Annotated in this window: 51 protein-coding genes, 5 tRNA genes and 1 pseudogene; 38 read left to right on the forward strand and 19 right to left on the reverse strand. The window is 53.8% G+C overall.

The genetic code is table 11. The features are described 5' to 3' along the window. Positions 1-352 precede the first annotated feature (352 nt). A tRNA-Leu gene (locus tag EYC87_RS18920) sits at positions 353-439 on the reverse strand. Positions 440-651: 212 nt separating this feature from the next. Between EYC87_RS18920 and rnr the strand changes: the two genes are divergently transcribed. The 7 genes from rnr (at position 652) to dnaB (ending at position 7,642) form a co-directional block, all read left to right on the forward strand. Next, complete coding sequence (gene rnr, locus EYC87_RS18925) at positions 652-3,030, forward strand: ribonuclease R (protein WP_279254277.1); 2,379 nt, start codon at positions 652-654, stop codon at positions 3,028-3,030. A 25-nt stretch (positions 3,031-3,055) separates the two neighbouring features. Next, a complete protein-coding gene (rlmB, locus tag EYC87_RS18930) occupies positions 3,056-3,811 on the forward strand; it encodes a 23S rRNA (guanosine(2251)-2'-O)-methyltransferase RlmB (RefSeq protein WP_279254278.1) in 756 nt (251 codons plus the stop codon). Positions 3,812-3,977: 166 nt separating this feature from the next. After that, entirely contained in the window at positions 3,978-4,424 is a 447-nt protein-coding gene (gene rpsF, locus EYC87_RS18935) for a 30S ribosomal protein S6 (RefSeq protein WP_279254279.1), read from the forward strand. Positions 4,425-4,439: 15 nt separating this feature from the next. Next, positions 4,440-4,667 (forward strand): 30S ribosomal protein S18, encoded by a 228-nt coding sequence (rpsR, locus tag EYC87_RS18940; protein ID WP_007228418.1) that lies wholly within the window; start codon positions 4,440-4,442, stop codon positions 4,665-4,667. 35 nt (positions 4,668-4,702) lie between these two features. Then, a complete protein-coding gene (locus tag EYC87_RS18945; protein WP_279254280.1) occupies positions 4,703-5,590 on the forward strand; it encodes a hypothetical protein in 888 nt (295 codons plus the stop codon). 49 nt (positions 5,591-5,639) lie between these two features. Then, positions 5,640-6,089 (forward strand): 50S ribosomal protein L9, encoded by a 450-nt coding sequence (rplI, locus tag EYC87_RS18950; RefSeq protein WP_007228227.1) that lies wholly within the window; start codon positions 5,640-5,642, stop codon positions 6,087-6,089. 143 nt (positions 6,090-6,232) lie between these two features. Next, positions 6,233-7,642 carry a replicative DNA helicase gene (gene dnaB / locus EYC87_RS18955; protein WP_007228090.1) on the forward strand — a complete coding sequence of 470 codons (1,410 nt, stop codon included), beginning with the start codon at positions 6,233-6,235 and terminating at the stop codon, positions 7,640-7,642. A 14-nt stretch (positions 7,643-7,656) separates the two neighbouring features. On the opposite strand, the gene EYC87_RS18960 is transcribed toward dnaB, so the two are convergent. Continuing rightward, on the reverse strand, positions 7,657-8,325 hold the full coding sequence (locus EYC87_RS18960) for a replication protein P (protein ID WP_279254281.1): 669 nt from the start codon (positions 8,323-8,325) through the stop codon (positions 7,657-7,659). After that, complete coding sequence (locus tag EYC87_RS18965; RefSeq protein ID WP_279254282.1) at positions 8,237-9,364, reverse strand: DnaT-like ssDNA-binding domain-containing protein; 1,128 nt, start codon at positions 9,362-9,364, stop codon at positions 8,237-8,239. The genes EYC87_RS18960 and EYC87_RS18965 overlap by 89 nt, the downstream gene beginning before the upstream one ends. Before the next feature lie 125 nt (positions 9,365-9,489). On the opposite strand from EYC87_RS18965, the gene radA reads away from it, so the two are divergent. Then, a complete protein-coding gene (radA, locus tag EYC87_RS18970) occupies positions 9,490-10,872 on the forward strand; it encodes a DNA repair protein RadA (RefSeq protein ID WP_279254283.1) in 1,383 nt (460 codons plus the stop codon). A 9-nt stretch (positions 10,873-10,881) separates the two neighbouring features. On the opposite strand, the gene EYC87_RS18975 is transcribed toward radA, so the two are convergent. Together EYC87_RS18975 and ettA are read right to left on the reverse strand one after the other, a co-directional pair. Further along, on the reverse strand, positions 10,882-11,250 hold the full coding sequence (locus EYC87_RS18975; protein WP_040540527.1) for a PilZ domain-containing protein: 369 nt from the start codon (positions 11,248-11,250) through the stop codon (positions 10,882-10,884). 182 nt (positions 11,251-11,432) lie between these two features. Further along, on the reverse strand, positions 11,433-13,097 hold the full coding sequence (gene ettA, locus EYC87_RS18980; RefSeq protein WP_279254284.1) for an energy-dependent translational throttle protein EttA: 1,665 nt from the start codon (positions 13,095-13,097) through the stop codon (positions 11,433-11,435). A gap of 239 nt (positions 13,098-13,336) precedes the next feature. Between ettA and glyA the strand changes: the two genes are divergently transcribed. The 11 genes from glyA to ribA all read left to right on the forward strand — a co-directional run bounded on the left by glyA (position 13,337) and on the right by ribA (position 22,222). Then, positions 13,337-14,599: a serine hydroxymethyltransferase gene (gene glyA, locus EYC87_RS18985; RefSeq protein ID WP_007228198.1), complete on the forward strand. Its 1,263-nt coding sequence runs from the start codon at positions 13,337-13,339 to the stop codon at positions 14,597-14,599. A 334-nt stretch (positions 14,600-14,933) separates the two neighbouring features. After that, the gene (gene nrdR / locus EYC87_RS18990; RefSeq protein ID WP_007228204.1) at positions 14,934-15,398 is read left to right on the forward strand and encodes a transcriptional regulator NrdR; all 465 of its coding nucleotides are present in this window, start codon (positions 14,934-14,936) and stop codon (positions 15,396-15,398) included. Positions 15,399-15,410: 12 nt separating this feature from the next. Then, positions 15,411-16,526, forward strand: coding sequence for a bifunctional diaminohydroxyphosphoribosylaminopyrimidine deaminase/5-amino-6-(5-phosphoribosylamino)uracil reductase RibD (gene ribD, locus EYC87_RS18995; RefSeq protein ID WP_279254285.1), 1,116 nt, complete (start codon positions 15,411-15,413; stop codon positions 16,524-16,526). Positions 16,527-16,544: 18 nt separating this feature from the next. Further along, entirely contained in the window at positions 16,545-17,201 is a 657-nt protein-coding gene (locus EYC87_RS19000) for a riboflavin synthase (RefSeq protein WP_279254286.1), read from the forward strand. 45 nt (positions 17,202-17,246) lie between these two features. Then, a complete protein-coding gene (ribB, locus tag EYC87_RS19005; RefSeq protein WP_279254287.1) occupies positions 17,247-18,356 on the forward strand; it encodes a 3,4-dihydroxy-2-butanone-4-phosphate synthase in 1,110 nt (369 codons plus the stop codon). Positions 18,357-18,369: 13 nt separating this feature from the next. Next, a complete protein-coding gene (gene ribH, locus EYC87_RS19010; protein WP_279254288.1) occupies positions 18,370-18,843 on the forward strand; it encodes a 6,7-dimethyl-8-ribityllumazine synthase in 474 nt (157 codons plus the stop codon). Continuing rightward, positions 18,844-19,302, forward strand: a complete 459-nt coding sequence (gene nusB / locus EYC87_RS19015) for a transcription antitermination factor NusB (protein ID WP_279254289.1) — start codon at positions 18,844-18,846, stop codon at positions 19,300-19,302. A gap of 110 nt (positions 19,303-19,412) precedes the next feature. Further along, on the forward strand, positions 19,413-20,333 hold the full coding sequence (gene thiL / locus EYC87_RS19020; protein WP_279254290.1) for a thiamine-phosphate kinase: 921 nt from the start codon (positions 19,413-19,415) through the stop codon (positions 20,331-20,333). Positions 20,334-20,390: 57 nt separating this feature from the next. After that, positions 20,391-20,867 (forward strand): phosphatidylglycerophosphatase A family protein, encoded by a 477-nt coding sequence (locus EYC87_RS19025; protein WP_279254291.1) that lies wholly within the window; start codon positions 20,391-20,393, stop codon positions 20,865-20,867. Beyond that, entirely contained in the window at positions 20,864-21,562 is a 699-nt protein-coding gene (locus EYC87_RS19030; protein WP_279254292.1) for a retropepsin-like aspartic protease family protein, read from the forward strand. Before EYC87_RS19025 ends, EYC87_RS19030 begins: the two co-directional genes overlap by 4 nt. 54 nt (positions 21,563-21,616) lie before the next feature. Further along, positions 21,617-22,222 (forward strand): GTP cyclohydrolase II, encoded by a 606-nt coding sequence (gene ribA, locus EYC87_RS19035; RefSeq protein WP_423243989.1) that lies wholly within the window; start codon positions 21,617-21,619, stop codon positions 22,220-22,222. A gap of 80 nt (positions 22,223-22,302) precedes the next feature. On the opposite strand, the gene EYC87_RS19040 is transcribed toward ribA, so the two are convergent. Both EYC87_RS19040 and xseB read right to left on the reverse strand, forming a co-directional pair. Continuing rightward, positions 22,303-23,223 carry a polyprenyl synthetase family protein gene (locus tag EYC87_RS19040; RefSeq protein WP_279254294.1) on the reverse strand — a complete coding sequence of 307 codons (921 nt, stop codon included), beginning with the start codon at positions 23,221-23,223 and terminating at the stop codon, positions 22,303-22,305. Further along, the gene (xseB, locus tag EYC87_RS19045) at positions 23,220-23,477 is read right to left on the reverse strand and encodes an exodeoxyribonuclease VII small subunit (RefSeq protein WP_279254295.1); all 258 of its coding nucleotides are present in this window, start codon (positions 23,475-23,477) and stop codon (positions 23,220-23,222) included. Before xseB ends, EYC87_RS19040 begins: the two co-directional genes overlap by 4 nt. A 195-nt stretch (positions 23,478-23,672) precedes the next feature. Between xseB and EYC87_RS19050 the strand changes: the two genes are divergently transcribed. The 5 genes from EYC87_RS19050 (at position 23,673) to EYC87_RS19070 (ending at position 28,951) form a co-directional block, all read left to right on the forward strand. After that, positions 23,673-25,124, forward strand: coding sequence for an oligosaccharide flippase family protein (locus EYC87_RS19050; protein WP_279254296.1), 1,452 nt, complete (start codon positions 23,673-23,675; stop codon positions 25,122-25,124). A gap of 72 nt (positions 25,125-25,196) precedes the next feature. Further along, positions 25,197-26,036 carry a class I SAM-dependent methyltransferase gene (locus EYC87_RS19055; protein WP_279254297.1) on the forward strand — a complete coding sequence of 280 codons (840 nt, stop codon included), beginning with the start codon at positions 25,197-25,199 and terminating at the stop codon, positions 26,034-26,036. 4 nt (positions 26,037-26,040) lie between these two features. Beyond that, complete coding sequence (locus EYC87_RS19060; RefSeq protein ID WP_279254298.1) at positions 26,041-26,958, forward strand: class I SAM-dependent methyltransferase; 918 nt, start codon at positions 26,041-26,043, stop codon at positions 26,956-26,958. Between the two features lie 9 nt (positions 26,959-26,967). Further along, a complete protein-coding gene (locus tag EYC87_RS19065; RefSeq protein ID WP_279254299.1) occupies positions 26,968-27,744 on the forward strand; it encodes a class I SAM-dependent methyltransferase in 777 nt (258 codons plus the stop codon). Positions 27,745-27,793: 49 nt separating this feature from the next. Next, entirely contained in the window at positions 27,794-28,951 is a 1,158-nt protein-coding gene (locus tag EYC87_RS19070) for a glycosyltransferase (RefSeq protein WP_279254300.1), read from the forward strand. Between the two features lie 36 nt (positions 28,952-28,987). Here EYC87_RS19070 and EYC87_RS19075 read toward each other — a convergent pair whose 3' ends face one another. From EYC87_RS19075 to EYC87_RS19090, 4 genes are all read right to left on the reverse strand, one after another. Then, positions 28,988-29,890, reverse strand: a complete 903-nt coding sequence (locus EYC87_RS19075; RefSeq protein WP_279254301.1) for a glycosyltransferase family 2 protein — start codon at positions 29,888-29,890, stop codon at positions 28,988-28,990. Continuing rightward, a complete protein-coding gene (locus tag EYC87_RS19080; RefSeq protein WP_279254302.1) occupies positions 29,887-30,774 on the reverse strand; it encodes a rhamnan synthesis F family protein in 888 nt (295 codons plus the stop codon). Before EYC87_RS19080 ends, EYC87_RS19075 begins: the two co-directional genes overlap by 4 nt. Next, positions 30,762-32,714 (reverse strand): 1-deoxy-D-xylulose-5-phosphate synthase, encoded by a 1,953-nt coding sequence (gene dxs / locus EYC87_RS19085; protein ID WP_279254303.1) that lies wholly within the window; start codon positions 32,712-32,714, stop codon positions 30,762-30,764. The genes EYC87_RS19080 and dxs overlap by 13 nt, the downstream gene beginning before the upstream one ends. A gap of 65 nt (positions 32,715-32,779) precedes the next feature. Further along, a complete protein-coding gene (locus tag EYC87_RS19090) occupies positions 32,780-33,490 on the reverse strand; it encodes an SGNH/GDSL hydrolase family protein (RefSeq protein ID WP_279254304.1) in 711 nt (236 codons plus the stop codon). A gap of 145 nt (positions 33,491-33,635) precedes the next feature. On the opposite strand from EYC87_RS19090, the gene EYC87_RS19095 reads away from it, so the two are divergent. Then, positions 33,636-34,838 carry a GGDEF domain-containing protein gene (locus EYC87_RS19095; RefSeq protein WP_279254305.1) on the forward strand — a complete coding sequence of 401 codons (1,203 nt, stop codon included), beginning with the start codon at positions 33,636-33,638 and terminating at the stop codon, positions 34,836-34,838. An 18-nt stretch (positions 34,839-34,856) separates the two neighbouring features. On the opposite strand, the gene EYC87_RS19100 is transcribed toward EYC87_RS19095, so the two are convergent. Then, positions 34,857-35,255, reverse strand: coding sequence for an RNA-binding S4 domain-containing protein (locus EYC87_RS19100; protein WP_279254306.1), 399 nt, complete (start codon positions 35,253-35,255; stop codon positions 34,857-34,859). A gap of 16 nt (positions 35,256-35,271) precedes the next feature. After that, entirely contained in the window at positions 35,272-35,937 is a 666-nt protein-coding gene (yrfG, locus tag EYC87_RS19105; protein ID WP_279254307.1) for a GMP/IMP nucleotidase, read from the reverse strand. 105 nt (positions 35,938-36,042) lie between these two features. Between yrfG and cysQ the strand changes: the two genes are divergently transcribed. The 3 genes from cysQ to EYC87_RS19120 all read left to right on the forward strand — a co-directional run bounded on the left by cysQ (position 36,043) and on the right by EYC87_RS19120 (position 38,138). After that, positions 36,043-36,888, forward strand: a complete 846-nt coding sequence (gene cysQ / locus EYC87_RS19110; protein WP_279254308.1) for a 3'(2'),5'-bisphosphate nucleotidase CysQ — start codon at positions 36,043-36,045, stop codon at positions 36,886-36,888. A gap of 85 nt (positions 36,889-36,973) precedes the next feature. Further along, entirely contained in the window at positions 36,974-37,225 is a 252-nt protein-coding gene (locus EYC87_RS19115; protein WP_007228109.1) for a YdcH family protein, read from the forward strand. 16 nt (positions 37,226-37,241) lie between these two features. After that, complete coding sequence (locus tag EYC87_RS19120) at positions 37,242-38,138, forward strand: MBL fold metallo-hydrolase (RefSeq protein WP_279254309.1); 897 nt, start codon at positions 37,242-37,244, stop codon at positions 38,136-38,138. Between the two features lie 23 nt (positions 38,139-38,161). Here the strand turns inward: EYC87_RS19120 and EYC87_RS19125 are convergent, their stop codons facing one another. Beyond that, complete coding sequence (locus EYC87_RS19125) at positions 38,162-38,629, reverse strand: methylated-DNA--[protein]-cysteine S-methyltransferase (protein ID WP_279254310.1); 468 nt, start codon at positions 38,627-38,629, stop codon at positions 38,162-38,164. Next, positions 38,626-40,041 (reverse strand): DNA-3-methyladenine glycosylase 2 family protein, encoded by a 1,416-nt coding sequence (locus tag EYC87_RS19130; protein WP_279254311.1) that lies wholly within the window; start codon positions 40,039-40,041, stop codon positions 38,626-38,628. The genes EYC87_RS19125 and EYC87_RS19130 overlap by 4 nt, the downstream gene beginning before the upstream one ends. Before the next feature lie 237 nt (positions 40,042-40,278). Between EYC87_RS19130 and EYC87_RS19135 the strand changes: the two are divergent. Next, a pseudogene (locus tag EYC87_RS19135) lies at positions 40,279-40,827 on the forward strand (DUF2959 family protein); the annotation flags it as partial. 4 nt (positions 40,828-40,831) lie between these two features. After that, positions 40,832-42,064 (forward strand): sterol desaturase family protein, encoded by a 1,233-nt coding sequence (locus EYC87_RS19140; protein ID WP_279254313.1) that lies wholly within the window; start codon positions 40,832-40,834, stop codon positions 42,062-42,064. Here the strand turns inward: EYC87_RS19140 and EYC87_RS19145 are convergent. From EYC87_RS19145 to EYC87_RS19155, 3 genes are read right to left on the reverse strand one after another with little or no spacing between them, the layout of a single operon-like run. Further along, positions 42,033-42,569 (reverse strand): YaeQ family protein, encoded by a 537-nt coding sequence (locus EYC87_RS19145; RefSeq protein ID WP_279254314.1) that lies wholly within the window; start codon positions 42,567-42,569, stop codon positions 42,033-42,035. The genes EYC87_RS19140 and EYC87_RS19145 overlap by 32 nt on opposite strands. Then, complete coding sequence (locus EYC87_RS19150; protein WP_279254315.1) at positions 42,570-44,165, reverse strand: cation:proton antiporter family protein; 1,596 nt, start codon at positions 44,163-44,165, stop codon at positions 42,570-42,572. Then, the gene (locus EYC87_RS19155; RefSeq protein ID WP_279254316.1) at positions 44,135-44,479 is read right to left on the reverse strand and encodes a hypothetical protein; all 345 of its coding nucleotides are present in this window, start codon (positions 44,477-44,479) and stop codon (positions 44,135-44,137) included. Before EYC87_RS19155 ends, EYC87_RS19150 begins: the two co-directional genes overlap by 31 nt. 100 nt (positions 44,480-44,579) lie before the next feature. Here EYC87_RS19155 and birA point away from each other — a divergent pair, with 100 nt between their 5' ends. Together birA and EYC87_RS19165 are read left to right on the forward strand one after the other, a co-directional pair. Beyond that, complete coding sequence (gene birA / locus EYC87_RS19160; protein ID WP_279254317.1) at positions 44,580-45,560, forward strand: bifunctional biotin--[acetyl-CoA-carboxylase] ligase/biotin operon repressor BirA; 981 nt, start codon at positions 44,580-44,582, stop codon at positions 45,558-45,560. After that, positions 45,557-46,288: a type III pantothenate kinase gene (locus tag EYC87_RS19165; RefSeq protein ID WP_279254318.1), complete on the forward strand. Its 732-nt coding sequence runs from the start codon at positions 45,557-45,559 to the stop codon at positions 46,286-46,288. The genes birA and EYC87_RS19165 overlap by 4 nt, the downstream gene beginning before the upstream one ends. A gap of 12 nt (positions 46,289-46,300) precedes the next feature. Here the strand turns inward: EYC87_RS19165 and EYC87_RS19170 are convergent, their stop codons facing one another. Further along, positions 46,301-48,238 carry an acyltransferase family protein gene (locus EYC87_RS19170; protein ID WP_279254319.1) on the reverse strand — a complete coding sequence of 646 codons (1,938 nt, stop codon included), beginning with the start codon at positions 48,236-48,238 and terminating at the stop codon, positions 46,301-46,303. 239 nt (positions 48,239-48,477) lie between these two features. Here EYC87_RS19170 and EYC87_RS19175 point away from each other — a divergent pair, with 239 nt between their 5' ends. The 6 genes from EYC87_RS19175 to EYC87_RS19200 form a co-directional block, all read left to right on the forward strand. After that, positions 48,478-49,170, forward strand: a complete 693-nt coding sequence (locus tag EYC87_RS19175; protein ID WP_279254320.1) for a hypothetical protein — start codon at positions 48,478-48,480, stop codon at positions 49,168-49,170. A 265-nt stretch (positions 49,171-49,435) separates the two neighbouring features. Further along, positions 49,436-49,511, forward strand: a tRNA-Thr gene (locus EYC87_RS19180). A gap of 293 nt (positions 49,512-49,804) precedes the next feature. After that, positions 49,805-49,888 (forward strand) — tRNA-Tyr (locus tag EYC87_RS19185). Positions 49,889-49,963: 75 nt separating this feature from the next. Further along, positions 49,964-50,037: transfer RNA gene (locus EYC87_RS19190), tRNA-Gly, on the forward strand. Between the two features lie 17 nt (positions 50,038-50,054). Then, positions 50,055-50,130 (forward strand) — tRNA-Thr (locus EYC87_RS19195). A gap of 87 nt (positions 50,131-50,217) precedes the next feature. Further along, the coding region (locus tag EYC87_RS19200; protein WP_279254321.1) for a GTP-binding protein at positions 50,218-50,343 on the forward strand (126 nt) is incomplete at its 3' end.

A 50,343-nucleotide genomic window follows, 5' to 3' on the forward strand; every position in this document is an offset into this window, starting at 1 on the left:
ATATCCTTGACCGTCTTTTCGGTGTTTGACATGCTCATGATGATGCTCCTGTACTTCAGTTTAAAAGTAGCAGAAGTCTCTCTTAGCAAATCAAGTCATTTGGTACCATCGTGGCTGACGGGATACAGTTCCTCCCAGTTCGTCATACGCTGAACTGGAAAGTACCGGGACTGAGAAAGGCTGCAGGCGGATGGGAAATTGCCCGTGAAGCTGCCGCGAGAGAGCCCGTTTAAGACGCGATGGTCTCAAATGGTCTCAATTTGGTCTCAGAATGGCCTCAACATAGAACGCCCCACCAAGGGGTGTTGCGTTTATTTTAAGAAAAAAGTCAGGAAAATCAGACTCTAAGAAATGGTGCCCAGAAGAGGACTTGAACCTCCACGCCCTTGCGAGCACTAGCACCTGAAGCTAGCGTGTCTACCAATTTCACCACCTGGGCTTCAAGGTATAGCCGCGAGAAACAGCGGGAATACCTAAGGGCGCGCACTGTACTTTTACCGCGCGGCTTTGTCAATCCTCGCGTATAATACAGACATCCGGGCGGTTAGTGCTTAAAAGCCCAGCTTTATATTGGCTTTTTTGGATACCCGTCAACGGGTGGCTGACAAAGGCCGCTTACCTCCCAAGACTCTAATGCAGGCCCCCAATAATATGGCCAAAAAAGGCAAAATTGCCGACCCTCACGCAGAACGTGAGGCCGCCAAATACGAAAATCCGATCCCCAGCCGCGAGATTATTCTCGAGGTGCTGCAGGCGGCGAAAAAGCCGCTGAACCACAAGCAGCTCTGTAAGCAGCTCCACCTGACAGCACCAGAGCCTATAGACGCACTGCGCAAGCGCCTGCGGGCCATGGAGCGAGACGGACAGGTGATGTCGGACCGCAAGGGCGCCTATGGTCTGGTGGATAAAATGAACCTGGTGCACTGCAAGGTACAGGGCCATCGCGATGGCTATGGCTTTGCCATGCCCTTGGGAGAGGGCGACGACATCTACCTGAGCTCTCGGCAGATGAACTTTGTATTTGACGGTGATGAGGTCCTGATTCTCATTACCGGCGAGGATCGACGCGGTCGTCCAGAGGGCAAGATTATTGAAGTACTTAAACGCGGTGTGACCACCGTGGTAGGTCGCTACCAGGAAGAGAGCGGTATCGGCTTTGTCATCCCCGATAACGGCCGCCTTACCAACCAGTTCCTGATTCCACCGAAAGAGAAAAACGGCGCCAAAAATGGCCAGATCGTCAGCGCTGAAATCACCGACTATCCCACGCGAAAACTGGGTGCCAAGGCGCGAATTTCCGAGATACTCGGTGATCATATGGATCCCGGCCTGGAAATCGACGTGGCTATTCGATCCCATGATATTCCCTGGGAGTGGCCAGAAGACGTGTTAGCAGAGGCTGGGGCTCTTGCTGAAGAACCCGCAGAGCAAGACAAGTTGAATCGCAAGGACTTGCGTCATCTTGCCTTCGTGACTATTGATGGCGAAGATGCCCGCGATTTTGATGATGCGGTCTACTGCGAGACCGCCAGCGGCGGTGGCTGGCGACTTTGGGTGGCAATTGCTGATGTTTGTCACTACGTGCGGCCCGGTTCTGCGCTCGATGAGGAAGCCAATAAGCGCGCCACCTCAGTGTATTTTCCCGAGCGCGTGGTGCCGATGTTGCCTGAGGCCTTGTCGAATGGGCTCTGTTCACTCAAGCCCATGGTCGACCGTCTGGCGATGGTCTGCGAGATGGAAATCAGCAATGCCGGAGCGCTGGGAAAGTACCAGTTTTATGAGTCGGTCATTCATTCCCATGCCCGGCTCACCTACACTCAGGTAGGCGCCGTATTGGAAAATGGCAATCACCCTGATGTGGATGCAGGTCGTGAGTCTGATCTGCGGCGTTTGCATGACCTGTACAAAGCGCTGCGCGGTGCACGTGATGTGCGCGGTGCAATCGACTTTGAAACGGTAGAAACCAGGATCATCTTTGACGACCAAAAGAAAATCGACGCTATTGTGCCGGTGGTGCGCAACGACGCTCACAAGCTGATTGAAGAATGTATGTTGTGCGCTAACGTAGCGGCGGCGGGTTTCTTCGAAGCCAACGAAGTTCCCATGCTGTATCGCGTGCACGAGGGACCGAATGAAGAAAAGCTGGAGAACCTGCGTAAGTTTCTCGGTGAGTTAGGTCTGAATCTTGCCGGTGGGGTCAAGCCCACGCCCGTGCATTATCAGGAACTGCTGGCACAGGTAAAAGACAGAGATGACGCTCACGTGATCCAGACTATGTTGCTGCGTTCGCTCAGTCAGGCGGTGTACCAGCCCGAAAACAATGGTCACTTTGGTCTGCATTACGACGCTTATGCCCATTTCACTTCTCCTATCCGCCGCTATCCCGACTTGCTGGTGCACCGCGGTATCCGTCACCGAATCCGGTCAACCGACAAGGCGATATCGGTGCACAGGATCAAGGGTGCAGAGCCCATTCCCACAAAGCGCATTTTTCCCTATGACGTCGCTGCGATGGTAGTACTTGGTGAGCATAGTTCCATGGCGGAGCGTCGAGCCGATGATGCCACCCGGGAAGTTAACGCCTGGCTTAAGTGCGAGTACCTGCAAGACCATGTCGGTGACGAATTCGATGGGGTCATTGCCGCGGTCACCAGTTTTGGCCTGTTTGTAGAGCTGGTCGACATCTATATAGAAGGCCTGGTGCATATCACCGCGCTGCCAGGCGACTACTATAATTTTGACGCCGCCAGGCAACGTCTCACTGGTGAGCGCAGCGGTCGCAGTTTCCAGCTCGGCGGCAAGGTGCGGGTGCAGGTGGCTCGGGTTGACCTGGATGACCGCAAGATCGACCTGGAATTGCTGGATTCCAAGCCGCCGAAAAAGGCCAAGGGCGGCTCCGGTGGTGACAAGCCCCAAAAACATCACACCAAGAAAGGCGGGAAGAAGCCATCCGGTTCGCGCAAAAAGAAGACAGCCGCACCGGGTAAGAAGAAATCCAAGGGTAAGACTGGATTGAGAAAGCGTTACTAGCCCCTCAGATGATCATCATATAACTATGCAATACATATACGGAATCCATGCGGTTGATAGCCTGCTGCGCCAAAACCCCAAGTCCGTGCAGCGCCTATGGGTGCAGCAGGGGCGTGAGGACAAGCGCATTGCCTCGCTGTTGGAATTGGCCCAGAACCAGGGTGTACCCATGGCGAGGGAGTCGCGTAAAGACCTCGATGACATGGTGAGAGGCCGCCACCAGGGGGTGGTAGCTGAAACCCTGAGTGACCCCGTCCACGGAGATACACAGCAGGCCAACCTGTGGCAAGAGTCCGACCTGCTGCGCATGGTTGATGAAAAAGATAGCCCCGTGTTGATTCTGGTTTTAGACGGAGTCACCGACCCTCACAACCTCGGAGCGTGCCTTCGCAGTGCCGACGCGGCTGGTGTTGATGCCGTCGTCGTGCCCAAAGATAAATCGGCTGATCTTTCGCCCACGGTTCGCAAAGTGGCCTGCGGCGCCGGTGAAGTCGTGCCATTCGTGCGGGTGACCAATATTTCCCGCACCCTGGATGCCCTAAAGGAGCGCCAGGTGTGGATATACGGGGCTGCCGGAGAAGCTGAGAAATCGATATATGACAACGACTTAACAGGCTCTATGGCGCTGGTAATGGGCGCTGAAGGTGCAGGACTGCGCCGTTTAACCCGCGAGCATTGTGACTTTTTGATCAAACTACCCATGTCGGGGTCAGTCAGTAGTCTCAATGTGTCGGTGGCCACCGGCGTCTGTTTATTCGAGGTGGTCAGGCAACGGGGGTGACGAAACTGCCCCGCGGTGCGTGTCCAAACCACCCCTTGCGCGCCCTGCTCAAACTATATACAATCCGCGCCTCAAAATTTGCCCGGTGGCCCTGAGCTGCCGATCCTCCTTGCTGCATCGCCTTCTTTGAAGTGACGGTCAGCATTAACCCGTAAGGAGCTGCTATATGCGTCATTACGAAATCGTATTTATGGTCCATCCGGACCAGTCTGAGCAAGTGCCTGGCATGATCGAGCGCTACTCCGCCGCTATCCAGAAGGATGGCGGCAGTGTTCATCGCCTGGAAGATTGGGGCCGCCGTCAACTGGCATACCCCATCAACAAGATCCACAAAGCACATTACGTGCTGATGAATGTGGAAGCTTCCAATGAAGCGCTGGACGAACTGACCACTACCTTCCGTTTCAACGATGCTGTGATCCGTAATCTGGTGATCCGTCGCGACGAGTCTGTCACTGATGAGTCCTTCATCATGAAGGCAGAGAAAGAGTCCCGCGAGCGCAAGACCCGTTACGAAGAGCGTAAAGCTGCCGAGGCGCCCGTCGCCGAGGAAATGCCCGCTGAAGAAGAAACAGCAGCAGAGCCGGCTCCTGAAGCCGCCTCCGAAGAGTAATAGAGGAGTAATACCATGGCCCGTTTTTTCCGTCGCCGTAAGTTCTGCAAGTTCACCGCCGAAGGCGTTAAAGAGATCGATTACAAGGATCTTGAGACCCTGAAAGCTTACGTTTCCGAAACCGGCAAGATTGTACCTAGCCGTATTACAGGTACCAAAGCAAAGTATCAGCGTCAGCTGGCTACTGCAGTGAAGCGCGCGCGTTTCCTGGCTCTGCTGCCTTACACGGATTCGCACCAGTAAGAGTCCTGACCCGTGTCGCAAGCAGTGAGGCCTGAATGAAGGCGATTGCTGAATTTGCCATGCGCGGGCGCTTTCAGGCCCTACTACTTGCCGTAGGTGGGTCCGGAAGCATTTTGTTTTGTTGGATTAGTGCTGCGGTTATTGCACTGATCACCCTGCGTAAAGGCGTGGGGAATGGAGCCCAGTTATTGTTGTGGGCTCTGCTGCCCTCCGGGGTCTTGCTGTATGCCGTTGGCGACAGCGGTCCACTCGCTCTGATTGTGGGGACGACCGCGCTGGCAATGGTGTTGCGAACCACGGTGAGCTTGTCGTTGTCGGTGTTGACCGGCATCGCGGTCGGTGCCCTGAGTGGCCTGGCGCTGGTGGCCTTTGGTGGCCCCTATCTGGAGCAGATGGTAACTCTGTTTGGCGATTTTCTTGCCAACTTGGAGCAGCAACTATCCCAGGGAGGAGACGCCGTGCAACTGCCGCGTCCCACCGCCGTGCAAATAGCCGGAATGTTGGGAGCGGGTACCGGGACAATGTCGATACTGTGCTTGCTTTTGGCACGCTATTGGCAGGCAGCGTTATACAACCCGGGTGGTTTCGGCGGTGAGTTCAGGCTCCTTCGCTATACCCCGGCGGTCGCCACAGCGATGGCACTGGCAGCCGCTGCGCTGTCTGGGCTGGGCCCGGAATACCGCACCTGGGCAGTGATTGCTTTATTGCCGCTGAACTTTGCCGGATTGGCACTGGTTCATGCGAGGGTCCTTGCGAAGGGGAAGGGTACAGGATGGCTGATTGGCTTTTACCTGGCCTGGCTGCTTTTGGATCCGGTAAAACTAATGGTGGTGTTCGTTGCTATCGCAGACAGCTGGTTTGATTTTCGCCAGCGCTGGACCGGCAAGCCCGGTACCGATGTCAGCTCCGGCGAAGACGATTAACGAAATTTTGAAGTAGAGGGAGCGTGCTCCCCATAACGAGGAAAGTAAGATGGAAGTCATTTTGCTGGAGAACATCAGCAACCTGGGTGGCCTGGGCGACAAGGTTGACGTCAAGGCCGGTTTTGGCCGCAACTACCTGATCCCTCAGGGCAAGGCTGTACCTGCCACTGAAGATGCAGTTGCCAAGTTTGAAGCGCGTCGCGCTGAGTTGGAAGCTGCTGCTGCCGATTCACTAGCGGCCGCCGAAGCTCGCGCTGCTACCCTGAACGAAATGCAGCTGGTGACTATTCCGGCGAACGCAGGGGAAGAAGGCAAGCTGTTTGGCTCTATCGGTACTCGCGATATCGCCGATGCGGTCACTGCTGCCGGCGTTGCCATCGACAAGTCCGAAGTTCGCCTTCCTGAAGGTGCACTGCGCGAACTGGGTGAGTACGAGATCAACGTTCAGGTTCACGGTGACGTGACTGCGATCATCGCCCTGGCGGTTGTACCAGAGTAAGACTCTTGGTATCCGCCTCGGCGGGTACTCAGGGACTTGAAGATGCACCGATCACTCAGTGGTCGGTGCATTTTTTGTGCCTGAAGAATGACGGAGCCGATAATATTGGTTAATCTGTCTGGCCCTATAAGAAATAGCGATCCATGGAAGACCACGACTATCCACCCAATGTCTCTGAGATGCCCAGTGCCTCTGATGGCGAGCTCGCGCGTATTAAAATGCAGCCCCATTCGTTGGAGGCAGAGCAGTCCGTGTTGGGCGGGCTACTGCTGTCAGCAGACGCGTGGGACTCGGTAGCGGAGGAAGTCGCGCCAACAGACTTTTATCGGCCTTCGCATCGATCAATTTTCCGAGAAATTTCCCGTTTGGCTGAAGCGGCTGAACCGGTAGATGTCATCACTGTGGCTGACAAGCTCGAAGCTCTGGGAGAGCTTGAGGGCGCTGGCGGCCTGCCGTACCTTGCAGAGCTCGCCCAGAACACCCCGAGTGCATCAAATATTCGAGCTTACGCTCAAGTGGTGCGCGAGCGCGCCAGTTTGCGCAAGTTGATTGAAGCCGCGCAGGATATAGCTGATTCTGGCTTTAATCCGGAAGGGCGCACCTCCACCGATCTGATCGATGAGGCAGAGCGCCTGATCATGCAGATCGGCGAACAGGGACCCAAATCTGGCGGCCCGCAGGAGGTGAACCCACTGCTAAAGCGGGCGCTGGACCGTATCGACGAGCTGTTCAATTCAGGCGGCGACATCACTGGCATTACCACTGGTTTCAAGGACCTCGATGGTATGACCTCCGGTTTGCAGAAATCCGATCTGGTGATTGTGGCTGGAAGACCCTCGATGGGTAAAACCAGCTTCGCCATGAACCTGGTGGAAAATGCGGTAATGGCGCAGAAGAAGCCGATTCTGGTGTTTTCTATGGAGATGCCCGCGGATCAGCTGATTATCCGTATGCTGTCTTCCATTGGGCGTATCGATCAAACTCGTATTCGTAACGGTAAGCTGGAACAGGAAGACTGGCCCAAGCTGACAACGGCGGTAAACAAGCTGCGCGATGTGCCGCTTTATATCGACGATACCCCTGCGCTGACTCCCACTGAAGTGCGTAGCCGGGTTCGTAAGGTTGTGCGCGAGAATAATGGTGAGTTAGGCATGGTGATGATCGATTACCTGCAGCTGATGCAGGTGGCGGGCTCTTCCGAAGGTCGTACAGCTGAAATTTCTGAAATTTCCCGCTCGCTAAAAGCCATCGCCAAGGAGTTTGAGTGTCCTATGGTGGCCCTGTCACAGCTCAACCGCTCCCTGGAGCAGCGCCCCAACAAGCGTCCGGTCAACTCCGACCTGCGTGAGTCTGGCGCCATCGAGCAGGATGCCGATGTCATCATGTTCATCTATCGGGATGAGGTCTACAACGAGGATTCACCCGACAAGGGTGTGGCTGAAATTATTATCGGCAAGCAGCGTAATGGCCCCATCGGTTCCTGCCGTCTGGCCTTTATCGGTCAATACACCCGCTTTGAAAATCTAGCCAGAGGATTTTCTGACGATTACTAGCAAGTCTCGTTATCTTACAGCCCCGACTCTTCCCGAAGCTTTTTCAACTCCGTCATCTGCTCATCTTTAGACAGTGGCTCCGCAGCCTCTTTTTCAATGGCCTCCGGGGCAGGAATCAGCAGTTCCTCTCCCCTTAATACCGCCGCACAATAGCGCTGGTAGTGCTCGCGATACACGGGCCAGGTGATTCGCTCCTGATTATTGGCAAGGAAAAACCAGTCGCTGTCTCGTCCGGCTAAATACACTGCCGGATGGCTCCAGTGCTGTGCCGATTTCGGGGAGGGCGCCTGGCAGGCTTCAATGTAAGCATCGTGGGGTGCGGGCAGACCGAATTCGATCAGGCCTGCCTGGCAGCACTCGATCATACGATGCAGGGTGGGCAGGTACTCACTGTTCTCGATGGCATGCTTGGCGCCTTTGAGAATTTGCTCTACCGGAAAATCGGCCAATGACTCCAGCCACAGCTTTTTGATCTGGCTGATCTGGCTGGCGTCCGGATAGGCAGCGTAATACTGGTTGTGATAATTGAGACGAAACAGAGCAAAGACCTGGTTAATGGCCTCTACGTGGCCCTCGGTGGCCTGGTTTTTCGACTTAGCTTGCCCAGCTGGTGTCGTTGAGGTCGTCTTCGAGGCTTCTATCTCTTGTGCGACCTGTTGAATGAGATCCCTGCTGTCCGCCATGGCTGTTTTCCGTTTGTTGCAGTTGGTGGCGCTTGGCCCAATGATATTTCGCGTGTTGCAGAAACTTGCTGTTCCACGAGGTATGCGTTTGGTTAGAGTCTTTCCAGTAGACGATAAACTCCGGCAACAGGCTGCGTGCGAAGTCCAGATCGATATGCGACATGCGCAGAATATCGTAAACATCATCGCTGGGCTGCCAGTGGTCGACAATGCGCTTGGGCTCAGTGCTGTGTTCCAGGCTGGAGCTGTAGCGCGCCCATTGAATGCGAATGTGCTGAATGAATTTGGAATTCAGTTCTTTGGGCGCCGCACCGCGCTCACGCCAGTACAGGATGAATTCGGGAACGGCCTGTTCGATAAAGTCCCTGGAAATGCCGCCACGTTCCATGATCTCCATGGCATCCATGCTGGGTCGCCAGTGGTTATCCAGCGCCATGGGCTGCCTGACCTGGAACTCCGACGCACCGGTTTGCTGTTTCCTGCGCCAGTTGTTGGTGACGTGCTGGCGGAATTTGTTTTCCCAGGCGTGTGACGTCTCGCCACGCTCGCGCCAGTAAAAGATGAAATCTTCCAGTTGATCCAGCGAAAACTGACGAGGTATGTTGTGGTTGAGCGCCATGAGCTGCAGCAGGTCTTCACTGGGCGACCAGTGCACCGGGAGTAAAGCTGCACCGCGTCGGGTCGGCGCGGGCTCAGGTTCTGGTGGCGGCGCAGGTTGGTGGGCACGTACCGGCTCATTGAGCGCAAACACCAGCTTCTCGCTGCTATGCAGGGGTGGGGATTCCATCAACATGACGCCCTTGTCGACCAGACTGCGGGTGATGCGATGCAAATCCACGGCGTTCCAGAAGGGCAGTGTGGTCAGCAGATAATCCCGCTCCACGCTAAGCCAGGCATAGTTGTCCCGCTCCTGGGCCTGACGGTGCTCAAACAGTGCCTGCAGATGTTGCAGTAAGATCGATTCTTCCAGCCCGATAGTCGCCGCCAGGCCGGGTGAGAACACCAGCTGTCGTTCGGGGACCAGGGAGGAATTGGACATGCTTCTAACTGTTTTCGTGAGCGGTCTGCTAGGATACCGCTGTTGGGCGCTGACATACAGTGATAACAGGTCCATTACCCGGTTTCTACCAGTAGGTGATGGCAAAGTGGTTTGGAAACTTAAAATTGGCTAAACAAAAAACAGCGTTTGTCTGCAACGAATGCGGCTCTGACTACGCCAAGTGGCAGGGTCAATGCTCCGATTGTGGTGAATGGAATAGCATTACCGAAATCAGGCTGGGTCCCGCCAAGGGTTCAGGCCGCGCGGGCAGTGGTGTCACCGCCAGTCGGGCGGGATTCGCCGGTGCTTTGTCTTCGGCGCAGGTGTTAAAAGACATAGACCTCAACGACCTGCCGCGCTTTTCCGCTGGCGCCGAGGAGTTTGACCGGGTGCTGGGCGGTGGTCTGGTTCCGGGCTCGTCAGTGTTGGTAGGCGGTAACCCTGGGGCGGGTAAGAGCACCTTGCTGCTGCAGACTATGTGCCATCTCTCCCAGTCGATGGAGGGGCTCTACATTACCGGGGAAGAGTCTTTGCAGCAGGTGGCGATGCGCGCCCAACGCTTGCAGTTGCCCACCGAAAAACTGCGCTTGATGTCTGAGACCAATGTGGAAACCATTGTCGCCGCCGCTCAGGAGTTCAAGCCGAAAGTGCTGGTGGTGGATTCTATTCAGGTGGTGCATACCGATGAAATAAGTTCCGCACCGGGGAGCGTTTCCCAGGTGCGCGAGTGCGCCGCCTACCTGACGCGGTTCGCCAAACAAACCGGCACAGTACTTTTTTTAGTGGGTCACGTCACCAAAGATGGTTCGCTGGCAGGTCCCAAGGTGTTGGAACACATGATCGATTGCTCCATCTTGCTGGAGGGCACTCACGATTCTCGTTTTCGCACCCTACGTGGGCAAAAGAACCGTTTTGGTGCGGTAAACGAGCTGGGTGTGTTCGCCATGACTGAACAGGGCATGCGTGAGGTTAAAAATCCCTCGGCGATTTTTCTCGACCGCAGCAACGAACCCGCCGCCGGTTCCGCCGTGATGGCGGTATGGGAGGGTACCAGGCCATTGCTGGTGGAAATTCAGGCGCTGGTCGATGACAGCCAACTTGGCAACCCCCGCCGGGTGGCAGTCGGCTTGGAACAAAATCGATTAGCGATGCTACTGGCGGTACTGCATCGCCACGGTGGTTTGCAAGTGGGCGATCAAGACGTATTTGCCAATGTGGTAGGCGGGGTGAAAGTGCTGGAAACCAGTGCTGACCTGGCCTTGCTGCTGGCGATTGTTTCCAGCTTCCGCGATCGCCAGCTACCCCAGGACATGGTGATCTTCGGAGAGGTGGGCTTGTCGGGCGAAATACGGCCGGTACCTTCTGGTCAGGAGCGTCTGTCGGAGGCCGCAAAACACGGCTTCAAGCGTGCCATCGTGCCCAACGGTAATGCACCCAAGGGAGAAATCCCGGGGATGCAGGTCATTGGCGTTAGCAAATTGAGCGAGGCCCTGGGGGCGGTGGAGTAGCTGGCGGAGCTAGCTCTCAGAATCCAGACGGGAAAGTTCGTCTTCCAGGGTGGCGATATCCATGTGTTGGCCCAGCAGAGCCATTAGCGGTTCAATATTCTCTTTATCAACATGCTGTACCGCAAAACCCAGGCGACCTGACTCAACATGCTGCAGGTAGGCGTGAAGTTCGAGGTCGGTACCATCTTCCAGTTTTATAATCAGGCTGAAGGGCTCATTGTATTGAGCGTCCCATAAATCTGGCTGATCAGTTGCCACACCTGACAAAGAAATATCAATGAGCCGCTGAGGCCACATGCTACCGCCCTGGTGAACTTCTGCGGGCAGGTCTAGTGCGACGCGGGTGCAACGACGCCGTTCGTTACGAATCTCGGTCATTCTGAAACTCTTGTAATGCTTGAATTTGTCTATGATAGCGCCGACATTGAGGTTTGGCGATAGCACGTTGCGATATTGGTAACCGAGGCTTTATGGCGCCTAACGCCACCTTCGGCCCCGGGCGAGTGGGTGCTGGATAACGATAAACACACAGTGTCTCGCGGTAAAAGTGCCTTAGCTTGTCACTTCAGCTTGCGGTACTTGATTCGGTGCGGTTGATCCGCCGCTGCACCTAATCGCTTCTTCCTGTCTTCTTCATAATCACTGAAGTTACCTTCGTGGAAGACGACTCCGCCGTCATCTTCATAGGCAAGAATGTGAGTGGCAATGCGGTCCAGGAACCAGCGATCGTGCGAAATCACCATGGCAGCGCCGGGGAAGGCCAGTATGGCTTCTTCCAATGCGCGCAGGGTTTCCACATCCAGGTCGTTGGTGGGTTCGTCCAACAGCAATACGTTGGCGCCCTGCTTGAGAAGCTTGGCCAGGTGCAAGCGATTACGCTCACCACCGGAGAGGTCTTTAACAAACTTCTGCTGATCGGAGCCCTTGAAGTTGAAGCGGCCGCAGTAGGAACGGGACTGCACTTCGTAATTGCCGATGCGGATAATGTCGTTGCCGTCGGACAGTTCTTCCCACACAGTTTTTTCGCCCGCGAGGTCATCCCGGGATTGGTCTACGTAGCCCAGTTTCACCGTTTCACCGACTTTTACTTCACCACCATCGGGCTGCTCTTCACCAATCATGATCTTGAACAGCGTCGACTTACCCATACCGTTGGCGCCGATAATGCCGACGATGGAACCCGGAGGCACCACGAAGCTGACGTCATCAAACAGCAGGCGGTCGCCAAAGCCCTTCTTCAGGTTTTTGACTTCAATAACATTGTCGCCGAGGCGGGGGCCGGGGGGGATGTAAATCTCATTGGTCTCGTTGCGGCTCTGGAATTCCTGGGACTGCAATTCGTCAAAGCGTGACAGACGGGCTTTGCTTTTCGCCTGGCGACCCTTGGGGTTGGAGCGAACCCACTCCAGTTCGGCCTTGATCGCTTTCTGGTGCGAGGCTTCCTGGCGCTGCTCTTGTTCCAGCCGTTGTTCCTTGGCATCCAGCCAGTCGGAGTAATTGCCCTCGTAGGGAATGCCATAGCCCCGGTCCAGTTCCAGAATCCAGCCGGCGGCGTTATCGAGGAAGTAACGGTCGTGGGTGATCGCCACCACGGTGCCGGGGAAGCCTTCGAGGAAGCGCTCCAACCAGGCCACGGACTCTGCGTCCAGATGGTTGGTGGGCTCGTCCAGCAAAATCATATCGGGGTTTGATAGCAGCAAGCGGCACAGGGCGACCCGGCGGCGCTCACCACCAGAGAGGGTGGTGACATCAGCGTCCCATGGCGGCAGGCGCAGGGCATCGGCAGCGACCTCCAGTTTGTGGTCCAGGTTGTGGGCGTCGGTGGCCTGAATAATATCTTCCAGGCGTGCCTGTTCCTTGGCCAGCGCGTCGAAATCGGCATCAGGTTCAGCGTAGTCAGCGTAAACCTTTTCCAATCCAGCCAGTGCGTCGGTCGCTTCCTGAACGCCTTCTTCCACATTGCCACGCACGTCCTTGGCAGGATCCAGCTGTGGTTCCTGCGGCAGGTAGCCAATGTTGATACCGGGCTGGGGGCGGGCTTCACCGATAATGTCGGTGTCGACACCAGCCATGATGCGCAGCAGCGTCGACTTACCCGAGCCGTTGAGGCCCAGCACACCAATCTTGGCGCCGGGGAAAAAAGACAGCGAGATGTCCTTCAGAATTTGTTTTTTGGGAGGCACGATCTTGCCGACCCGGTTCATGGTATAGACGTATTGAGCCATGGATAAACCGCTGTGAAATGATGACGCTCGGATTCTACCAGCGACAGGATTAGCCGTCATTCCCGGCGTTGGGATTGCGCGATTGTTACAATGAGCGATTAATTTGGAAGTTTGTCGCGCCACACCCCAACATCTGCCCAATAAACCATCAAATCTTGCTTCTTCCTGCCCCTTTTATTCTGTAAAATGCCGCGCTTGTCTATTCGGGGCCAGCCCCCAAACTCAGCCGGGAGTACCGCATGTTCGACAAAAGCATGACTATCGAGGGATTTGACGACGAGATCTTTAGCGCCATTGGCGAAGAAGAGCGCCGCCAGGAGGAGCACATCGAACTGATTGCTTCTGAGAACTACACCAGCCCCCGAGTGATGCAGGCGCAGGGTACCGTGCTGACCAACAAATACGCCGAAGGCTATCCCGGCAAGCGCTACTACGGTGGTTGCGAGTACGTTGATAAAGCCGAAGACCTGGCGATTGATCGGGTGAAAGCCCTGTTCGGTGCAGATTACGCCAACGTTCAGCCCCACTCCGGTTCCCAGGCCAACTCTGCCGTGTTCCTGGCGTTGCTGAAGCCTAACGACACTATTTTGGGAATGAGTCTTGCTGATGGCGGTCACCTGACTCACGGCGCCAAGCCCAATTTTTCCGGCAAGAACTACAACGCAGTGCAGTATGGATTGAACGCAGAGACCGGCGAGGTCGATTACGATCAGGTAGAAGCCCTGGCATTGGAGCACAAGCCCAAGATGATTATTGCCGGTTTCTCTGCCTACTCCCAGATTATGGATTGGGCCCGATTCCGCGAGATTGCCGATAAAGTCGGCGCCTATCTTTTGGTCGATATGGCTCATGTGGCAGGTTTGGTCGCAGCAGGTATTTACCCCAACCCAGTGCCTCACGCTGATGTGGTGACCTCTACAACGCACAAAACCCTGCGCGGTCCTCGCGGCGGTATCATCCTCGCTCGTGCCAATGAAGAGCTCGAGAAAAAGTTCAACTCCGCAGTATTCCCCGGCGGCCAGGGCGGCCCCTTGATGCACGTCATCGCCGCTAAAGCAATTTCCTTCAAGGAAGCCGCGGGCCCCGATTTTGTGGAGTATCAGAAGCAGGTAGTGCGTAACGCCAAAGCCATGGCGGCAACATTTATCGAACGCGGCATCAATATTGTTTCCGGCGGCACCGAGAATCATCTGATGCTGGTCGATCTGATCGGTAAGTCCTACACCGGTAAAGATGCAGACGCAGCGCTTGGCGAAGCCAACATTACGGTCAACAAGAACGCTGTCCCCAACGATCCGCGCTCTCCTTTCATCACCTCCGGTTTGCGAGTGGGTACTCCCGCGATCACCACCCGTGGTTTTGGTGAGGAAGAGACCGTTCAGCTCACTCACTGGATGTGTGACGTACTTGAGTCGCTGGAGAACGACACCTCCGAGGCTGTGATTGCTGAGGTGAAGGGCAAAGTGTTGGAGATCTGCGGGCGCTTCCCGGTTTATAAGTAAACCCGCAACGGTAGGTGGTGTTTTCTCTTCCGACTTGAGGGTCGGCAGAGAAGTTAGTTTTCCAGAACAATCAGGCCACCGCCTTTTGCGGAGTCACGTTTTTGGGTGTAATCCGCGAGGACTGTTTGAGCCTTCAAAATTGCGCAGCAATTTTAGGCGAGTTCCGCAGCGGCCCAAAAACGGGGCGAAGCTTGTGGCCGTTCTGGAAAGCTAACTTCTCTGACGGCCCGATTTGCCAGAGCCAGAACCTAGCCCGACATCGGTTCAGATCGACTGGCGATCCGTTCCCATAAATATGTTAAAGTTCAGCCACTTAGCAATAAGGGACTACGCCATGCACTGCCCATTCTGCGCCGCTGAAGACACTAAAGTGATCGACTCGCGCCTCGTTGCCGAGGGTGATCAGGTACGCCGTCGCCGCGAATGCCTTAGTTGCAGCGAGCGCTACACCACCTATGAAGTGGCAGAATTGGTGATGCCGCGCATCATCAAGCAGAACGGCAACCGCGAACCCTTCGACGAAGCTAAAATGCGAGCCGGCTTTACCCGCGCCCTGGAGAAACGTCCCGTTTCCACTGAAGACATAGAAGCCGTCATCAACAAAATCAAAAATGCCCTGCGTGCCACTGGCGAGCGCGAGGTTAAATCCGTGATTCTGGGTGAACTGGTGATGGATAATCTCAAGCAGCTGGATAAGGTCGCCTACGTGCGCTTCGCCTCCGTTTACCGAAGCTTTGAAGATATTTCCGAGTTTCGCGATGCCATTGAATCACTGGAATCCGAACCCCGGTCTCACTGACCGCCCCAACCCATGGCCACCGAATTAAATACCCGTATGATGGCGCGCGCCCTGCAACTGGCACGTCGTGGGCAGTATTCCTGTATGCCTAATCCTCATGTGGGCTGTGTGCTGGAGCGAGATGGCGCGGTGATTGGAGAGGGTTTTACCCAACCTGCTGGTGGCAATCACGCTGAAGTCCAAGCCCTGGCAGAGGCGGGGGACGCCAGCGGTGCAACTGCCTACGTCACTCTGGAACCTTGTTCCCATACCGGTAAAACAGGCCCCTGTGCCGATGCCTTGATCGCTGCTGGCGTCAGCAGGGTCTTTGCCGCGATAGAAGACCCCAATCCATTGGTGGCCGGGAACGGGTTGGATAAATTACGAGCCGCGGGTATTGAGGTGGAAGTTGGCCTTCTGGAAGCCGATGCACGTAGAGTGATTCCCGGCTTTATTTCCCGAATGACTGGTGGCAGAGGCAGAGTGCGTGCCAAGCTTGCGATGTCGCTGGATGGTCGCACTGCCATGGCTTCTGGCGAGAGCCAGTGGATTACCGGGCCAGCAGCGCGGGCCGATGTGCAGCGTTTGCGCGCCATGAGTTGCGTGGTGGTCACCGGCATCGGCACTGTGCTTTCAGACGATTGTTCTCTCACGGTAAGAACCTCAGAGCTGGGCTTGCCGTTGGCAGAGGCCGAATTGGCCAGCCTGAACCAGCCACTGCGGGTGGTGCTGGACTCAAACCTGCAAACCCCAGCGAGTGCCGCCATTCTGGATGGTGCTGCGCCGACGCTTATCTGCCACGATGAGAAGCTCGATGCGTCTACCGCTATTTTCGCTAGCGGCGTCGATCGACTGGCCTTGGGAGGTGACGAAAATGGCCTCAATTTGGCCCAATTAATCGACTATCTGTCAGCGCGGCAAAGCAACGAAATTCTGGTAGAATGCGGCCCCCGCCTGGCGGGAGCCTTTGTTCGAGAAGGCCTTTTAGACGAATTGATCGTATACATGGCACCCGTGCTGATGGGTAGCGCGGCGAGGCCGCTGCTGGATCTGCCTTTAGAGGCCATGGCGCAGAAGATCCCGCTGCAGATTGAGGATATGCGCAAGGTCGGCGACGACTGGCGTGTCACTGCTATCCCGCAGTACTAGAAACACCAGAGACAGATTATGTTCACAGGCATTATTCAGGCCGTTGGCGAAATTGCCGACATGCAGCCCTCCGGGGGTGATATGCGCCTGCGCATTAACACCGGCAAGCTGGACCTTAGCGACGTGGATTTGGGCGACAGCATTGCCGCTAATGGTGCCTGCCTGACTGTGGTCGAGTTACCGGGCGATGGCTACTGGGCCGATGTCTCGGTGGAGACCCTGAACTTCACGACCCTGGGTGGGTTGAAGACAGGTTCCAAAGTGAATCTGGAAAAAGCCCTGACCCCAGCGAGTCGCTTGGGAGGCCATATCGTATCCGGTCACGTGGATGGTGTTGGCGAAGTGGTTAGTTTGCAAGAAGACGCTCGCTCATGGCGCTTTGTGATGCGTGCGCCGGATGACCTGGCTAAATATATCGCTCATAAAGGCAGCATCACCGTCGATGGCACTAGCCTCACAGTGAATGCAGTTAACGGCGCTGAATTCGATCTGAATATCATCCCCCAGACCATGGCGGAGACGGTGTTTGGCGACTATCAGCCCGGGAGCAAGTTGAATTTGGAAGTGGACGTAATTGCGCGCTACTTGGAGCGATTGATGCAGGGTGATGGGGCGGCCAAGCCCGGTGCGGGCTCGATATCAATGCAGACCCTGGCCGAGAACGGCTATACCTAATCCTGTGATTTCCACTTTTGTGGCGATGACGCCGACGGAACCAACATGCAAGTAAACACAGTAGACGAACTCATTTCAGATCTCCGCCAGGGCCGTATGGTCGTGCTGGTGGACGACGACGCCGACAGCCATAACGAAGGCGTGGTGATGGTTGCCGCTGAGCATTGCGACGATAAGCACGTAAACTTTATGGCCCGCCAGGCTCGTGGCCTGGTATGCCTGACGCTGACCGAGGAGCGCTGCCGTCAGTTGGACCTGCCGCCCATGGTCGATGACGCTATGGGCGAAAAATCTAACTTCACCCTTTCGATCGAAGCTTCTGTGGGCATCGATACCGGCATATCTGCCGCAGACCGCGCCCGAACAGTGCAGGCCGCCGTTGCGCCTCATGCAGAGCCTGCAGACATTGTTCAGCCCGGTCATATTTTTCCATTGGAAGCAGCACCCGCTGGAGTACTGACTCGCGCGGGCCACACCGAAGCCGCTTCCGATTACGCTCGTCTGGCGGGTTTGTTGCCTGCCGCGGTCATCACGGACATTTTGACGCCAGAGGGCACGTTGGCCGATGGCCCAGCCCTGGCTGAGTTCGCCGCCAAAAACGAGCTGAAAATTGGCACCATTGCTGACCTGATCCACTTCCGTATGGTTAACGAGCGCACCGTATGGCGGGTCCGTGAGGGCAAGATCAACACCGCTTTCGGCGAATTCCAACTCACCGCCTACCGCGACCAGACCGAGGGCAATGTACATTTGGCCCTGTCGCGCGGGGAGATAACCCCCGACCAGCCCACTCTGGTCCGCGTGCATGTGCAATCGGCCTTACGCGACCTGGTAAACAGTGAGGTTGAAGGTCGTGCCAGCTGGAGTATTGCTAAGTGCTTGGAGGCAGTTGCCGAGAATGAGCGGGGAGTCATTGTGATCCTGGCCAAGGATGAAAGCCCCGAGCGCCTATTGGGCAGTATCGATATGGCCCTGGGCGCAGAGCCGTCAGCTGCGATGGCCAACCCCGATAGTTACACCACGGTAGGACTGGGTTCCCAGATTCTCCGTGACATGGGCGTGGGAAAAATCCATTTGATGGGCGCCCCGATCAAGTACAATGCGATCTCCGGGTTTGACCTGGAAGTGCTGGATTTTGTGAATCCAGATAACTAGAAGGAAAGCGAGAATGAGCGATATCAAAACCATAGAAGGTGATTTCACTGGCGGCAAAGGCAACTACACCATCGTTGTGGGCCGCTGGAACAGCTTCGTTGTAGAACACCTGCTGGAAGGCGCTATCGATTGCCTGCGTCGCCACGGTGTCAGCAAAAGCCAGATCACGATCGTCCGCGCCCCCGGCGCTTTCGAAATCCCGCTCGTCTGCAAAAAGGTCGCGGCCAAAGGTGATGTTGATGCCATTATCGCCCTGGGCGCAGTTATCCGCGGCGGCACTCCCCACTTTGAATTTGTGGCCGGCGAGTGCACCAAGGGTCTGGCCATGGTCAGCATGGAATACGGCGTACCGACTGCCTTCGGTGTCCTCACTGTAGACACCATCGAGCAAGCCGTAGAACGCTCTGGCACCAAAGCCGGCAACAAGGGTGAAGAAGCCGCCATGTCTGCCCTGGAAATGGTCAGCCTGCTGGGTAAGCTTGACTAAATGAGCGCCAACTCGCCTAAGAAGCCTCATAACACCCTGGCTGCGGAGCGTCGCAAAGCCCGTCATTACGGCATGCAGGCACTTTATCAGTGGCTGATGGCCGATGCCTCGTTAAACACCATCGAGGCCGAGTTCAGGGCCGATTACGACTTTGCTCATGTGGATCTGGAGTATTTTCAGGCGCTGCTGCACGGCGTACCCGCCTGTGTCGATGAGCTTGAGGCAGTATTTCAGCCCTTGTTAGACCGTGATATTGGGGAACTGGACCCGATCGAGCGCACTCTTTTGCGTATGGGCACCTTCGAGCTTAAAGAGCGCATCGATGTGCCCTATAAAGTGGTGATCAACGAAGAGGTCGCCCTTGCTAAGCAGTTTGGTGCCAGCGAGAGCCATAAGTACGTTAATGGTGTGTTGGATAAAGCGGCCCGTGAGTTGCGTAAAGCTGAAACTGGAGCCTGATGGTCGCTGCTAAGCTCGCCCGTTAGTTCTGAAAACTGCAACATCACACCGTTATTTCCACGCCAGCGGTGCTCCGCTATTACTGAATCCAGCGAACTTTGGAATCGTTCATGCCCACCTCTGAATTCGACCTAATCTACCGCTACTTCTCCTCCCTGGGGGCCGGCCCCGCAGTAGACCTCTCCGTAGGCGACGACTGCGCCATCCTCCGTCTCGAGCCCAACGAGCGCCTGGCCACATCAGTAGATACAATGGTTGAGGGAGTTCACTTCCCCGAAGACATGTTCCCGGAAGACATAGGCTTCCGCGCCGTATCAGTTGCCGCCTCAGATCTCGCCGCCATGGGTGCCCGGCCCATCGGTATGACTGTCGCCCTGACCCTGCCCGAAGCCGACGAATTCTGGATCAATACCTTCAGCCAGGGCATCGCCCAGGCCGTATCTGAATACAGACTCCCTTTGGTGGGCGGTGACACCACTCGAGGCCCTCTCACTATCAGTGTTCAGGTTATGGGCGCTTTGCCTGCAGATAAAGCCCTGTTGCGAGAGGGTGCCCAGGTAGGTGACCTGGTTTATGTGTCTGGCACCTTGGGCGATGCCGCTGGGGCGCTCGCCTTTCTCAACGGCGAATGGCATCCAGAACCGGATGCGGCTGAGTTTCTTTTGCAGCGCTTCCACCGTCCCCGAGCGCGGGTAGAGCTTGGTCGCGAACTGCTGGGTAAAGCGACTTCCGCCATCGATATTTCCGATGGCTTATTGGCAGATGCAGGACATATTGCCGCTGCCAGTGGTGTTAGCATCGACATCGAGTGTGGCCGCGTGCCCCTGTCATCTGCCTTGAACTCACACCCGGATAGTGAAAGTAAATTAAAGTGGGCCTTGTCGGGGGGTGATGACTATGAGCTATGCTTGACCCTGCCTGAAGAGGTGCCAACGCCCGAGGGTTGCACCCGAATCGGCCGCGTAACCAAAGGGCAGGGCGTGAAAGTCGACCAAGACATTGACTTCACCGCCGGATACCAGCATTTTTAGCCTATAATCGTCGTTCCCGCGTAGGTGGGAATCCAGAGATCCCAGAGCCTGGAGCCCATGCCAGACCCCATAAAACCAAATCTTAAATCCCCAGCCCAATTCCTGGCCTTTGGGTTCGGCTCCGGCCTGGCCCCAAAAGCCCCGGGCACCTTCGGCACCCTGGCAGCCGTCCCCTTGTACTGGGCTTTATCTCACTTATCTCTGGGTTATTTCACCCTGGCCGTTGTCATCACCTTTATTCTCGGCATCTGGATCTGCGGCGAAGCTAGCAAACAACTGGGCGTTCACGACCATGGCGGCATCGTTTGGGACGAATTCGTGGGCTACTGGATCACCATGTGGGCGCTCCCCAACAGCTGGCCATGGATAATCGCCGGCTTCATCGTTTTCAGAATATTCGATATTGCCAAACCCTGGCCCATAGGTCCGTTAGACAAGAAGGTAGACGGTGGCTTCGGCATCATGATCGACGATGTTGTCGCCGGCATCATGGCCTGCGCCTGCCTGCATATTGCGTTATGGTTGATGCCATGAAAAAGCTTTCCCAGACACTTGAGTCGTCAGTCTCGCGAGCGCGGGGATCCTGTTTTTGGGTGATCAGGGCCTTGCTACTTTTGCTTGGCATGCACTATACAATTAGCACGAATGCCGCGCCTCAAATCGACCTGGAAGGCCTAATGCCCAATGCCGCCATCCTCCTAATCGACGGCGAACGCAAAATGCTAAAAGAGGGCCAAACCCACAAAGGCGTAACCCTAGTTTCAGCTTACACTAACACCGCTACTCTGGAAGTAGACGGCCAACAAATGGTCCTCGGCTTATCAAGGAAAGTGGGCACTAACTATCAGCCTCCGGCCCCACAGTTAGTGACGATCCAACGCGATCAGATGCTCCAATACCGCACAAACGCCCAAATCAATGGTCGCCAACTGGAAGTGCTGGTAGACACCGGCGCCAACATCGTCGCCATGAACGAAAGCCACGCCCGCCGCATCGGCCTGAACCTCGAGCAGGCCACCCCGGCCAGGGTCGAAACCGCCTCCGGCATGGCCAAGGCCTGGTCCTTGAATCTGCGTTCCGTGAACGTAGGGGGAATCAAGGTTAACAACGTCCCAGCGACAGTGATCGAAGGTGAATTCCCCAACTACGTCCTGCTGGGAATGACCTACTTGCGCCATGTCAAAATGGAAGAAAATCAGGGGGTTATGACCCTTAGTCGCACTCAGTAAGCCATCTCGCTAATTTCTCCGTAAAACTGTTAGACTACGCGCCCTTTTGAACGGATGAGCCCTTTGACCGCACGCTATATAGAATCGTCCCGCCTCCCCACCGCCTGGGGTGAGTTCGAGATGCATGGCTTTGAAGATGCTGAGAGCAATAAGGAGCATGTGGTGCTTACTCTGGGTGATCTGAGTAACGGCGAGCCCGTTTTGGCCAGAGTCCATTCTGAATGCCTGACTGGCGATGCGCTGTTCAGCATGCGTTGTGACTGCGGTAACCAACTGCAAGCCGCGATGAAGGCAATTTCCGAGGAGGGTAGAGGAGCCATTTTCTATCTCCGCCAGGAAGGTCGGGGTATCGGACTGCTTAACAAGATCAGGGCCTACAAACTTCAGGATGCCGGGGCTGATACTGTTGAAGCTAATGAGCAGTTGGGTTTTGGGGCCGATATGCGGGACTATACTGTGTTAATCCCAATGTTTGCGCACCTGAACATCAAGTCTGCGCGATTAATGACTAATAACCCGCGTAAAGTGGCGGCATTGGAAGAGCAGGGTGTTGAGGTTGTAGAGCGAATTGCGCTGGAAACGGGCAGTAACCCTCACAACGAAAAGTATCTCAGCACAAAGGCTGGAAAGTTGGGTCATATGTTCGAGGCTCAGGGCTAAGCCACCTGTCGTGTTCCCGGCTCCCCTGGGACCCAGCGAAGGCCTTAATGCAACCTAGCCTCAGTGAAGAAAGTCTTTACTTACCTATCCCTCTTGACAAGGTACCTCGCCAAATCCCGTAACCCATCTGCTGATTCTCCGAACGAGTCTAATTCTATTAGCGACATCGCCAACAGACGGCGCGCTTCGGACTTGGCACCGTTGAGCCCCAATAATGTCACGTATGTCGGCTTGTTGGCAGCAGCGTCTTTACCTTTAGTCTTGCCTAGCGTCGCTTCGTCGCTCTCTACGTCGAGAATGTCATCCACCACCTGAAAAGCCAGCCCTATATGTTGGCCATATTTATCCAGCGCTTCGAGCTGTTCATCTGAAGCGTTGGCAGCGATACCCCCCAAAGCCAGGGACGCCTGAATGAGCGCCCCCGTTTTCATCATGTGCATACGCTGAAGTGCTTCCAGACCAAGGTCTGAGTCTACCGCCTGAATGTCTGTGTATTGGCCGCCAACCATGCCCCGTATGCCCGCAGCCCGGGCCAGGATTTTCACCATGCGAACTTTTTGTTCGGCGGAGATGTCTGGCGCATCTGCGATCAACTCAAACGCGCGAGCTTGTAGTCCATCTCCAACCAGAATGGCTGTAGCCTCGTCAAAGGCCTTGTGCAGGCTGGGTTTACCGCGGCGCATGTCATCGTCATCCATGGCTGGCAGATCGTCGTGAATCAAGGAGTAAATATGGACGATTTCTATGGCGCGCGATACAGCGCTTAAAGCTGCTGATGACACCCCCTGTGATGTGACTGCCCGAGCCGAGCCCAACAATAACAGCGGACGCACCCGCTTTCCTTCGGCGGATAGGGCATAGTTGCAGGCAACTCTCAAGCCTGCAGTGCTGCCATCGGTATAGCTATCGAGCATTCCGGGGTCATTTGTGGTGGCTTCTTGCATGGAGGTTAAGTGAGCGCTGACCTCTTGGTAGAGTCTTTGGAGCGGAGACTTAGTCATTCTCTTCTCAAGGTCTCGTCGATGTCTATATTGGTGGCGTCACTCTTCCGTGATAAGACCGCAATCACCTGCTCTGCTTCCTTCAGCTGTGCTTGTGCTGAGTAAACCAACTCAATACCTTCCTGAAATCCCTGCATTGCATCTGACAAGCTGAGATTGTGGCTTTCCATCTGCTGGATCTTATACTCTAATGAGGAGAGCAGAGACTCCACCCCCTGCAGTTTCTTGTCTGGCCCCGCATTTTTTTTGGTCATAATGCATTTCCCACGCTAAAAGACTGATTATAACTTTCTCGCTTAAACTTGATAGCAAAAAACTTGGGCTTGGGTTCCCGATCTCGTAGCAAATTTGTTGACTCTAGCAGCCTTGGGTTACCGCTAAGTAATTAGGTGTGTCGAATGGGTAAATCGTCTAAAGTTGTGGGTCTTCCGAGGAAGTAGGCCGATTGTGTGCAACTGGTTCGCAACTCACTTTACAGTCTGATTGGGACCCTAGTTCCGATCATTATAACGCTGGTAAGCGTACCCCTGTTGTTGGGTGTCGCCGGTCAGGCGCGATATGGCGTATTGGCAATCGCTTGGATATTTCTCGCTTATTTTGCGCTGTTCGATCTAGGGCTGGGCAGGGCGACGGTCATTCGCATCGCGTCTGCGACGAAGCCTACTGTTACTGGGAAGGAAAGTGTTTTTGGCAGTGCGCTGATTCTAGGTCTTTTCTCGGGACTGATTGGCGGTCTCGTATTGTGGGCCAGCGCCTACTATTACTTTTCTCATGTAATGCAGCTGGAAAGCGCAATGCGCGACGAGATCGAATTGGCTCTGCCTTGGTTGATACTGGCTGTGCCCGTATCCACGACTTTGAGCGTATTTAATGGTGTGTTGCATGGTGAGGAGCGGTTTCTTGAACTCAGCACAGCGAGCACACTCTCAGCGGGGGCTTTTCAGTTAGCTCCATTGGCAGCTGCCGCTTACTTTGGGCCAAATCTTGGTGCAATGATTCCCATGACTGTCGTTTGCAATTTGCTGGTCACAGTAATCGTGGGGATTACTGCCTTTCGAGTCCTGAACTTGAATTTGAGGCGGCTTTCTTTTTCTGTGGCTGAGGCCATTGCGCTGTTGAGGTTCGGTGGTTGGTTTACTGTCTCGTCGGTTATTGGGCCGTTGATGATAATGACTGATAGATTTTTGATTGGAGCATCGCTCGGTGCAAAGGCGGTAACCCAATATACGATTCCGTTCCAGCTGGCTGAAAAGACCTCAATCCTGGCAACGGTAATCTCAAATGTCTTGTTGCCAAGATTGGCCGTTATCAATGAGTCGCAAAGGAAGGAGCTTGCGGTCAAAGGTTCCAGGGCTCTTGCTGGTCTGGTGACTCTGGCTTTTTCTGTTGCGCTATTCTTTCTTGAGCCCTTTCTTGCGATATGGATTTCTAAAGACTTCTCCGCAGATGCAGGTCTAGCTGGGCAGATTCTACTGGTAGGGTGGTGGATAAACTGCTTTGCTAGGATACCCATGGTCCTGTTGCACGCCAGTGGTCATGCCCAGCTGGTCGCTAAGTGTCATTTGCTAGAATTTTTTCCTTATCTTGTTTCGCTCTTTTTCGCAGTTAACAGTTGGGGGCTTGTTGGGGCAGCCCTGGTGTTTTTCCTGCGCAGCTTGGCTGATTTTATCTTGTTAGCGAAGCTCTCTGGTATGCTTTTGGTCCTGTTGAGGTTACTCTGTGCGCCCGTTGCTTTAATATTGGCAGCGCTGTATGCAGCGGTGGGACTGGACCCTGGATCAAAGGGCTGGCTCATCGCAATGCTGGGTTCCCTCGGCTTTGGGTCGGTTTGGGCTTGGCGTCAAGTTTCAGACAGTTTGTTAAGCAGTGCTAGGGGTCTCATGCGTTCAAAACGCGCTTGAAGCGCATTAGATTGATTGGGATTGACTAAAGTCGCGATAGCAGAACAAGGTGTCAGGTAGCGGGAAGTTTGTATGTCATCGCCTGAAAGTGAAAGTGGGATCAAATACGATACTGTGATAGATGTCAGAGTGATGGATAACAGTCACTCGCAGATGATCGATGCTATTAATTTTGGGAGTCGCGTACTGGACGTTGGATGCGCCTCGGGTGTGGTGGGTGCGCATTTACATCGTGAAATGCAGTGCACCGTGGTTGGAATAGACAATGATGAAAAACTGTTGCGGATCGCGAAAGCAAGCAAGGCTTATGAATCTCTACACCACCTGGATCTCGAGAAAGCGGGCGCTCTAGACGAAATTTCCGAAAACTTCGATTACGTTTTATTAGGAGACATTGTAGAGCACCTTCGTCATCCCACATTGCTTATTGAGCGTTTGATCCCGCTGGTGGCCGTTGGCGGAACTTTTCTTATATCTATTCCAAACGTGACGCATGGCTCGATAAAACTGGGTTTACTGTTGAATCAGTTTGAATATGCTGACGAAGGCATTTTGGATCGAACTCACCTGCGTTTCTTTACAGCAGCAAGTGCCTATGATTTTGTTCAAAACTGTGGCCTCGAGGTGACGAAATTCTCTAGAGTTTTTGCACCTATATATCAGCAGAACCGTGGTGAGAGTTTTTTGAAATTACCTAGAGCCATTAGGCGATATGTCGAGAGCGATACTGAATCTTGGGTTTTTCAATATGTTCTCAGCGCATTACCAAGAGTAGCCGATGATGCGTGCGGAGAAGACTTGTATAGCAAAATAACACCAGACGAATCTGAAATAGACCGGCTACGAAAGCTAAAGTTCCGATGGGCGAGGCAGGTCTTGATGAGTAAATTGTTAGCATTCCGAGAAAAGTAGAAGCATGGATAGAAAGGAGGCAGTTCTTTGTAGCATCGACCGTGACGGAATAGGGTTGGAAATTGGTCCAAGTCACGCTCCTATTGCTGCAAAAAAAGATGGCTTCAAGGTTGAAATCATCGATCATGCAAACGCTGAAGATCTTATCGATAAGTACACCGGACATGGGGTAGACATTAACTCCATCGAGAAGGTCGACCACATATGGCAAGGGGAATCGTACGCGGAGCTCACGGGGAAGAGGAGTTACTATGATTGGATCATTGCATCTCATGTCATCGAGCACACACCTGACATTGTCTCTTTTTTGCTCAACTGCAATGAGGTTTTGAATGATGAAGGTATGCTGTCGTTAGCCGTTCCTGACTACCGTTACATTTTCGATCAGTATCGAGCACCGACGGGCCTGTCAAAGGTGCTGGAAGCTTTTCACGAGAAAAGAACCCGTCATTCCATTGGCGCCGTAGCGGAACACTACCTCTATTCTTCAAATAAGGGAGGCGCCATTGCATGGAGTAAGTTTGCTCATGGAGAGAGTGCTCTGGCTTACGACTATCAACAGGCAGTCTCTTATATTGAGCAGGCTAGTAAAGACGAGAGATACATGGATGTCCATGCCTGGTGCTTTACACCCAGTTTGTTTCGACTTGTGATTAAAGATCTTAACTCCCTTGGGTTATGTCCTCTGAAAGAGGCTTCATTTTTTTCTACCAGCGGCTGTGAGTTCTTTATCACATTGTCACGGTCGGCGCAGGGGGCCAGGGAAAGCAGGTTGCAGTTAATGAAGTCAATGCAGAGAGAATTGGGAGGGGTCAGCGGCTTTTCTGGCAATGTCAGATCTATGGTTGGGTTGGCCAATAAACTCGGACGTTCGGCTGGAAGACTCTTTTCTTTTTCTGATAAAGCCTCACCACAAGAGTAAAAATAAAAGATGTTTTCGGCTATCAAATTGCTAATAGCACGACGTTTTCCGAGTCTTTTACAGGGTTCGAACCGAAAGTTCGACTCGTATGCTGCGAGCCGCCAGGAGATTAAAGCATTTTCGAATGCCGCGGAGCGTGAAATCGAAAAACTTTTCTACTTCCATTCTGGACGCTGCATACATAAGTGGGCTCATTATTTGGAAGTTTATGAGCGAGAATTTGCTTTGTTACGAGGCGCTACAATACGGTTTCTTGAAATCGGAGTATCCGAGGGAGGTTCACTTGAACTATGGAGACGGTACTTCGGCGAAAAGGCCATAATAACGGGTATCGATATTAATCCAGCCTGCCGGAGCCGCGTCGATCCACCGAATAAAGTCAGGATTGGCTCGCAGACGGACGCCGGATTTTTAGCAGACGTGGTCGAGGAAATGGGCGGGCCACTCGATGTTATTCTCGATGACGGATCGCATGTGGCCAGCCATATCTTAATAACGTTTAACCTGTTATTTCCGCGTTTAAGGACCGGAGGTTTGTATGTCATTGAGGATATGCACACCTCCTATTGGGCTGAGATATTTGGAGGGGGATATCGCAGGAAAGGAACGGCAGTGGAGCTTGGCAAAACACTCGTTGATGACATGCATGGTTGGTACCACGATAATGGACAGGAACAGCTAGATAAAACTGAAATAGCCAGTGTCCGTTTTTACGATTCTATTCTGGTTATAGAAAAAGGCAACGTCGCTGAGCCAAGGCACATTAAAGTCGGGTCCGACGAGTAGGATTGCCTGCATAGCCTTCGGAACGATTGCTTGGAGCGGAGAGAGGAAAATGAGTTTGGCTGCCGATGGAGTGCTGTGTATTTTTGGAAGTTTTAATGATTCCGAATTGTACTCGAGAAATAACGAATTAGTTACAGCGGTTTCTGAGTGTTACCAGCAGTCGTATCGAATTGGGTCTGCATCAACTGACCTAGATACTAAGGAAAAACCCCAAACCTTCCTGAACCGGGTAGTTCTGTTTGCGTTCAAATCTCTGAACGAATTTTTTGGGCTCGCCCGACAACGAGGGCAGCTTGGGAAAGCCAGCGCCTACTTTGTACCGTATCCGGCTTACATAAACCTCTTTTTTTTATTGCTTCTGATAGGTCGGAAGGATCGCCAGAAACCCATTCTGGTGGATGCTTTTTTTTGCCTTCATGACACTCTGGTATACGATCGCGGCTTATTGAAGCCTGGCGGGCTGCTGGCTAGGCTTGTTAGAAGTATTGAACGCAGGACGCTGTCTAGGTCGTCGCTGGTATTTATAGATACCGAGCAGCAAAAGAGAAGTCTTTGTATTCAGTACCAGCAACCTTTGGTCAAACTGGTCGTCACTCCCGTCGGAATCGATGAGTCTGTGTGGACTCCACTACCGCAAGCGAGCATGACGGGAACGTTCAGGGTTCTCTTTTGGGGAACCTGCATTCCGCTTCATGGGATAGATACGATTATTCGCTCGGCAAAGTTATTGGAGAAAACTCATCCCGAAATTTGCTTTCAGTTGATCGGTGATGGACAGGTGGCGGACACATTAGCCGAGCTGATTTCGCAGTTGAAGCCGACGAACCTGAGCTGGAAGAGAGTCTTAGTGAGTGCTGCCGAGCTAAGGGAAGAAGTCCGTCGTGCTCACTGTATTCTGGGTATCTTCGCAAGCACGGAAAAGGCAGCCAATGTTGTGCCCTATAAGGCCTATCAAGCGCTTGCTTCAAATCGCATCTTGGTGACCCGGAGAAGTCCAGCGTTCGACGACATTCTGCAGGACGTCGTTCCAACTGGGCTGTTTTTCGTCGAGGCGGACGATAGCCTAGCTCTTGCTGAATGCATAGCAAAGGCAAAAGATCAGTTTGTAGAGATCGACGCGGCAATAGCGACGCGCGAATTTTATGATTTATATCTAGGTCGGAGCATTTTAAGAAAGAGTATTCGGCGAGCTTTAGAAAGACTCTGATAATATTGAGGACTCCGCCGTATTCCCTGCGTCTGTTTATATAGCCACACCCTCCAGCTTCCCCGCCCAGCCGTGCCGGATGCCCTTGAAGAAAGCTCTAGCGCGTTCGATTTTTTTGTCAGCAAATATAAATATTGCAACAAGTTCCAGGGTAAGGCTTAGACTCCGTTTGAGGCACCATCGGGCCTCCCGAGGAAAGTGGTGTCTCATCGTATAAGTTGTATTGCGTGCAGAGGTGTAATTCCGCCATGAGGGGTGTTGGTGCGGGGAAACGAAATAGCTGCGGTATTTCGAATCAGAATTTTCGCCAATTTCGTGGTGCATTAGTACCCGTGGGTTGAGTCCCACTGCAAAACCGGCTTTGCGAAGTCGTAAGCAGAACTCGTGATCAATGGCGTCGATAAAGAAATCTGTATTGAAACCACCAATCGTTTTCCAGGCTCCCAGATTGGTCAGGCAACCTGAGGTGATTACTGTCGCTTTTTCTTTGAAACGCGGCTGGGGTGAAGGTTTGAAACGAGCCCCTGCCTTTGCGTCGTGCCGGTAGTTACAACCCACAGCAGCGAGGTTGGCCGGGTAGGGGTTTTTGCTCGAGAGCATTTCTTGCAAAAAATTTGGAAGTAAGAGAGTGTCTTGGTCTGTAGTAACTATCCAGGCGAAGCCCCTCTCTAGCGCCATGTTTGCCAATTCATTCAGCGCTGCCGCGAGCCCCAGGTTTTCGTTATTGGAAATAATTTCTATATGCGATGTCTCGCGTAAGTAAGAGAGCGCTTGTGCGTGTGGGTCTGAATTGTCGGCCACAAAGCATTTGCAGAACTGTCTGGAAGCATCGGCTATATTCTGGACACATTGCTCCGAAGGGTTGTAAGTTATAACGACCAGCGCAACGTCGGTGTATGCCGGCGGAGAATATTTTTCGCTGCTGGCTTCTGGTTTCAAATGTTGGTGACTCTCGACAGGTGAGCTTTGATAAGGGTGACAGGATAATCAGTCTCCTTCTCGAGAACAGAATAAATCTCATGCAGGTTTTTTACCCCAGTGGGATTGACCCTCAGCAATTCAGTTTTGATAAAGGGGACTCCGTGGTGCTCCAGTATTGATCTCCACTCTGTATGAGTGGGGTTTACGCTGATTTTCATTCCGGTGAAAAGAAATGAGTAAACCAGTTGCCAGAATCGCTTGTCGTTCCAGCGCCTACGCATTGCTCCGAAATAAAATTTCCATGATCTGAGGATTCGCTTCGTCTGGTTCTCATGTTCGAACGAAGCCACTGCCTGAAATGTAAGACCGTCCTTCACCAGCGACCGACTCAACCCGACCTCGTATGATTCGATAATTTCGCGTTTGTTATCGATAATGGCTAGGTTGTTCCAGAAAGATTGAAAGGTTTCACTAAGAAAAGCTTTCTGGTTGAAAACAAGAAAGTAGCTCTGTAGGTGCCGCGCGAGATCATAGCTTTCGGTCATTCCCCAAAAGTCACACGGACGATCGCGCATCTCCTCGATGATCGGTTGTAGCGCTGAACTCGGGCCATAGACACTGTCGTTGCAGAGGATTAACTCATCGAATTTATTCAGCTTTAGAGCCTCTAACCCCTTTTTATAGCTGTAAAAATCATAACCCTCATTGGTGCGCTCGATAAAAGCTATGTTTCTGGTGTGGAGTGCCTGTCGGCTTTTTTCATCGAGGCTGCTCGTTGTGACGAAAATAATTTCACTACACTGCTGTGTGAGCGCATCCAGGTAGTAGAGTACGTATTCGTCGATTATGTTTGAAATATCAAAGTGTGCAAAAACACAGGCGGTGTTAGTTACCTGGGCCATGTTGATATGTCTTTTTTCATTAAGGGACTGGAGAGTTCAGCGGATTTTTCTTCAAGCTCCAGCTTTTGTCGAATTTTGCGGGATGCGCTTTCAGCATCGATGCCGCAGCTCTTATAAAGTTCTTCGCAGGTGCCGTGATCGATAAACTCGTCAGGTAGGCCCAGTGAGAGCAGGCCATTGGTTTTTCCATGTTGATGAAGCACTTCACCCACCAGCGAACCGCCGCCTCCGGCGACCACGTTATCTTCGATAGTGACAAATAGCTTATGTGATGCGCTAAGTAGCAGTATCATCTCCTTATCTAAGGGCTTGATCCAACGCATGTTGATCAGTGTCGCGTCTACCAACTCAGCAACCTGCTTTGCGGTTTCGAGCATTGAGCCAAAGCTCAGTATCGCCACTTTCGATCCATCGAAAATTTTCTCCGCTTTACCGATCTCTAGTGCTGTCATTTGCTGAGAAATAGCTGCACCCGAACCAGTCCCTCTCGGGTAACGCACCGCCGCCGGCCCTGGATAATGGAAGGCAGTATGCAGCATCTGTCGGCACTCATTCTCGGTTGAGGGCGCCGCGATGACCAGATTGGGAATGCAGCGCAGGTAACTGAGATCAAAGGCGCCGTGGTGTGTGGGCCCATCCTGCCCTACAAGGCCGGCCCTATCTATGCCAAAAGTCACATCAAGATTTTGTAGAGCGACATCATGAATCAGTTGGTCGTAGCCACGTTGCAGGAACGTGGAATAAATTGCTACCACTGGTTTCATGCCATCGCATGCCATCCCCGCTGCTAGTGTGACCGCGTGTTGCTCCGCAATTGCCACGTCGTAGTAACGATCAGGAAATCGCTCTGCAAACTCAACCATGCCAGACCCTTCGCACATGGCTGGTGTGACGCCAACCAGGCGCGCGTCAGTTTCCGCAGTGTCACACAGCCATTGGCCAAATACATCCTGGTATTTTAAACGCTTCATTTTCAAAGGTTTTGATGATTGCGGCCCTTTGGGTTTGGCTTCTACTTTGTTAAGCGCATGGTAGCCCACCGGATCTTCCTCGGCCGGCTTAAAGCCTTTGCCTTTCACGGTACGGATATGCAGGAACTGTGGTCCCTCCAGGTCCTTCATATTTTCGAGTGTTTTCACCAGCTGTGGCAGGTCATGGCCGTCGAGAGGGCCTATATAGTGAAAGCCTAACTCCTCAAACATGGTGCTTGGCGCAACCATGCCTTTCATGTGTTCTTCGGTGCGCTTGGCCCATTCCCAAAGGAAGCTGAACCGTTGCAAGAAGCGTTTGGAACGCTCGCGCATGCCGAGATAGGTCTTGGTGGCCCAGATTTTGGCAAAGTAAGTCGCCAGGCCGCCGGTATTGTGGCCGATGGACATTTGATTGTCGTTGAGTATCACCAGCATGTTGGGGCGTTCGTGACCGGCGTGCGCCAGCGCTTCAAAGGCCATGCCGCCGGTGATGGCGCCGTCGCCTATCACTGCAATCGCCTTACGATCGCTGCCTTGTTGGCGCGCAGCCAGGGCCATGCCCATGGCGGCTGATATGCTTGTTGATGAGTGACCTACACCGAAGGTGTCGTACTCGCTTTCGCTGCGCTTGGGAAAGCCCGATAGGCCACCAGCATGGCGCATGGTGTGCATTTGCTGCATGCGGCCGGTGAGAATTTTATGCGGGTAGGTCTGGTGGCCCACGTCCCAGACGATGCGGTCTTCCGGGGTATTGAATACATAGTGCAGGGCAACGGTGAGTTCAACGACACCCAGGCCAGCACCAAAGTGCCCGCCCGATTGGCCTACGCTGTATAAGAGGTAGGCGCGCAGCTCCTCGGCCAGCTGTTCTAGCTGAACCTTATCGAACCCGTTTAGCACCGATCTGTCTGCGTCGACGGCGCTCAGTAGCGGAGTATCGGGAGGTGTGAGGGGGATTTCCGAAGACATGTTTCCAATTCTATCGCAAATCGATGTTGGTGTGGGCCTCAGTCTGTCGAATTAGCGTACACAGCCTAGTCAGCTTCGATGGCCGATTTTAGCAATATCGATAAGCGCAAATACCCATGTTCATTGAGGTTTACCCCGTCAGCGCGAAAATAAGAAGGATTGGGTTCTCCGGTGGTTTTTTTCAGCAGTGCGTTGATGTCCAAAATTTCGATGTGAGTGATATCACTGGCCCATTCCTGAAGCAGGCGCATGGATTTATCGACCGTGGTATTGTCGCTGGGATAAAGCGGGGTTTTGAGTGGGCTAATAATATAAAAATGACATTTCGACTGATGATCGATGTTCAGTTCCACGAGTTCAACAATACCGCTCACGAGTGCTTCGGCGTCTTTGTTGGCGCGGAGGTGAAATTCGCTGTTGCTGGGAAGCAACACAATGCTGCCTGGCCGATAGAAGCCAATCAGTCTTTCGTAGTTGTGGATGAGGTCATCTACTGTAGCGTCGCCCAGACCGCGCATGAGGACAGGGCGGGGTGCCAGTAATTCTTCCAAGTCCGGCCAGAGTTTCACTCGCCGTCCTCCAACCACCAAGATTGGTTTATCGGGAAGTTGAGAGGCTCGGTCCTGGCGCGCGTAGGCATCGATCTCTGCCGCCCAGGCATCCGGGGAGTTGTTCAGAGTGGCCACGGTATCTCGCGAAATCAGGTAAACCAGATGCACGACAGGTAGCAATAGCATTACCAGGCAGAGGGTGCGTAATGTCTTCCAGGAAATCACAGGATCTGTTTTGGTCCTTTATTTTGTCCCAAGTGTCGCTGAAATAGTCGAATTGGGCAATAAATGCCCCAATAAGGGTGTGACAGGGGTCGCAGCTTTGGCTGCTAGGTGTATGCTTTTCAAGGATGAGATGTAGGATAACGGGATGATATATCAACGCCACATACCCCGGGAGGAGCTTTTTGCCGCCCAGCTAGAGATGCTCATGCAGAATGGGCAGCTGGCAACCGTGACGGCTCACCTGATTGGTGTGGCCGCCACCATGGCCATTTTCTGGCCATTTCTGAATATCACCGCGATTTTACTATGGGGCGCTGCGTTCCTGATTTTACTGCTGCTGCGTTCACTACAAATGAGTAATGCGCTGGTGAATCGTAGTTACCTGACCAACGCGAAAAGAGTCTACTTCAAACTTATACTGGGTGCTGCAGCCACCGGCTCGGTGTGGGCGGCGGTCTACATATATGCCGCCCAACATGTACCCGTTACCATGCAGTACACCTTCCTGTTGTTGATTGTGATGATCACCGCTATCTCGGTGGGCTTCTCGGTGATTATCCGTGAGTACTTCTTGGTCTATGTGTTTACAGCGCTGTGGCCTATTGCGTGGTGGAGTCTGATTCATTATTGGGAGCAGCCCTATAACCTGGTGATCGGTCTGTCGCTGTTGGCGTTCTGCGCGGTGTTGGTGGTGGTGTGCAACCGGGTTTATATATCCTTTCGCAATATGATTTCCCTCAACTGGGAGCGGGAAACCATGTCGCAGGAGTTGGGTGATCTCACGGCTTCCCTTAGGGATCGTAATAAACAGTTGCGTGATGCCCGTCGCCAGCTGACAGACCTGGCCAATATTGATGAGCTTACCGGGTTGGGCAATCGGCGCCTGGTGAACACCGCGCTCAAAGAAGAAATTAATCGTGCTCGCCGCGGCGGCACTAATCTTTCGGTCGTGCTGCTGGACGTGGATTACTTCAAGAACTACAACGACACCTATGGCCATCCCGCTGGTGATACTGTCTTGCAGCAGCTTGCCGATATCATGACTAAAGCCACCAGCCGTGCGGGCGAGGTGGTGGCGCGTTATGGCGGTGAAGAATTTATTCTGCTGCTGCCGGGTGCTTCGCACGACTCGGCTATGCGCACCGCTAATCGTTTGAAAGAACTGGTAGAGCTCGAGGCAATTCCTCACGAGAATTCCTCGGTTGCTGATGTGTTAACGGTGAGCCAGGGCGTTGTGACGGTGCAGCCGGATGGTGACATGCTGCCCTCAGAGGTGATTTCACGCGCGGACAAGGCTTTGTATGAGGCCAAGAAGACAGGGCGGGATCGAATTTCTGTGTCCTGGTAGCGTGCCATAGCGGCGCGCTTACTGTTCTTGCTTAAACCTGTGTATCTGCCTGCGCTGCTTCTTGGTAGGCCTGTTGACCGGCTTATCAATCATTCCTCCCGCTGCCTTGCGGGCCACCGCTTCTGCTTCTCGCTTTTTGATGCTGGCTTCGGTCTCCTCGTAAAGTAGCTGTGCTTGCTCGGCACCACGCCGTTGGCCAGAGAGTGCTTTGACCTCAATCACTTTTTCATCCCAGCCCTGGCGGATATGCAGGGTGTCGCCCACTGATATTTCCTTAGAAACCTTCACTCTTTGGCCATCCAGATGCACCTTGCCACCTTCGATCGCGGCTTTGGCCAGGCTGCGGGTCTTGAAGAAGCGCGCGGCCCACAGCCACTTGTCCAGACGCAGCTTGTCGCTGTTGAAGTTTCCGCTCATGATGCTGTTTCCGCGCTCACGGCTGTGTCGCCTCCGGCATTATCTCGTCAAAATGATGGATTCCAGGAAAGCGGGTATCAATGCGCTTTTGTCGCTGGCTGTCTGGCTGCAGTAGCGTCAGCAGATGGGCAATGCCATATTGGTGGGCCGAGTCTAGCACTCGCTCGGTATCATCGATCAACAGCGTTCGCTTGGGGTCGTAGGGGTGTAACTCCTGCAGGCGGTGCCAGAAAGCCTGCTCTTCTTTGGGTGCGTCGAGTTCGTGAGACACCACCACCCGGTCGAACCAGCCAGTGATGTCTACGTGTTCCATTTTGATATCCAGGGTTTTACGGTGGGCGTTGGTCACCATTACCACATCCTGGTGCGACTCGTGCAGCCTGGCCAGAAAGTCCATGGTGTGTGGGCGCACGCTCACCATGTGCTTGACCTCACGCTTAATGGCAGGAATATCCAATTTTAGCCGGTCTGACCAGAAATCCAGTGAGTACCAGTCCAGGGTGCCCTGGTCGATGCTAAAAGCGGCATGCAATCTCTTGGTAGATTCGGCATTGCCAAGCTGGTGAGTCTCGGCATAGACCTTGGGTATGTGGTGCATCCAGAAGAAGTTATCGAAATGCAGGTCCAGTAGGGTGCCGTCCATATCGAGTAGTACCGTGTCTATGCCGTTCCAGTCGATCATGAAAATGCCAAACCTTGAAAGATGATTGGATTATGCCCTGTCGCCGAGCGGCGCGCATCCTGACTGCGCTGGGCGTATAATAAAATCTTTTCGATGGAGTCTTACGTGCGCGATCTTTCCGCCCTCATTTCACCTCTGCTGGAGCTCTCCCTGTCAGCGGGGCAGGCTATAGCCGATCATTACTATGCACCGGGTGCGGATCAATACCAGTCCAAGGGCGATGATTCTCCGCTCACTCAAGCAGATTTAGCCTCCCACGATATTCTCGCGGCCGGGCTGCAGCAGATTACTCCTGAGCTGCCAATACTGTCTGAAGAGTCCAGCGATGAAGACAAGGCAAAGCGCCATGACTGGACCACTTTCTGGATGGTGGACCCCCTGGATGGCACCAAGGAGTTTTTAGCTCGAACCGGCGAATTCACGATTAACATCGCGCTGATAGATGATCACCAGCCCGTGTTGGGTATCATTTACCTGCCGCTCACACAGCAGGCTTATGTGGGTATTCCGGGACATGAAGCGCGAGTTTACCGGGGGCCAATGTGGAGTTACTCCGACCTGCTATCCCGATCCCTGGTGCAGGGGAGCCCAATGACTGTATTGGCAAGCCGTCGTCACCGAGGCCCCCGCTTGCAGTCCTGTCTGCGCTGGCTGGAAGAACACTGGGGTGAAATCGAGCGCGACAACAGCGGCAGCGCTCTGAAGTTCTGTCAGGTGGCCGCCGGCAAGGGAGATTTCTATCCCCGTTATTCCCCCTGCTGTGAGTGGGATACCGCCGCTGGCCAAGCGCTATTGGAGGCCTCCGGAGGCGCGCTTTTGGGGCTGGATGGCGCCCCCTTGCGTTATAACTGCCGGGACACTCTGCTAAGCGCAGATTTCCTTGCCATGGGCGATCCAGCGAATCCACTTTGGGCACAATTGTTGGCCAGTGGGGTGGGCTTGTCCGAATAGTGACTAACAATGCTTGTGCCGGTAATCCATGTGAGTATAGTGTTTCACTCGGATCGAATATCGCACGATGTAGACTGATGAACGCATGACTGACACTACGGACATAAGCTTCAATGGTTCCGCAAACCAGGAAGCTGCCAATGAGGTGATGACCCCGGCCATGCGCCTGTTCGAGTTACAGACCAAGCACAGGGCATTAGACGCCCGAATTCACGAAATGTACGAATTCCCCTACCAGAACCACATTTTGCTGCAGCGCCTAAAAAAAGAGAAACTTCGCCTGAAAGATGCCATCGAGCATTTAAAAGACGACATGATCCCAGATCTCAACGCCTGACCCCTTCGGAAACACAATGAACAAGACTTTTTCTATATTGACCGGCCTCGTGATGACGCTGGCAGCAAGCCTGTGCGCTGCACAAGCTGAAGACGCTCCTAAAGTGACAGTAACGCCCATCAAGGGGCCTCTTTATATGCTCGATGGCAGTGGGGGCAACCTGGTCGCCTCTATTGGCGATGACGGGGTGCTGCTAATCGATGCCGACTATGCGCCCTGGGCAGAAGCGCATGCTGCAGCAATAGCTGGTATAGATCCAGATGCCGCATCGCCGCGCTTCCTGTTGAATACACATTGGCATGGCGATCATGTGGGCGGCAATGAGCACTGGGGCACGCAGGGCACGGTGATTATGGCGCATGAAAACATTTATCAGCGGATGAGCACCCGCCAGGAAATGAAAGCCCTGGGCCGAGTGGTAGAACCCAGTCCAGCGGCGGCCTTGCCGGTGGTGACCTATGAGGATTCGATTGCCGTGCGCTTCAATGGCGATGTCATTCAGGTCCAGCATTTTCCCACCGGACACACCGACGGCGACTCAGTGGTGTTCTTTACCGAGCAGAACGTGGTGCACATTGGCGACCATGTGTTTGAGAATGCCTTTCCGTTTGTTGATATCGGCTCCGGTGGCAACGTGCTGGGCTACCTGAGCAATTTAGAGAAGGTTCTCGCGATGATTGATGACCAGACCATTATCGTCCCCGGGCATGGCACCTCGCTGTTGAGTAAACAGGATCTGCAAGAATGGGTGACGATGTTAAAGTCCTCTGTGAGCCGGGTTGCTGCGCTATTGCAGTCAGGTAGGACGGTGGACGAAATTGCTGAAAATGGGCTTGGTGTCGAATACGACTCCTTTGGTCAGGGCTTTATCAAAGAGCCGATGTGGATTGGTTTTATTGCGGCTAGTTTGTAGAAGCCGCAGAGCAAGGCGGAGTTTCACTCAATCGCCCCTTCCAGTCTCAGCAGCACCCGCTTAGCGTCTAACCCGCCGGCGAACCCGGTCAAAGATCCGTCACTACCAATCACGCGATGGCAGGGCACCACAATCGGTAGGGAATTGCGTCCATTGGCTGCGCCCACCGCTCTTACGGCTTTTGGCTTTTCCAGACTCTCGGCAATATCACGATAGCTGCGTAACTCTCCAAAGGGTATGGCTGTCAGTGCCTGCCACACGTTTTTTTGAAACTCGGTGCCGGTGGGCGCAAGCGGTAAATCGAAGTGCTGTCGTTTGCCCGCAAAGTACTCCTTAAGCTGATCGCCGCAGGCTTTTAATACGGGGTCGATGCGTTCCTCGCCTTCAATAGTAGCTGTTTGCAGATTTTCAAACTCGATGGCGACGAGGGACTCACCGTTGGAAACCAGTCTCAGCTTTCCGACCGGGCTACTCAGGTATTGGTAGTTCATGGGGTATAGCTCCTCCAGAGCAGATTGGCCGCATAGGAGCGCCACGGGCGCCATCGTGCTGCGGCATCATTTAATTTGCCTTCGCTACCCGGCAAGTTTGCCCAGGTGCGCTCAAGACCCAGGTCACCAGTGGGAAATACATCCGGGTCGCCGGCGCCGCGCACGGCAACCATGCCCACGGTCCATGGGCCCACGCCCTTGAAGTCTGCCAGCGCCTCCAACGTGAGCTCGTCTTCGCGGTCACTATAGGTTTGGCAAAGCGAGCGCAGGGTTTCCCTGCGGCGAGAGGGCATGGGGAAGTGTTCGTCTGTCAGGGCGGCTATGTCAGCGGCGCCCGGAAATGTGACTATGCCCTCTTTAGTGCAAGCCTTGGCAAGCCTCGCCAAAACGGTGCGGGCAGCAACGGTGCTCACCTGTTGTCCCACAATTGCGCGCACGGCAGATTCGAACAGGCTCCAATGCCCGGGGGAACGGGCCCCCGGCGACCGCTTTGAAAGCTGGCCTAGAGCGGGATCTTGTTGCAGCAATGCGCTGATCTGTTCAGGGTTAGCGTCCAGGTCGAACATTCGCCTCACCTGCCCCACGGTCGACATCAAGCGACTGTTGTCCGGCAGTTGTAGGCGCAATTCCAACGCATTTTTATTTTTGTGCGGCTTTATTTCCAGTTGGGCGACGCCAGCCGTCGTTCGAAAGTTACGCAGGTAGCGCGAGTCAATAATTTCTTCGACACCTGCTATGGCATGGTGAGACAGGAAGTCCACGACACCGTTCCAGTCGTAAGGAGGTCGATACTGCAATTGTAAATGGATGTCGGCACTACCCTGGGCTTTGCGCCGACCCCTCAGGTTGGAGGGGGTCAACCTAAAATGATCCTTCACCGCGCTGTTGAAACGTCGAACGCTGCCAAAACCTGCGGCGTAGGCTACTTCAGTGAGAGGAAGTCCTGTTTCGGCCAATAACTTTTTGGCGAACAGCAGGCGCTGGTTGAGTGCGACTGCCTGTGGCGAGACTCCCAGCTCTTGCTGGAACAGTTTGCGTAGATAGCGTTCGCCAATGCCCAGACGATCAGCGAGGTCCCCCAGGCTTCCTTCGCTAAGCGCGTTCTGCCGAATGAGTTGCAGGGCTCTTTGAACGGTGGTCGTGGTGCCTTCCCAAGCGGGGCTACCCGGGGCAGACTCCGGGCGGCAGCGCAAGCAGGGGCGATAACCTGCTGCGGCTGCCTGAGTTGCCAATCGAAAGTAGCTCACGTTTTTTTCTGCGGGTGCTCGCGCTGGACATATTGGGCGGCAATAAATACCTGTGGTTTTAACCGCGAGAAAGAATTCGCCATCAAAACGGGGATCTCGCGACATGCGTGCCCGGCTGCAGAGGTCGGCGTCTAATACCTGTGCTTGAGGTTGTTCAGAGTCCATGGTCCCAATATAGACCTCTAACCAGTCGTGTACTAGCCAAAATCGGCCCTCAATAGACCGGCTGTAATTGGGCGTCCTGCGTATTAGAATTAGCGCTCGCGCATTGCTGATGTATGTTCGACAATGCCGACCAATCTTTATGTCCCGCTATACTTCGAGGTGTCCATGCGCGCTATTTTAGTTATTCCCCTGGTTTTACTGATTGCTGCATGCCAGTCTGCCTAATACGAGGCCGCAGAGCAGGTGGGTTATCACAAGCGCGATATTCTGGTTGACAGGGTGGAGAGCCCACGGGATGCCGAGGAGCAGTTTCAGGATGCGCTGGAGCAGTTGTCTGAGTTGACTGACTTTGATGGTGGCGATCTGGAATATATCTATGAAGAGGTCGCCGATGAGTACGAGTCATCCTTAGAAGCTGCCGAGAAAGTGACGGAGCAGATCAACGCAGTGGAGCACGTGGCCAAGTCGCTGTTTGCAGAGTGGGAGGAAGAAATTAACCAGTATTCCAACGCCCGGCTCAAGTCTGAGAGTCAGGCCAAATTGCGAGAAACACGCAGTCGCTATAACGGGATGATGACAGCCATGCGTAAATCGGAAGCGAAGATGGACCCAGTGCTACGAGCGATGAACGATAATGTGCTGTATCTCAAACATAACCTGAATGCCAAAGCGGTGGCATCTCTTCAGGTTGAATTCAGCCGGATCGAGCAGGATATAGAGGTTTTAATCGTGGAGATGCGTAAGTCTATTGCCTCTTCCGACGCCTTTATCGCCAGTATGAAGTAGTACTATGGATTTAATTGTTTTCGCAGTTCCTTTTTTCATCCTTCTAATCGTGGTGGAGTTGGCCTATGGCGTCTCCACAGGACGCAACACCTATCGCCTCAACGACGCGGTCAGCAGTTTGTTTATGGGAGTTTTGAGCCAGGCCAGACGGTTTGTCACGCTGGGGATTGGCGGCTACATCTATTATCTCGTCACCGAGTACTTTGCCCTTTCCCTTATGGACAGCTCTCATTGGTGGACCTGGATGCTGGCCTTTGTACTGTACGATTTTTGCTATTACTGGCTCCATCGTTTGGGCCATGAGCGAACGATTCTCTGGGCCTCGCACGTGGCGCATCACCAGAGTGAAGAATACAACTTGAGCACGGCGCTGCGCCAAACCAGCACCGGGTTCTTATTTAGCTGGTTGTTTTACGTTCCCATGTTTGCGCTTGGCATTCCCGCCGAGGTCGTGGTGACAGTTGGCTCGCTTAACCTGATTTACCAGTTCTGGGTGCACACCGAGCACATACCCAAGCTTGGCAAGTATGAGTGGTTTTTTATTACACCCTCCAATCATCGAGTGCACCACGCCCAGAACGATATCTACATGGATCGCAACTACGGTGGCGTTTTCATTCTTTGGGACCGACTGTTTGGTACCTTCCAGGAAGAATTGAAAGAGCAGCCGGTGATTTTCGGTATTCGCGGACCGCTGCGCAGTTTTAACCCCGTTCAAGCGATTACTCACGTTTACGTCGATATGGCGAAAGACAGCTGGCGCGCGCAGCGATGGCAGGACAAACTGAAAGTATGGGTCGCCCGCACTGGCTGGCAACCCGCAGATGTGGCAGAAAAGTATCCGCGCAATAAGAATGACCTCTCCACTTTCGAGAAGTATGACCCTACGGTACCCGGGCGGGTGTCCTGGTATGGCTTTTTCCAACTGGTTGCTGTGGTGCTGTTATTAGGCTGGATGGAAAGTGCGCAGCCTGACTATTGGGGCGGCGTAGCCGCTTGGGCTTCGTTGTTGGCAACCACCATGACTACGGCCTTCTGGCTGGAGGCAAAGGGTGCTGATGCGGTGATGTTTTGGGAGAAATTGCGTCTGGTGTTTCTCGGGCTGCTGGTTCTTGTGACTGCGTTAAACGGTGCTGCGATTGCGTGGGTGGGAGTCTTTTATGTGGGTTTGAACGTGATCTTTTTAAGGTCTCTTGCTACGCCGTTTAACCGAGCAGCTGCGTCGGTTCCAGGCTGATCGAGTCTTTGCCATTGTCGATGTAAACCACACCGCCAACCACGCTGACATTGAGTTGCATGGTTCTGCTGATCAGTCCGGCGAGTGCCTCCACCTCTCCCCAATCAAATTTCCACACCTCTATTCTCGGCAACCCGCCGATCGCCTCGCTATTGAGCTTCCACCAGGTATCTGCGCTTTTGCCAAATGCATACAGTTTTACTTCACCGGATTTGCCGCAAGCTTTGCGCAGTCGAGGCTCTTCGGGCTGGCCGATTTCAATCCACTGCTGTATTTCACCGCTATCGGAATGACGCCAGATGTCTGGCTCATCAGCGGTAGACAGTCCCTTGGTGAACTCCAGGTTTCTTGCGCTGTTCAGGCAGTACGCTAAAAGTCGCGCTGCCATTCTCTGTAGTGTTTCGGAGGGGTGCTGGGCGATAGTGACAGACAGTGAATCGAAGCAATTTCGATCAGAGTCGGCCAGTTCTATTTGGGCTTTGTAGATAGTTGGTTTGAGGGCCATTCAGTTGTCCTGGTTCTTTAGTTGCTCAACCGCATGATCGGCAAAGCCTGCGCCTGCCTGTGCATAGAGATTAAATGCAGAGAAGCCGTGTTGCTCCAGTTCGCGGCCTTCTTCTGCGAAGCGCACCACGGCGGCCATGCGGCCGGCGTACCCCAGATCCTTCAGCAAGCTACCTACCAACATATTTTCCTCGTGATGAGTGAGCGCTAGAAGCACCAACTCCACTTGATCTAACTGCACTCCATGCCAAAAATCTGGGTCGGATGCATCGGCTGTCACCACACGTCGATGCATGCGTGAATGCTGGCTCAGCTTGCGCTCGTTGAGATCAACACCGAGTACCCCGTAGCCATGTTCTTCTGCTATAGCGTCGTATGCGCCCGTGCCAATATTGCCCATTCCCAGCACGATGATTTTAGCTCCGTCTGTGTCTGGCTTTTGCTCAATCACCCGAGCGGATTCAAACCGCAGCCAAAATTTGTGATAGCGCCGGTAAAGCTGATGCGCTCGATTGCTGAGGGGGGAAGACAATACAAAACTGGTAGCGATGGCGAGTGACACCGCGCTGGCCCATTCGCTGCCTATCCAGCCGGTTGTTGCTGCTACGGCGACCACAACGAGGCCGAACTCGCTGTAGTTGCCCATCATACTGGCACTTAGCAGGGCCGTGCGGGGCGTGGTGTGTAGCCATGTCATCAGCGGGAAGTAGAGCGTGACCTTGAACACTGCCAATACACCCAGCACCAGGGCGAGAAGGAGGGCCTCTTCTTCTGGCCAGCCGTCCAGTCCTATGGTGAGAAAGAAACCCACGAGGAACAGGTCTTTGAAGTTCATTAAGTTGCGATAGAGTTCTTTGGATTTCTGGGTGCCGGCCAGTAACGCGCCAATGGCGAGCGCGCCCAGATCGCCCTTAAGGCCGGCATAGTCAAACAATGCCGCTCCGCCCAGAGCCAGGCCCAGGCCAAAGAGGGTGAAGAGTTCGCCGTGCCCGGCCCGCTCCATGAGTCGGGTGACTACACCACGCAGCGGCCATAACAGGATCAGGCCCAATGCTTCCACATGAGGAATGGTGCCCTTGGTAGCAGAGAGGAACAAGACAGCTGCCAGGTCCTGAATCACCAGGATGCCTATGGCCAGATTGGCGTGCCGAGACGACATTTCGCCGCGCTCCTGCATCACCTGAATGACGAAAACGGTACTGGAGAAGGTTAATGCGAATGCAATGATCAGGGTCTCGTTCATGGCAAGGCCGAGGCCTGGCATGAGTTGCCCTGCCAGCCAAAGCACGCCCATAAAGAACAATTGCATTGAGGCCATGTGAATGATGGTGGTGCCCCATACTTTCGGTTTGAGTAGCTCTGCCGGAGAAAGCTTGAGGCCAATAGTAAATAAAAGCAGGGTAACGCCCAGGTTCGCCAGGCCCTGCAGCAGTTCACCTCCCTCGATATTAGTTTCATGCAGCACGAAGCCGGCAGCCAGGTAACCGATTAACGCGGGCAGTCCCAGCGCTCGGCTAGCGAGGCCACCTGCCAGTGCGATCAGAATGATGATGGGGTCGAGCATGACTAGACGCTGGGCCTGTTGCGTACGTGCCAAAGTACCGTGGTGCTCAGGACAATAGTGATTAAATCTGCTACCAGTCCTGCCTGTTGCAGGGGTTCCAACACCGCGATTGATTTGAGTGTGTAAAGGGAGACCAGAGAACAAACGCTTATCGCTACAAACAGAGTGAAGCGTGACTGGCCGAACAAGCCGAGGCCAATGATCAAGTAAACGGTGCCCAGCAACAATGCGGCTACGGCTTGTTGGTCAAGCTCCCTAAACCACAGGGAAGCGACCTTTCCTGCGCCGGAAAAGGTGACCAATATGGCGGCGAGCAGTCGCAGGGTGTTTATCAAGTGATCGGGCATAGCCCCGAATGTACCATTTTTTTGTGGATAATTCGGTGGCACTGCGGCTTGTTGGCCGCTTCTGTTATTATTTCGCCATTCTGGAAACACCAAGAGCCCTATGCCAAATACTTCACTTCTTCCCCTGCTGTCGTCAGGAATGTTCGTTTCCGGTCAGGACCTTGCCGACCTGCTGGGGGTGAGTCGTACTGCCGTTTGGAAACAGCTCAACAAACTGGAAGAGCTGGGTCTGGAGATCGAATCTGTCAAAGGTAAGGGCTATCGTATTCCAGGCGGTATTACGTTGCTCGATGAGCAGGCGGTGCGAGACACCATGGCCGTGGACTCATTACCCTTGCTGGCGATGCTGGACCTGCGTGATGCTATCGGTTCGACCAATGCCGAGGCCATGTCCCAGATTGCCGCCGGTCGCGGTTCCGGCTACGTTTGCACTGCAGAACAGCAAACCGCTGGTCGGGGTCGTCGCGGGCGCGAGTGGGTAAGCCCCTATGCTCGTAATCTTTACCTGTCTGCGGTGTGGGAGTACGAGCAGGGTGCCGCCGTGCTGGAAGGTATGAGCCTGGCGGTGGGGGTGGTGGTTGCGCGAGCGTTGGCAGCCTGCGGTGTGCCACCGGTGCAACTGAAATGGCCTAATGACCTGTTATACGAGGGCGCGAAACTGGGCGGTATCCTGCTGGAAATGACGGGTGATCCCGCTGGCGCCTGTCAGGTGGTGGTTGGAATTGGTGTCAACGTGAGCATGCCAGGCAAAGCGGCAGAGGCGATTGATCAATCATGGACCGATGCCAGTCGCATCAACTCAGGCAGTCCGCTGGATCGCAATCTGCTGCTGGCCGCTATTCTCGATGAACTGCTACCGATGTTGGCCAGCTTTGAGGCCACTGGCTTTGAGGCCTGGCGTGACGAGTGGCTTTTACTGGACGCTTACGCTGGCGCAGACGTTGTTTTGCACAGCGGTAATAAAAAGATGGCGGGAAAGGCCATGGGAGTAGATAAACGTGGTGCCTTGTTATTGCAAACCGTCAGCGCCGGTGTGCAGGCGATATACGGCGGAGAAATTTCCTTGAGGCCAGCATCATGAGTCTATGTCTGCAACTGGACGTGGGAAACAGCAGCGCCAAATGGCGTTTGCTGGAGCAGGGCGACGTGCTGAGCCGCGGGCGCTATAGCGCTGCCGATGCCAACACGCAACGTGAATTGCTGGAATCTACTGCCAGCGTTGATCAGATTTGGGTGTCCAGCGTGGCCGGGGGTGACACCGAAGCAGAACTGAGGGAGATGCTGGAGCAACGGTGGGGCGTGACACCATGGTTTGCTCGAACGCCCGCTGCCACAGGTGACTTACGTAATAGCTATGCAGATCCAGCACGCATGGGTGTTGACCGATGGCTGGCAATGTTGGGTGCCAGAGCGCGTTGCGGCAAACGAGTGTGTGTGGTGGACGCAGGCTCGGCATTGACTATCGATCTGATCAGCGCAACAGGGCAGCATGAGGGCGGCTATATCATTCCGGGGCCTGCACTGATGGAGCGGGCCCTGCTATTGGATACTGACAGGGTGCGGTTTACCGATGAGGTGAGCTACGACCTTGCTCCGGGGTCTTCTACGGCCGAAGCCGTTCGCCATGGCATAGCTGTTGCGCAGGTGGGCTCTGTATCGATCGTGCTTGATGGTTGCGCGAGCGAACCTCCGGCGCTGATATTCTGCGGCGGCGCGGGACAAGTGCTGCAGCAACTTCTAGACCGGGGCGGAGAGTTTATACCTGAACTGGTATTCGAGGGCCTGGAAATTATGGCGGCTGCACCCTAGATCATATTTGGGCTAGCGGGTTAGTTTGGCCGGCGCGGCCTCCAGTTCGAGTGCTTCTGCGAGGTGACGTGAGCCTTCCATTGAGAGGTGTGCTGGATCGCGGTAAAGCATTTTTCCATCCAGCATGCCGTAACACTTTTTGGCGTCGCAAAAGGCTTTTGGCGTATCCCACAGCAAAGTTTGTGGGTTCTTTTGCCACGCGTTCAGAATGATCTGCCGATATTCACTTTCACGCTTGTTGTGCCGTTGACGGGGTATTTCGCAGTCCCTGGGTTTAAAGCCTGACAAGCGCACCGGGCGTATGTCTAGACAGGTTTTTGGATCAAAGCCCAGCCCGGGCCAGTCGATAACCAAGACGACTTTCTTATTGGCAGCTAACAGCATAGCTATTGTTTTATCCAGCGCATTAGCAAAAATAAGGCGGTTGTTAGTCGCCGTCGGGGTCGAATTATCTCGAAGCACATAGCGCGGTTGCTTCTGGTTTAGGTACATCGGTCCCATTGAAGAAAGGTAGACAGTAGTCAGCGCAGGGTCTTGGATAGCCCAATCCAGGTGACTTCGGGTAACGTCTTTGCAAAAATCCAGGTTGCCGGAATCTTGAACTGCCACCCCGTACAGTGGCGGGCAGCCGCCCCGACCGAGGCGCACCACTCCAATATTGGAGCTGCGGTAGTGATGTGCCAGAGCGAAGAAGGTATTGGTACTGTGGCTGTCACCGATGACGGCAATTTGCGGTGGTTTGCCATCGCTGAGGCAGCGCCCGGCAAGGCCTAATGCCTCGCTGCAGTCATCTCTTTCATGAAGGCCCAGTTCCTGCCAATAAAAGGCACCGGCACTAGCATTGAGCTCCGCGGTGCGTTCGGGAAATCCATCTTTTTTGAAAATGGCATAACCGGCTGCTCCCAATGTGAATAGGCAGGCCAGCAAAATCATTGGTGTGTATCTCCCGGGGTGATAGCGCAACCGCGATTCCACCTGGCGATAACTCAGCCAGGCCAGGAGCACGCTTATAGTCACAGCCACCAGCCGAATCTCAACGCTTGGCTCTCCTTGCTCCATGATCCGGGCAAATGTTAGCAAGGGCCAATGCCATAGGTAGAGTGGGAAGCTGATCTTGCCGATGAGCACCAGTACGGAGCTGCCCATTAACTGCGCCAGTCTATGACTGGGCCCTGACCAGATGAGTAGCACTGCTCCAAAGGTAGGTAGCAGGGCCCACCATCCGGGAAAGTCCCGCTCACGGTTGATAAATACTACGGCACACATTAGCAGGCCTAGTCCCACCATTGCTGTCAGGTTGTTGGCGGTGACCGACACCCTGCTTAGGGGCAGGGCGGCGATTAGTGCACCCAGGAGCAACTCCCACACGCGGAACTGAGGCAGGAAAAAACTTGCCGCATTGTCATTAGTTATCGTTATTCCCATGCTGAAAGACAACAGGGCTAGTCCCGCTATTATGAAGACAATGCGGCTGGGCCAGCGAGCAGCTAATAGCAAGGCCAGTGGCCAAAGCAGATAAAACTGTTCTTCCACACCCAGTGACCACAGGTGCAGCAGTGGCTTTAGCTTACTGTTCGTATCGAAGTAACCCGCCTCAGTCCAGAACAGGATATTGGGCGCAAACACAGAGGAAGCGGCAGTTTGCTGGCCCAGCATGGCGTACTCATAGGGAAGCAGAACCCACCAGCCAGCGATTAGACAAAACAGCAGGACTAACAGTAAAGCGGGAATAATTCTTTGGATGCGACGGCGATAAAATTCGATGATCGAAAACTTTGCCTTGGCCTGACCCTGCAGAATTATTCCCGTAATCAGGTAGCCGGAAATGACGAAAAACACGTCCACTCCTACAAAGCCTCCAGGCAGGAGTGTGGGGAAGGCGTGATATACAACCACCGCGATGATTGAAAAAGCCCTGAGACCGTCGATATCGGGACGGTAGTTGTTCATCGCCGAGTGTTCAGTGTAAAAAACCCTGTCGCCATAGCATGGTTAGTTCCTTGTGGACAGTTGGACAAAGCAAGCAGCGATGCATAAGGTTACCAGAGAGATTTAGCCCAGTCCGTTCAAGGGCAGTCATAACCTCCTGGAATGTCTTATAATAACGAATTGCTATTGGACAATCTGCAGAATCGGGCCAACAATTAAATGAAGGCCATCCGATTGTCGTGTGTATGAAAGGAAATGTTATGAAAGCAATATTGCGCATTTTTTTGATGTCTGCGGGCTTGCTAGCTCTTGCGGCACAGGGAGCGCCGACTGTTCAAATAAAAGGTGGTCATACATCAATCGGGGTATCAGAGGATTTTTTGCTCCAACTAGACGGTTGTGACGTTACCCGCGTCAAGCCTGGTGTTGTTAAGCCTGGCGTGGAGCGCATGCGTTTTCCGGTGAGCGGTGGTGCTCTTGACCTTGAATATCTTGAGGGAGAGGTCGATCACCGAGGCGGTATAAACATTGATTGCGCTGCAATTGTGGGTCAGGTCACGATTGAAAACCTTCGTATCGATGCGATTCAGGATGAAGAAGACGAAATAAGACCCATGATCACAGCGCTAGTATCCATCGATGATAGCGTTATAGGGCGCATCGATTTCGCCGCCCCAGGTGGGGCTGAATTTGAGGTGCTTACTCAGGGAAACGTCGTTCAGCTTCGTAAGGCCAGCTTGAGCTTGGCGGAAGAAGCCAGGGAATTTCTAAAAATTGTACTGGATCTGGACTTGCCCGAAAATCTGCTGGTGGGTGAGGCGAATAGTCGCATCAATATAAAAACTGCAAAGGACGATGATCATCCCGGAAATGGCTTTGCCAAAGGTAAAAATAAGGGCGAGGACAGCGATCAGGAAGATGATGAAGATGACGAGGAAGAAGATGAATCTTGAAATGGTCTAGTTTTCTAGGTCGTTTCAACAACTACATCGTTTTGAACTGCGATTATATACCTCACTCTCACTCTCCTGGACCTCTTTTGCCCCCAGGCTGACGAGCTCCAAAGAGGCGGCCCTCCCTGATGATTAGCTCATAGCGCTCAAAGGGCAGTATACGGGGAGCGAATTAGTGACTTCGCTATTGCATCCCACCCCCACTTTCCCTAAAATCCCCGACCTCAAAACGGGTCAGGCGTTTGTCTGCCCCATCTTGCGCTTAGCTGGCGTAGCTCAGTAGGTAGAGCAGCTGATTTGTAATCAGCCGGTCGGGGGTTCGATTCCTCTCGCCAGCTCCATATTTTCTTACTTTATGGTCTGTTCCTTCCATATTGATGCAAGAAGGCCTTTCGCCTCACTATCCCTAACTTTCTGGGTGTTTTCGTCGATAAAGTTTGTGCCTTCTATATATAGGCATCGATAACCTGGAAATCGGTTAAAAAACGATCGCTCTAAATCCCTCTTCAAGAGGGTTAACAGGCCCTGATATCGCTACCTGAAAAATAAGTGCAATAGTGTGCGTAAGTCGATAATTTTATTGGGAGAAGTGGTTGACAAGAGGGGGGTCGATACGGACAATGTGCCGCCTTCTGGAGGGGTTCCCGAGTGGCCAAAGGGATCAGACTGTAAATCTGACGCGAAAGCTTCGGTGGTTCGAATCCACCCCCCTCCACCAAATACCGGGAGTGTCTGGAAGCGCGTCCATCGGGTTAACTCGTTGATCTGGAAGGGAAATTTGGTTTAGAGCGCAGCGGGTGTAGTTCAATGGTAGAACCTCAGCCTTCCAAGCTGATGATGCGGGTTCGATCCCCGCCACCCGCTCCAGAGTTAGAAGGCTCAGGGCTCATATAGCTCAGTCGGTAGAGCACTTCCTTGGTAAGGAAGAGGTCACCGGTTCAAATCCGGTTATGAGCTCCACTTCTACAGTGAGAAATTGTAGTTAGTTTGTTAAACGTAAGCGGTTCAATGCAAAGGCTACGGCCGGTGTCATAGGAGATTGTCGTAATGGCAAAAGAAACATTCGAACGTACTAAGCCCCACGTAAATGTGGGTACCATCGGTCACGTTGACCACGGTAAAACTACCCTGACAGCAGCCCTGACACGCGTATGCGCGGAAGTCTGGGGTGGC

Origin of the sequence: Candidatus Seongchinamella marina, assembly GCF_026262685.1 — a bacterium.
Taxonomy (GTDB): Bacteria; Pseudomonadota; Gammaproteobacteria; order Pseudomonadales; family Halieaceae; genus Halioglobus; species Halioglobus marinus.

Excerpts from the sequence above, each read along its gene's own strand:
- rnr (WP_279254277.1), top strand. The coding sequence starts at position 652 with ATGGCCAAAAAAGGCAAAATTGCCGACCCTCACGCAGAACGTGAGGCC.
- rlmB (WP_279254278.1), top strand. The coding sequence starts at position 3,056 with ATGCAATACATATACGGAATCCATGCGGTTGATAGCCTGCTGCGCCAA.
- rpsF (WP_279254279.1), top strand. The coding sequence starts at position 3,978 with ATGCGTCATTACGAAATCGTATTTATGGTCCATCCGGACCAGTCTGAG.
- rpsR (WP_007228418.1), top strand. The coding sequence starts at position 4,440 with ATGGCCCGTTTTTTCCGTCGCCGTAAGTTCTGCAAGTTCACCGCCGAA.
- EYC87_RS18945 (WP_279254280.1), top strand. The coding sequence starts at position 4,703 with ATGAAGGCGATTGCTGAATTTGCCATGCGCGGGCGCTTTCAGGCCCTA.
- rplI (WP_007228227.1), top strand. The coding sequence starts at position 5,640 with ATGGAAGTCATTTTGCTGGAGAACATCAGCAACCTGGGTGGCCTGGGC.
- dnaB (WP_007228090.1), top strand. The coding sequence starts at position 6,233 with ATGGAAGACCACGACTATCCACCCAATGTCTCTGAGATGCCCAGTGCC.
- EYC87_RS18960 (WP_279254281.1), bottom strand. The coding sequence starts at position 8,325 with ATGGCGGACAGCAGGGATCTCATTCAACAGGTCGCACAAGAGATAGAA.
- EYC87_RS18965 (WP_279254282.1), bottom strand. The coding sequence starts at position 9,364 with ATGTCCAATTCCTCCCTGGTCCCCGAACGACAGCTGGTGTTCTCACCC.
- EYC87_RS18975 (WP_040540527.1), bottom strand. The coding sequence starts at position 11,250 with ATGACCGAGATTCGTAACGAACGGCGTCGTTGCACCCGCGTCGCACTA.
- ettA (WP_279254284.1), bottom strand. The coding sequence starts at position 13,097 with ATGGCTCAATACGTCTATACCATGAACCGGGTCGGCAAGATCGTGCCT.
- glyA (WP_007228198.1), top strand. The coding sequence starts at position 13,337 with ATGTTCGACAAAAGCATGACTATCGAGGGATTTGACGACGAGATCTTT.
- nrdR (WP_007228204.1), top strand. The coding sequence starts at position 14,934 with ATGCACTGCCCATTCTGCGCCGCTGAAGACACTAAAGTGATCGACTCG.
- ribD (WP_279254285.1), top strand. The coding sequence starts at position 15,411 with ATGGCCACCGAATTAAATACCCGTATGATGGCGCGCGCCCTGCAACTG.
- EYC87_RS19000 (WP_279254286.1), top strand. The coding sequence starts at position 16,545 with ATGTTCACAGGCATTATTCAGGCCGTTGGCGAAATTGCCGACATGCAG.
- ribB (WP_279254287.1), top strand. The coding sequence starts at position 17,247 with ATGCAAGTAAACACAGTAGACGAACTCATTTCAGATCTCCGCCAGGGC.
- ribH (WP_279254288.1), top strand. The coding sequence starts at position 18,370 with ATGAGCGATATCAAAACCATAGAAGGTGATTTCACTGGCGGCAAAGGC.
- nusB (WP_279254289.1), top strand. The coding sequence starts at position 18,844 with ATGAGCGCCAACTCGCCTAAGAAGCCTCATAACACCCTGGCTGCGGAG.
- thiL (WP_279254290.1), top strand. The coding sequence starts at position 19,413 with ATGCCCACCTCTGAATTCGACCTAATCTACCGCTACTTCTCCTCCCTG.
- EYC87_RS19025 (WP_279254291.1), top strand. The coding sequence starts at position 20,391 with ATGCCAGACCCCATAAAACCAAATCTTAAATCCCCAGCCCAATTCCTG.
- EYC87_RS19030 (WP_279254292.1), top strand. The coding sequence starts at position 20,864 with ATGAAAAAGCTTTCCCAGACACTTGAGTCGTCAGTCTCGCGAGCGCGG.
- ribA (WP_423243989.1), top strand. The coding sequence starts at position 21,617 with ATGAGCCCTTTGACCGCACGCTATATAGAATCGTCCCGCCTCCCCACC.
- EYC87_RS19040 (WP_279254294.1), bottom strand. The coding sequence starts at position 23,223 with ATGACTAAGTCTCCGCTCCAAAGACTCTACCAAGAGGTCAGCGCTCAC.
- xseB (WP_279254295.1), bottom strand. The coding sequence starts at position 23,477 with ATGACCAAAAAAAATGCGGGGCCAGACAAGAAACTGCAGGGGGTGGAG.
- EYC87_RS19055 (WP_279254297.1), top strand. The coding sequence starts at position 25,197 with ATGTCATCGCCTGAAAGTGAAAGTGGGATCAAATACGATACTGTGATA.
- EYC87_RS19060 (WP_279254298.1), top strand. The coding sequence starts at position 26,041 with ATGGATAGAAAGGAGGCAGTTCTTTGTAGCATCGACCGTGACGGAATA.
- EYC87_RS19065 (WP_279254299.1), top strand. The coding sequence starts at position 26,968 with ATGTTTTCGGCTATCAAATTGCTAATAGCACGACGTTTTCCGAGTCTT.
- EYC87_RS19070 (WP_279254300.1), top strand. The coding sequence starts at position 27,794 with ATGAGTTTGGCTGCCGATGGAGTGCTGTGTATTTTTGGAAGTTTTAAT.
- EYC87_RS19080 (WP_279254302.1), bottom strand. The coding sequence starts at position 30,774 with ATGGCCCAGGTAACTAACACCGCCTGTGTTTTTGCACACTTTGATATT.
- dxs (WP_279254303.1), bottom strand. The coding sequence starts at position 32,714 with ATGTCTTCGGAAATCCCCCTCACACCTCCCGATACTCCGCTACTGAGC.
- EYC87_RS19095 (WP_279254305.1), top strand. The coding sequence starts at position 33,636 with ATGATATATCAACGCCACATACCCCGGGAGGAGCTTTTTGCCGCCCAG.
- EYC87_RS19100 (WP_279254306.1), bottom strand. The coding sequence starts at position 35,255 with ATGAGCGGAAACTTCAACAGCGACAAGCTGCGTCTGGACAAGTGGCTG.
- yrfG (WP_279254307.1), bottom strand. The coding sequence starts at position 35,937 with ATGATCGACTGGAACGGCATAGACACGGTACTACTCGATATGGACGGC.
- EYC87_RS19115 (WP_007228109.1), top strand. The coding sequence starts at position 36,974 with ATGACTGACACTACGGACATAAGCTTCAATGGTTCCGCAAACCAGGAA.
- EYC87_RS19120 (WP_279254309.1), top strand. The coding sequence starts at position 37,242 with ATGAACAAGACTTTTTCTATATTGACCGGCCTCGTGATGACGCTGGCA.
- EYC87_RS19125 (WP_279254310.1), bottom strand. The coding sequence starts at position 38,629 with ATGAACTACCAATACCTGAGTAGCCCGGTCGGAAAGCTGAGACTGGTT.
- EYC87_RS19130 (WP_279254311.1), bottom strand. The coding sequence starts at position 40,041 with ATGGACTCTGAACAACCTCAAGCACAGGTATTAGACGCCGACCTCTGC.
- EYC87_RS19140 (WP_279254313.1), top strand. The coding sequence starts at position 40,832 with ATGGATTTAATTGTTTTCGCAGTTCCTTTTTTCATCCTTCTAATCGTG.
- EYC87_RS19145 (WP_279254314.1), bottom strand. The coding sequence starts at position 42,569 with ATGGCCCTCAAACCAACTATCTACAAAGCCCAAATAGAACTGGCCGAC.
- EYC87_RS19155 (WP_279254316.1), bottom strand. The coding sequence starts at position 44,479 with ATGCCCGATCACTTGATAAACACCCTGCGACTGCTCGCCGCCATATTG.
- birA (WP_279254317.1), top strand. The coding sequence starts at position 44,580 with ATGCCAAATACTTCACTTCTTCCCCTGCTGTCGTCAGGAATGTTCGTT.
- EYC87_RS19165 (WP_279254318.1), top strand. The coding sequence starts at position 45,557 with ATGAGTCTATGTCTGCAACTGGACGTGGGAAACAGCAGCGCCAAATGG.
- EYC87_RS19170 (WP_279254319.1), bottom strand. The coding sequence starts at position 48,238 with ATGAACAACTACCGTCCCGATATCGACGGTCTCAGGGCTTTTTCAATC.
- EYC87_RS19175 (WP_279254320.1), top strand. The coding sequence starts at position 48,478 with ATGAAAGCAATATTGCGCATTTTTTTGATGTCTGCGGGCTTGCTAGCT.